Below are 57,454 nucleotides of genomic sequence, written 5' to 3' on the forward strand. Positions count from 1 at the left end.
GACGCCTCGCACGAAATCCCAAATGCACCGCCGTAGGTCGAGCCCCAAACCGGGCCGCAAATGGGCGCGCGAATGCGCCGCCACGTCGTCGCAGAAACCCAAAAATGCGGCCACGCAGCCGTTTAGTGTCAAAATAGTTGTTTTTCCGCGCTCCGGAATCGCCGGCGCGCCTTGTTTTCCCGCTTTTTCCAGCTACGAGTTCACCATGAGCGATATCAAGAAAGTCGTGCTCGCCTATTCGGGCGGCCTCGACACCTCCGTCATCCTGAAGTGGTTGCAGGACAACTACGACGCCGAAGTCGTCACGTTCACGGCCGACATCGGCCAGGGCGAAGAGCTGGAACCGGCGCGCAAGAAGGCACTGCAACTCGGCATCAAGCAGGAAAATATCTTCATCGAAGACCTGCGCGAAGAATTCGTGCGCGACTACGTGTTCCCGATGTTCCGTGCGAACACAATCTATGAAGGCGAATACCTGCTGGGCACGTCGATCGCGCGTCCGCTGATCGCGAAGCGTCAGATCGAAATCGCCCGCGCCACCAGCGCGCAGGCGGTGTCGCACGGCGCAACCGGCAAGGGCAACGACCAGGTTCGCTTCGAACTCGGCTACTACGCGCTGGAACCTGGCATCAAGGTGATCGCACCATGGCGTGAATGGGATCTGCTGTCGCGCGAAAAGCTGCTCGCGTACGCGGAAAAAGCCGGCATTCCGATCGAAATGAAGCACAAGCAAGGCGGCGCACCGTATTCAATGGACGCGAATCTGCTGCACATCTCGTTCGAAGGCCGTCATCTGGAAGACCCGAAAGCGGAAGCCGAAGCCGACATGTGGCGTTGGACCGTGTCGCCGGAACAGGCGCCGGATCAGGCTGAATACCTCGACATTGAGTACGAACACGGCGATCCGGTCGCGATCAACGGCAAGCGGCTGTCGGCCGCTGAAATGCTCACCGAGTTGAACCGTCTTGGCGGGAAGCACGGCATCGGCCGTCTGGACCTGGTGGAAAACCGCTATGTAGGCATGAAGTCGCGCGGCTGCTATGAAACGCCGGGCGGCACGATCATGTTGAAGGCTCACCGCGGCATCGAGTCGATCACGCTCGACCGCGAAGTCGCGCACCTGAAAGACGACCTGATGGCTCGCTACGCGTCGCTGATTTATAACGGCTACTGGTGGAGCCCGGAGCGCCGCGCGATTCAGGTGCTGATCGACCACACGCAGGAGAAGGTCAACGGCTGGGTGCGCGTGAAACTGTACAAGGGCAGCGTGTCGGTGGTCGCTCGCGATTCGAAGGAAACGTTGTTCGACAAGACCATCGCAACGTTCGACGACGACGGCGGCGCCTACAACCAGGCCGACGCCGGCGGCTTCATCAAGCTGAACGCTTTGCGTATGCGAATCGCGGAGAACGCCCGCCGTCAGCGCGGCTGAGCGGCTCAGCGGCTCAGCGGCTCAGCGGCTAGCTCCGGCGTAGGCCAACTTCGCGCCAGTGTGGAGTTGAGCGCCGAGGCGTCCAGTCAGCGCGGCTCACGGTAGCGGACGGCGACGCCCAAGCCGCGACAGAGGCGTGATGCGCCGAAAGCGCGGCTGAAGCCAGAACGCACACTTAGTAAAAGGCGACGGGGCCAAAAGCCCCGGCGCCTTTATTTTTTTCCTCACCGTCAGACGGTCAGCGGCTTGTCAGACCCGCTTGCGACGGTCACTGACTATCGGCGACCGGCCAACCTGCGCTGAAGCGCCGCTCACAATCACACGCACACGGGCTCGGCTTCCAGTTCAACGCCAAATCTCACCCGCACATCGTGTTGAATTGCTCGTGCAAGCGCCAGCACGTCAGCCCCGCTCGCACCGCCACGATTGACCAGCACCAGCGCCTGGCGCTCGTGAACGCCGGCGGCGCCCAGCGCACGGCCCTTCCACCCGCACCGGTCGATCAGCCAGCCCGCCGCGAGTTTTACGCGCCCGTCCGGCTGCGCGTAGGAGACCACGTCCGGCTCCTTGCTTTTCAGCGCCTCGAACTGCGAGGCGTCGATCACCGGATTCTTGAAGAAGCTCCCCGCATTACCCAGTTCGAGCGGGTCCGGCAACTTCGCGCGCCGCACCGCAACGACGGCGTCGAAGATCGCCTGCGCGTCCGGCTGCTTGCCATTTGCGGCATAGCCGTTCGCGGCGAGTTCGCGCGCCAGATCCGCATAACCCGCGCGCGGTTGCCACGCCTTCGGCAAACGGAAAACGACCGACGTGATCACGAAACGATCGCGCCCTTCGCGCTTGAAAAAGCTGTCGCGGTAGCCGAACGCGCAAGCCTGCGCATCGAACTCGACCGTCTTACCCGACGCAAGCTCGACGGCCCGCAGCGACGCGAAGCGCTCGCACATTTCGAGGCCGTACGCGCCGATGTTTTGAATCGGCGCCGCGCCCACCGTCCCCGGAATCAGCGCAAGATTCTCGAGGCCGGGCAGCCCCTGCGCGAGAGTCCAGGCAACGAAGTCGTGCCACGGTTCGCCGGCGGCCGCTTCGATATACACGGCGTCGGCGTCCTCGCGCACGATCCGGCGCCCGCGCATGGCCACCAGCAGCACGAGTCCGGCGAAGTCGCCTGCCAGCACGACATTGCTGCCGCCGCCCAGCACGAGACGCGGCAAGCCGGCCGCGCGCGGATCGCGCACCGCTGCGAGCAATTGCGCTTCGCGCTCGATGCGGCACGCCCACTGCGCGCGGACATCGAAGCCGAACGTGTTGTGCGCCTTCAGCGGATAGCCGGCGACGAATTCGGCGGAATCGGTTTGAGACATTGGATATGAACTATGAGGCGACGAGGCGAAAACGGCTTCGGGCTGCGGCCGCACGGCGGCCTTAGGCAAATGGGGGCGGCGTCGGTAAAATGACATCGGTCCGTGATTATAGCGAGTGCCCCGTGGCGAGCCGACCGGCTGCGTCACGCACCGCCGCACTATTGGGAGAATGCAATGCCATCGTTTGACGTCGTCTGCGAAGCGAACATGATCGAAGTCAAGAACGCGATCGAGCAGTCCAACAAGGAAATCTCAACCCGCTTCGACTTCAAAGGGTCCGACGCGCGCGTCGAACACAAGGAAAACGAAATCACCGCCTACGCGGACGATGACTTCAAGCTCGGCCAGGTGAAAGACGTGCTGCTGTCGAAAATGGCCAAGCGCAACGTGGACGTACGCTTTCTCGACTACGGCAAGATCGAGAAGATCGGCGGCGACAAGGTGAAGCAGGTCATCAAGATCAAGAAAGGCGTGTCCGGCGATCTCTCGAAGAAAATCGTGCGACTCGTGAAAGACAGCAAGATCAAGGTTCAGGCGAGCATCCAAGGCGACGCGGTTCGCATCACCGGAACAAAGCGCGACGATCTGCAAAGCGTGATTGCGATGCTGCGCAAGGACGTGACCGACACGCCGCTCGATTTCAACAACTTCCGCGACTGAGCGTTTGTTTGAGCGACGCAGCGCGCAAGGCATGGCGAGCGCTGCGGCGGCGAACTCGGATGCAACAGTTGCAAGGCATGGCGGGCCGCAGCACGCAGCCGCGGCGGCCGAACGCAGCCACCAAACGCAGCCACCAAACGCAGCTGCAAGATGCCGCCAAGGCCAGGGCCAGAGCCAAGGCCAGAGCAACAGCAACAGCAGCTTGAGCAGCGACAGGGGCTACAGCTACAGCTACAGCTACACCACTTCGGCCAAAGCAACCAAAGCAACCCCAGCCACCCAGCCGCTCACCGATCCTCGCCCGCCCCAGCGCTCGCGCTCGCAGCCGCCTTTTTCTTGTCGCCGATGCGGCTTTCCTCGCCGCGCATCAGCTTGGCGATGTTGCCGCGATGACGCCACACAAGCAGCGAGCTCATCACGACAATGGCGAGCGCGATGACGTGCGGCCCGAACAGGAAGCCGTCGAAGATCGGCGCGAACACCGCCGCAGCCAACGCGGCGAGCGACGAGTAGCGCGTGAAGAACGCCACGATCAGCCACGTCAGCAGAGTCGCCACGCCGAGGATCGGGTTGATCGCGAGCAGCACGCCGGCCGCCGTTGCCACGCCCTTGCCGCCCTTGAAGCGGAAGAACACCGGATACAGGTGGCCCAGAAACACGGCGACGCACGCAATCGCCACCGACGTATCGTCGAGCCCATAGCGCGCGCCGAAATGCACGACGAACCACACCGGCAGCCAGCCTTTGAAGGCGTCGCCGATCAACGTCAGGATCGCGGCCTTCTTGCTGCCGCTACGCAACACATTGGTCGCGCCGGGGTTGCCCGAGCCGTAGGAGCGCGGGTCGTCCAGCCCCATCGCGGCGCTCACGATCACGGCGAACGACACCGAACCGATCAGGTAGGCAACGACAGCAACGATCAGGTTTTGCATCTGTGACTCTTATAAGGATCGGCGGTCTGCAACTGAATACCTCAACCGCTCGGAAAACGAAAATCGCAACAGAACGCGACGCAATGCGGCGGACCACAGCGGCGGACCGAGCGGCGCACATTCTACCGAACGCGCGCTTGCCGGAAACATTCAGGCAAACGTCAATCGACGCTCGCGCACTGCACCGGCCTCGCTGCCAGCAGGTCGGTGAGCACTTTCGGCTCGATACTGACGAGGAAGCCGCGCCGGCCGCCGTTCAGCCAGATTCTGTCCATTTCGAGGATGCTCGACTCCACGTACACCGGCATCTGCTTGCGTGTGCCGAACGGCGACGTGCCGCCGATCAGATAGCCGGAATGACGGTTCGCCACCTCGGGCTTGCAAGGCTCGACGCGCTTCGCGCCAATCTGCCGCGCGAGGTTCTTGGTACTGACAGTACGGTCGCCATGCATGAGGACGATGAGTGGCTTGGCATGCTCATCTTCCATGACGAGCGTCTTCACCACATGATGTTCGTCCACGCCCAACTGGCGCGCCGATTCACCTGTGCCGCCGTGCTCCACATAATCGTACGGATGCTCGCCGAAAACGACGCCATGACGGCGCAGGAACTGCGTGGCAGGCGTCTCGGAAACGTGTCTGGATTTGCTCATCGGCGCATTGTAATGGCGAGTTTGCACAACGGCTATTTGCCGAATGGTCAATTGTGCGGCTCGATGCATTGTGGCACGATCGTTCGAAAACCTTCCGGCGCGATGCACGCCGGGCATGCAATCGCATTCAGGAGACGCACTTGAGTACCGCTTCGCCTTTACGCTCCACGCTAGACGTTCCCGCGCTGCTGGGCGCCCTGCCCGCGCGCATCTCCGATATTCCCGCGCTGGCGGCCGGGCGCGATCCGCAGCATGTTGCGTTGATCGAAGACGCGCGCCGTCTCACCAACGCCCAACTGGTCCAGGCCGTCGAGGCCACCGCTGCATTGCTCCGCGATTGGGGCGTGCGTGGCGGCGACCGGGTCATGATCGTGGCGGAAAACAGCATCGCGCAAATCGTGCTGCTGTTCGCGACCGCGCGGCTCGACGCCTGGGCGCTCGTGTCGAATGCGCGCCTGTCGGCGTCCGAGTTCGACGCAATTCGCGCGCACGCGCAGCCGCGCGTAACGGCCTACGTGGTGGAAAGCTCAGTCGATGCCGGTCAGCATGCGCAACGTCATCGGGCGAGCAGAGCGCCAGAGGTCGCGCCGGGCATCGGCGCGTGGTCCTACACGGTGGACTCGTCCGCGCAAGCCGAACCGGTCGAAGCCGCGAACGACCGCCAATGCGCGGCGCTCATCTACACCACCGGCACCACCGGCGCGCCCAAGGGCGTGATGCTGTCGCATCGCAATCTGCTGTTCATCGCCGCGGTATCGAGCCGTTTGCGCCAGGTCCGTCCTGACGATGTCGTCTACGCCGTGCTGCCGATCTCGCATGTCTACGGCTTTGCGTCCGTGTGTCTCGGCAGCCTGTACGCCGGCGCGACCTTGCGCCTCGCGCCGCGCTTCGCGCCGGAAGCCGTGCGGCGCGCGCTTGCCGACGAACGCGTGTCGATTTTCCAGGGCGTGCCGGCCATGCATGCGAAATTGCTCGAACATTTGCAGACGCACGCCAATCCGTGGCACGCACCGCACTTGCGCTTCGTCTATTCGGGAGGCTCGCCGCTCGACGCCGCGCTGAAAGCGCACGTCGAAAGCGTGTACGGTCTGCCGCTGCATAACGGCTATGGCATGACGGAGAGCAGTCCCACGGTTTCACAGACCATGCTCGACGCGCCGCGCCGCGACTGTTCGGTGGGCGAGGTCATTCCGGGCGTCGAAGTGCGTTTCGTCGGCCTCGACGGTGCGGATGTCGCGGTCGGCGAAACCGGCGAGCTATGGGTGCGCGGCCCGAACGTGATGCTCGGCTACTATCGCAACCCGCAGCAAACCCGCGCCGCCGTGACACAGGACGGCTGGCTGAAAACCGGCGACCTGGCGCGGCAGGACGCCGACGGCGCGCTGCATATCGTCGGGCGCAGCAAGGATTTGATCATTCGCTCTGGCTTCAACGTGTATCCCGCCGAGGTCGAGCATGTGCTCAACGCGCACGCGCAGGTCGTTCAGTCGGCGGTAATCGGACGCCCGGTCGAGGGCAATGAAGAAGTGATCGCGTTCGTCGAACTGGCGGCCAATGCAAGCGTGACGCCGGCCGAACTGGTCGCGTGGTGCGCCGAGCGCCTCGCGCCGTATAAGCGGCCCGCCGAAGTGAAGGTACTTGCCGCGTTACCGGCTGCATCCACGGGCAAGATTCTCAAGCACCGGCTGCGCGAATTCCTCTGAAGCCGGAAAACGCCAGCGGCTGCGGCCAGCGCTTGAACCTTCGTCACCCACGCGGATGATGCTGCGCATGCAGCGACTTCAGCCGCTCGCGCGCCACGTGCGTGTAGATTTGCGTGGTCGAAATATCGGTGTGGCCAAGCAGCAATTGCACCACGCGCAGGTCCGCGCCGTGATTGAGCAAATGCGTTGCAAACGCATGCCGCAACGTGTGCGGCGACAACGGCGCATGGACGCCGGCCACCGCCGCATGTCGCTTGATGATGTTCCAGAACTGCTGGCGCGTCATGCCCTCAGCACGGTTCGTGACAAACAGCGCGTCTGTCGCGCGCGCGCCAAGCAGCGCCGGACGCGCATCGCGAAGGTAGCGCTCGATCCAGCCGTGCGCCTCTTCGCCGAAAGGAATCAGCCGCTCTTTCGAGCCTTTACCCATCACTCGCACCACGCCTTCGTTCAGACCGACTTCCACCGTCTTCAGCGTGACGAGTTCGGTGACACGCAAGCCGCTCGCGTACATGAGTTCGAGCATCGTGCGATCGCGCAGACCCAAGGCAGTCTCGATGTCGGGCGCGCCGAGCAACGCCTCGACTTGCGCTTCGCTGAGCGTCGATGGAAAACGCGGCGGCTGCTTCGCCGACCGGATGCGCAACGTCGGATCGACTTTCGCGCGATGCTCGCGCACGGCCCACCCGTAGTAGCGGCGAAACACCGAAAGGCGCCGATTCGCCGATGTCGATTTGTCCTTCTGACGTGCGGCGCTGTACGCGTTCAGATCGGCCTCGCTGGCGGTGTCGAGCGATGCGTTGCGCGTTTGTGCAAGCCATTCGCTGAAGAGACGCAGGTCGCGGCGGTACGCGTCGAGCGTGTTGCGCGACAGACCGTGTTCGAGCCAGAGCGCGTCGCAGAATGCGTCGATCGACGCGGAACTCGTCGCGAACAAAGGCGACGATAGCGGCGACGGCGGAGGCGATTGCGCGCTCGCGTCTTCAACCAGGGTATCGCTCATGCGTAGGGAAGGCCTTCATGCGTCAGCAGCCAGAGCTTGACGTTGCGAAAGAAACCGTCTTCGGCGTGATGAGCGAATCCGCCGATGCCGCTCGAACTCACCACGCGATGACACGGAATGACAATGGGAAAGTAATTGGCGCCGCACGCCTGCCCGACCGCGCGCGGCACGCTGCCAAGCTGCCGGGCGAGTTGCCCGTAGGTGAGCACGGTACCCGGCGGAATCTCGCAGATTGCCTGCCACACGCGCCGCTGGAAAGCGGTGCCCACCGGCGCGAGCGGCAGTTCGAATGTCGCCGACGCCTCGCCGAAATACCGCTCGATCTGCTCGACCGCCTGTCGCGCCAACGGCGTATCAGGCGCGACGTTCTGCATCGACTCGGGTAAATAGACGATCTCGCGCACGGCCTCGCCTTCGAGGCGAATGCCGACCTTGCCGAACGGCGCGTCGATCACTGCGTTGAACATGGCGCCTCCTTACTCCTTACTCGCGCGACGTGACGATTCGAGACGTGCAACAGACTCGCGGATTGGCGATACTTTACGCCGCTTTTTACGCCGCTTCGAGCGCCCATTGCACATGCTCGCGCACCACGTCAGAAGAGTCGCCGGCGCGGCGCGTGAGCGCCTCTACAATCGCCCCGCGAGCGTCCGCACTCAAGGTGTCGCGCGGGGCGCGCAACGCGTTGCCCATGCCCACGGCAAGATTGCGGAGCCAGCTTTCGTAGCCGATACGGCGGATCGCACTGCCCTGCATGCGCGTATCGAATTCGTCCGCGCTCCAGCCGAACAGTTCCACCAGCGACGCGCGGTCGAGCCCGTGCCGCACGTCGAAATCGGCGACCGGCGCAGCCTGCGCAAACTTGTTCCACGGACACACGAGCTGACAATCGTCGCAGCCATAAACGCGGTTGCCGATCAGCGGACGCATGTCGACGGGAATGCTGCCCTTCAGCTCGATCGTCAGATACGAGATGCACAAGCGGGCATCCACCTTGTAAGGCGCGACGATCGCGCCTGTCGGACATGCGCCGATGCAGCGCGCGCAACTGCCGCAATGCGAGCCCGGCGTTTCAGGCGCGATCTCGGGCGACGTCTCGGCGTCGGTCGGCAAAGGCACGTCGACATAAATTTCGCCGAGGAAGAACAGCGAACCCGCATCGCGTTGCAGCAGCAGCGTATGTTTGCCGCGCCAGCCGATGCCGGCCTTTTGCGCAAGCTCCACTTCGAGCACCGGCGCGGAGTCGGTGAACACGCGATAACCGAACGCGCCGATCTCCGCCTGAATTTTCTCTGACAGATGTTGCAGACGGTTACGCATCACCTTGTGATAGTCGCGGCCTCGCGCATAAATCGACACCACCGCCGCCGACGGATCGGCTAGCCGCGCATGCTCGACGGCCCGCCAGTCCTCGCTGAGCGGCCCTTTCCGCGGCTCGCTTTCGTCCGGCTTTCCGCTCATTGCATGGGCGGGCAAATAGGCGATGCGAGCGGTAATCACGCGTAGCGTGCCGGCCACAAGCTCGGCAGGCCGCGCGCGTTTCATGCCGTGTTTCGCCATATAATCCATCTCGCCGTGGCAACCCGCTTCCAGCCAGGCTGCAAGCGGCGCTTCGGCAGCGGAGAGATCGGTATCGCTAATGCCGATCGCCCCGAAACCCAGTTCACGGCCCCACGTCTTGATGTTTCGCGCGAGCGCATGCAGCGCCGCTTCATCGAATTGACGCTCGGCGCGCGCTTCGTCGCAAGACGTTGGCGCATTGGGCGCAGGGGACACGGGAGACTCCGGACTTCGGTTCATCACGCCATTTTACGAGAATGCCTGACCATCCCGATCGCGCGATCGCGCCGCCCGCCGAAGTTCTGCTCGAACGCGCCTTCACGTTCGCGGACGAAGCCGCCACGCTCGCATTCGGCGAGCGCTTCGCGCGGGCGATCGAAAGCGTCGCCGTCGCAACACAAGGCCAGGCCAGCGGCCAGGGCGCTCAGGCATTCCACGGACTACAAGTACAACTGGTCGGCGATCTCGGCGCCGGCAAAACCACACTGGTGCGCGCCACGTTGCGCGGCCTCGGTCACACGGGCCGCGTACGCAGTCCCACGTATACGCTCGTCGAGCCGTACGTGCTCGAGCGGCCCGCCGGGGAACTCGCGCTGTATCACTTCGATCTGTACAGATTCACCGATCCGGCCGAATGGGCCGACGCCGGCTTTCGCGAGTATTTCGACAGCGGCGCGGTCTGCCTCGTCGAATGGCCACAGCGCGCGGGGCGTCTTCTCGGCGTGCCGGATCTGGTCTTCTCGCTCGACCTGGACAGCGAGGGCGACGGCCGCGTACTCGTCGCACGGGCATACAGCGAAACAGGAAAGGCATGTCTTCAAAGATGTTGATCAAACCGTTCCGCTCGATCGAATCGGCGGCCACCGCAACGCATAACTGGCGGCGCCGGCAGATTCTGTGCGCGGGTGCATCCACGCTTGTGCTTGGTCTCGTCGCACCGCGTCTCGCGCTAGCCAGCTCGGTGCTCGGCGTGCGCGTATGGCCCGCGCGCGACTACACGCGCGTGACGATCGAATCCGATCAGCCGCTGCAAAACGCGCAGCAGTTGCTCCAGGGTCCGGACCGGCTCGTGGTCGATCTCAGCGGCCTCGATCTCGACCAGGCGCTGAAGGACCTCGTCTCGAAGATCACGCCGAACGATCCGCAGATTCAGTCGGTGCGCGTCGGCCAGTTCCAGCCGCACGTCGTGCGTATGGTGTTCGACCTGAAGGGCTCGGTGAAGCCGCAGGTGTTCGCACTGCCACCTGTCGGCGCGTACAAGTACCGGCTCGTGTTCGACCTGTATCCCGCCGTCGCACCCGATCCGCTGATGGAACTGCTCGCGCAGAGCGAGCGCAAGCAGCAAACGCTGAACGAAGAAAACAGCGCGCCGCCGGCCACATTGAGCGGCCCGGGCACGACCCCGCCGGTCGCCGACAACAGCGAAGCGTTCTTCCAGCGTTATGCGCAAAACGGCGGCAGCGGGTCCGCGCCGAGCGTGCCGCATCCGCCCGTGCACGGCGCACCCACGCCGATGCCGCCGATCATCGCGAAGCCGGCGACACCGGGCGCTCCCGCGTCGCCGCCTACCGCAATCGCGCGTAATAAAGGCACCGGTAGTAACGGTGGCAATAGCGCTAACAGCCTGGGCAAGGACGACGACGCCAGCGACGACACCTACGCGTTCACCACGCCGAAGTCGGGTAAGAGCAACACGGTCCGCCTTCTCACGGTCGCGATCGACCCGGGGCATGGCGGCGAAGATCCGGGCGCGATCGGCGGCTCGGGCACTTATGAAAAGCACGTCGCGCTCGACATCGCCAAGAAGCTGCGTGCGAAGATCGACGCGCAGCCGAACATGCGGTCCATGATGACTCGCGACGCCGACTTCTTCGTGCCGTTGAACGTGCGTGTGCAAAAGGCGCGGCGCGTTGGCGCAGACCTGTTCGTGTCGATCCACGCGGACGCGTTCACCACGCCGGAGGCGCGGGGCTCCTCGGTGTTCGCGCTGTCGGACCATGGCGCGTCGAGTGCGGCCGCGCGCTGGATGGCGAACAAGGAGAACTCGTCGGATGAGATTGGCGGCATCAACATCAAGTCCGCCGACGCGACCGTCAACCGCGCGCTGTTCGACATGTCCACCACCGCGCAGATTCGCGACTCGATGCGCTACGGCAACTTCGTGCTGAAGGAGATCGGCGGAATCAACAAGCTGCACAAGGGTTCGGTCGAACAGGCGGGGTTCGCGGTGCTGAAGGCGCCGGACATTCCGTCGATCCTCGTGGAAACCGCGTTCATCAGCAACCCGGACGAAGAACGCCGCCTGAACGACGACGCGTACCGCGACAAGATGGCCGACGCGATCATGACGGGCATCAAGCGTTACTTCGCGGCGAACCCGCCTCTCGCGAAGAACCGCATGACGTGATGCGCGTGTAGCGCCTCTTCATACGGCGATGCAATGAAAACGGCCGCAGCGATGCGGCCGTTTTCATTCCCTTTTCGTTCAGTAGCGCGATTTAACGCGCCGGCGACAGGCGCTGAACGACCCACCCACCGAACACATTGACCGCGAGACCCGCCATCACGAGTACCGCGCCGGCGATCTGCGCGCCGGAGAGCCGCTCATCGAGAAAGAGAGATGCAGACGCCAGGCCGACGATCGGCACGAGCAGCGAAAACGGTGCGACCTGGCTCGCCGGATAGCGCGACAGCAGACGGCTCCACAAACCGTAGCCGATGAGCGTGGCGATAAACGCGAGATAAACGATCGCGAAAATCGACATGGCGCTGATACCTGAAAGCGCCGCCGCAATCCGCTGCGGACCCTCCAACGCATACGACAGCGCAAAGAACGGCAGCGGCGGAATCAGGCTGCCCCACACCACGAGCCCAACGAGATCGACCTTGCCGACTTTCTTCGTGACGATGTTGCCGAGTGCCCACGAACACGCGGCGCACAGCGTGAGGACGAAACCGGCAAGCGTCATGGTGTGGCCGCCTTGCATGCCTATCACGGCGAGCCCGGCGGCCGCAATCAGCAAACCGGCGACGTTCGGCAAGCGGAAGCGTTCATGCAGAAAAAACGCCGCAAAGATCAGCGTGAAAAAAGCCTGCGCCTGCAATACGAGCGACGCGAGCCCCGCAGGCATGCCGACGTACATGGCGGAGAACAGGAAGGCAAACTGCCCTAACGAGATCGTCATGCCGTAGGCCAGCAGCCAGCGCCACGGCAATTGCGGGCGCTTGACGAATAACACCGCCGGAAACGCGGCGAGCGTGAAGCGCAGCGCGCCGAGCAGCATGGGCGGCACGCCATGCAAGCCCACCTTGATCACAACGAAGTTCACGCCCCATGCGATCACCACGATCAGTGCGAGCAGCAGGTCTCTGGGCGACATCCCAGTCTCCAATTGATTATTGAACCTGCCAGTTTAGCGGAGGGCGGCGCGTCATGTGATTGTTCGCGCTACGGACTTTCGCAGCAGCACTGTGGTGTGAAACGTCGCCGTTGCGCCCTCCGCAGTAGAATCGTCCATTGCGAATTTTCTTTCTCCTCATTCAGCCGAGCCCGCCCATGTCCTCTTCGATCAAAGCAGTTCTCAAACCGCATCTGCGCGATGTCGGCAGTCTGACTGTGCGGCGCGTGCTGCCTGCAATGGCTGCGCGGCTGATCGGACCGTTCATATTTTTCGACCACATGGGACCGGCGACCCTGGAACCGGGCGTCGGCCTCGACGTTCGTCCGCATCCGCATATCGGCCTTGCCACGGTGACCTTCCTGTTCGAAGGCGCGATCATGCATCGCGACAGTCTCGGCTCCGAGCAGAAAATCGTCCCTGGCGACGTCAACTGGATGACGGCCGGGCGCGGCATCGTCCATTCCGAGCGCACGCCCGCCGACGACCGCGCGAACGGCCAGACCATCCACGGCATTCAGACGTGGGTCGCGCTGCCGCTCGAAGACGAAGAGGTGGAGCCGTCGTTCGCGCATCACGCCGCCGACACGCTGCCCGTGGTCGAGCGCAACGGCGTCACGCTGCGCGTGATCGCCGGCACGGCCTTCGGCGAAATTTCGCCCGTCACGACGTTTTCGGGCACGCTGTATGTCGCCGGCGAGTTTGCGCCGGGCAGCGCTTTCGCGCTGGAGCCCGAGCATGAGGAACGCGGCGTGTACCTCGTCGAGGGCGATCTGGAAATCGACGGCACGCCGCTCGAAGTCGGCCAGATGGCAGTGCTCGCGCTCGACGAGACGGTCACCCTCGCGAGCACGCACGGCGCGCGCGTGATGGTGCTGGGCGGCGAGAAACTCGACGGCGAACGCTTTATCGAATGGAATTTCGTCGCGAGTTCGCGCGAGAAGATCGAAGCCGCGAAACTCGCGTGGACAAATCAGGAGATGGGCAAAGTGCCGGGCGAAACCGAATGGATTCCGCTGCCGCAAAAGAAATGACGGCCAATCCTGGCTACGTCGCGGCGCGCATTGAACATTGAATCCACGCCGTTCGGCCGCATCTGGCATACAAACCGTTTTATCGACGAGGACGCAATGGACACCACTCTGGCCACATTCGAACAGGACGTCATCACGGCGTCGACACTGGCCCCCGTGCTGGTCGATTTCTGGGCGCCGTGGTGCGGCCCCTGCAAGACGCTCGGCCCCATGCTGGAAAAGCTCGAAGCCGAAGCCGCCGGCAAATGGAAGCTCGTCAAGGTGAACGTAGACGAGAATCAGGAACTCGCCGCGCACTTCCAGGTGCGCAGCATCCCGCACGTCATGGCGTTCGCCGACGGCCAGCCGGTGGACCAGTTCGTCGGCGTGCTGCCTGAAGGCCAGCTGCGCGAATTCATCGAACGACTCGTGCCGCAAGGCGCGGATGCCGCGCGTCTCGAAGCGCAGGCCGCGCTTGCAGAAGGCCGCCGCGAAGACGCTTACGATGCGCTGCAAGCCGCGCTCGCCTACGACCCGGGCTTCGACGAAGCACGCATGGATCGCATCGAGATGCTGCTCGACGACAACCGCATCGACGAGGCGCGCAACGAAGTCGATCTGCTGTCGCCCAAAACCACCCAAGGCATCGACGCGCGCTTCAACGCGATCAAGACGCGGCTCGACGCCGTGGATGCCGCCGCCGACCTGCCGCCCACCGATGCGCTGGAAGCGCGCGTCGCAAGTCATCCGGACGATCTGGAGGCGCGTTTCGATCTGGCAAGCGCGCTGATCGCACGCCGCAAATACGCGGGCGCGCTAGAACATCTGCTGGGCATCGTGCAGCGCGACCGCACGTTCCGCGACGACATTGGCCGTAAGACCATGCTGTCGGTATTCGATCTCGCCGCGCATCAGCCGGAGCTGGTGTCGCAATGGCGGCGCAAGCTGAGCGCGGCGCTGTACTGAAGCGAGTCTGAAGCACGCCGGCCTCGGTGCGGCGTCGGGCTGCATCTCGGCTCGTGCCGCACGGCGCTTGCCGCTTTTCCGCGCGACGCTTGTCGCGTGCCGCTGGGTCTCACGCCGCTGGTCTCACGCCGCTTTTCCGCACGCCGCTCTCCCGGGCAAACCCGTCGCGCTAAAAAGCGCGCATCACCCCGCCTGTTTCGCCAAAGCCCGCAGCACGTGCGCGGCCGCGGCGAAACCGAAGCTCGCCGTCACGCAAACGCTCGAACCAAAGCCCGCACAGTTCAGGCCGATCGGTCCCGTATGACCCGGCGACGTGGTGACGTGCTCAGCTTCCGCATCGATATCGCAGACCGCCGCCTCTGGGTAGATCAGCGGCTCGTCCGAATACACCGCGCTCACCTTGAATTTCGCTTTCGGCCCGCGTGGAAAACCATGCTGCTTCCTCAACTGCCCACGCACCTTGGACAGCAACGGATCCTGAATCGTCAATGCAAGATCGTCGATGCGAATGCGCGTCGGATCCAGTTGACCGCCCGCGCCGCCAATCGTGATCAACGGCTGCTTGCGCTCGACGCACCACGCGATCAGCGCGGTTTTGGTGCGCACGCTGTCAATAGCGTCGATCACATAGTCGAAGCCGCCGCCGAGCGTCGCCGCGAAATTGTCGGGCTCGACGAAGTCTTCCACGAGGCGCACGTCGCAGAACGGATTGATTGCCGCGATGCGCTCGGCCATTGCTTCGACTTTCGGTTTTCCGTAGTTGCCGTCGAGCGCGTGAATCTGCCGGTTCGTGTTGCTCTCGGCAACGTTGTCGAGATCGATTAGCGTCAATGTGCCGACAGCGCTGCGCGCCAACGCTTCGGCCACCCACGACCCGACTCCGCCGATACCGATCACCGCGACATGCGCGCTTTCGAAAGCGGCAAGCGCCGGCGCGCCGTACAGACGCGCAATGCCGCCGAAGCGCCGCGCACGGTCGGCGGTTTCACTCCCGTCGAGGCTGGTAGTAAGATCGGATTGCGCGGTGGTCGACATGATGGACTCATTGAACAGGCAGGAAACGGAAGCGCTTTTAGCTCGCCAGCCGTATTTTGCCTGAACGCTTGCGTGAGCATCGCCGCCGCAATCACCCTGTCGCGCTCCGGGGCATTAGCCGACCATGCGTGCCTGGGCCGCGTTGCGCTTGATCTGGTCGCGCGCAAAAAATTAACGCCTTAGCTATACTGCCCTGACTGTAGCGTTCGCATAAAAACATGACCTCACTCGCCGAACTTCGAAAAAACTATTCGCTGGGTTCTCTGGACGTCGGCGACGTAGACCGCAACCCGTTCCGGCAATTCGACGTCTGGTTTCAACAGGCCGTCGACGCAAAGTTGCCCGAACCGAATACGATGACGCTCGCCACCGTCGACTCGCGCGGCCGCCCTTCGGCGCGCATCGTGTTGATCAAGGGCGTCGACGAACGGGGCTTCGTGTTCTTCACCAACTACGAGAGCCGCAAGGGCCGGGAGCTAGCCACCAATCCTTACGCGAGCCTGCTGTTCTACTGGATCGAGCTCGAACGCCAGGTGCGCATCGAGGGGCGCGTCGTCAAAACGAGCGCGGAGGAAAGCGACGCGTATTTCGTGTCGCGTCCGGTCGGTTCGCGTATCGGCGCATGGGCATCGAACCAGAGTCAGGTGATTGAAAGCCGTTCGCAGCTCGAAACACGCGAGCGCGAAATGCGCCTGCAATATGGCGATGAACCTCCGCGTCCGCCGCATTGGGGCGGCTATCGTTTGGTGCCCGAAGCAATAGAATTCTGGCAGGGTCGGCCGTCGCGTCTGCATGACCGCCTGCTTTACACGCGTTCCAACGAGAACAGCGACTGGCAGATCTCCCGTCTGTCGCCTTGAATGACACAAACAATGGCGTCAGCGTGCGGCCAATGCAGCAGCGCGCGGCGCACGGATCGCATCTCGCGGCATGGGAGTCGCGCCGCACTGAGTTGCGATCCACACAAGCTTCGCTTTAATTCAACGGACACGGAGAGATCGCATGTTCTGGGAGAAAAAGCTGGCGCAGTGGGTGGAAGAAGTAAAGACCAAGGCTGACTTACCAGCACGTCTGGTGCTGTGGGACGGTCAGCAACACGACTTCGGGCGGTTCGCCGCGCCTCAGGTCACGTTGCATGTGAAAAGCGCGACGGCGCTGCCTTATCTGCTCGAACCGAGTCTCGACAATCTGGGCGAGGCGTACGTCAAAGGCAAGATCGACATCGAGGGCAAGCTCTCGGACATCATCAACGTGAGCTATCAGCTCGCGCGCAATACCGTCACCAGTGCGAGCAAGCTCGCTCGCATGCGGCGCTATTTCCAGCATTCGAAAGCGTCGGACCGAAAGGCGATCCAGTATCACTACGACGTCTCGAACGAGTTCTACAAGCTGTGGCTCGACGAGAACATGGTGTACTCGTGCGCGTACTTCGAGAACGGCGACGAAGATCTGGCCACCGCGCAGATCAAGAAAATCGACCACATCCTCACCAAGATCCAGTTGCAGCCGGGGCAGCGCCTGCTCGACATCGGCTGCGGCTGGGGCGCGCTGGTGCTGCGCGCGGCGCAGAAATTCGGTGCGCAATGCGTGGGCGTGACGCTGTCGCAGAACCAGTTCGATCTCGCCACGGCGCGTGTGAAAGCCGCGGGCCTCGAGAATCAGATCGAGATTCGTCTGCAGGATTACCGCGATGTCGACGGGCAGTTCGACCGCATCACGAGCGTGGGCATGTTCGAGCACGTGGGCCGCAAGAACCTGCCGGGTTACTTCAGGAAGATGCATGACCTGCTCGCCGACGACGGCGTCGCGATGAATCACGGCATCACGTCGAGCGATTCGGATAGCGGCGAAACCGCGCTTGGCGGCGGCGAGTTCATCGACCGTTATGTGTTTCCCGACGGCGAGCTGCCGCACATCAGCCTCGCGCTCGAATCGATGCAGCGCGGCGGGCTCGAAGCGGTTGACGTCGAAAGCCTGCGCCGTCACTATGCGCACACGCTCGACCTCTGGGCGGAAAACTTCGAGGCGCATGCGGAAGAAGCCCGCAAGCTCGTCGACGACGAAAAATTCCGCATCTGGCGTGTCTATCTGGCCGGCTGCGCGTATGCATTCGAAAACGACGACGTCTCCATCTATCAGGTCGTATGCCGCAAGGCCGGCCGCAGCGCGAGAACCCTGCCGTGGTCGCGCCGCTACATGTACGAGAAGCCGCTGTGACGTGAGCGCCGCGGCATCTTGCACGAGCGTGCCGCCGCGGCGCAAACAACTGAACAGCAGGTCGAATCTCGATGGGCCAGAGCGGGACAAGCGAAGTGGAACAGGCGCTGGGCGAGCCGGAAGCGCCACTCCAGGCGGATGCGCAAAGCGAAGCGGTGCAGTTCGATCTGTTCGGGATGCCGGTGGAACCGGCGGTTGCATCGGCGGAAACCGAAGCGCGGGAGAAGCCCTCGCGCACTGTGGCCGGCGATCCATTGCCGCACGCGCAGGAGGCCGCCTCTCAGTCGCCGGCCGCCAACTCCGCCCGCGTGTCGAAGCCCGCGAGCCGGCGCGGTGCACGCGAGAAAGCCGCCGCCGCGTCGCTGTGGCAGCAGGACGGGCAGCAGGACGAAGCGCCGACATCCGCCGCAGCAGCCCCGCCGCCAGCCGATGCCCCAAAAAAGCGCCGCACGCGGGAAATCCTCGCCGCCCCGCCCTCGCCTGATGTACTCGCGCTCGCCGCGCAACTGCCGCCGCAGGTGCACCTCGGCACATCGACATGGTCGTTTCCCGGCTGGAACGGCATTGTGTACGGCGATGAGTACAGCAACAGCAAGCTCTCGCGCGACGGCCTTACCGCCTATGGCGCGCATCCGCTGCTGAAGACAGTCAGCATCGACCGGTCGTTCTATCAGGCGCTCACGGTCACCGAATATCTGCGCTACGCGCAGCAGGTGCCCGAGCATTTCCGCTTCATCGTGAAAGCGCCGATGACGATCACCGACGCAACCGTACGCGCTGAACGCGGCGAGCCGGTGTCGCTGAACCCGTGCTTCCTCAACGCGCAAATGGCGATCGACGACTTCGTCACGCCGTGTCTGGAAGGCCTCGGCGTAAAGGCCGGCGCGCTGGTGTTCCAGCTTTCGCCGCTGCCCGACCAGATGCTCGCGCAGCCTGCCGCGTTCATAGAACGGCTGGCCGGCTTTCTGATGGCGTTGCCGAAGCTGCCGGAAGACACCTGCTATGCGATCGAAATCCGCGACGCCAGTCTGCTCACGCCGCGCTTCATTCGTACGCTCAAAGCGGCGGGCGTGCGCTACTGCGTGGGCATCCATGCGCGGATGCCCGACCCTCTGCGGCAGGCTGCGGCGCTCGCGCTGATGGATGGCGAACCGGCCGGGCCGCTGATCGTTCGCTGGAGCCTGCATGGCGGCTTCAAGTACGAGCAGGCGAAGGCGAAGTATGAGCCGTTCGATCAGCTCGTCGACCGCGACCCGGCCACGCGCGCGTCGCTCGCCGAACTGGCCGCGCGCTATGCGTTTGCCGGCCAACCGGTGGTGATCGCGGTCAACAACAAGGCTGAAGGCTCAGCGCCGCTCAGTTGTGTGGAACTGGCGCGCGAGATCGTCGAAGCCTATGCGCGGCTTGCACACGAGCACGAAGATGTCGGCGCCCTCCCCGTCAGCTCGCCTTGATGCGGTGAGCGAACTTCTGGCGAAACTTCGCGACCTTCGGCGCGACCACGAACGAGCAGTAGCCCTGATTCGGATGCTGCGCAAAATAGTTCTGATGATAGGCCTCGGCCGGCCAGTAGTTGCCGTCGAGCGGCAATACCTGCGTGACGATCTGGCCGTCGTAGATACCCTGCTCGCCAATCTCGCGGATTGCCTGCAAAGCCGTTTCGCGCTGCGCGTCGGACTGCGTGAAAATCACTGAGCGGTATTGCGTGCCGACGTCGTTACCTTGCCGGTTCAGCTGCGTCGGATCGTGGATCGCGAAAAAAATATCCAGAATCTCGCGATAGCTGATCTTTGCCGGATCGAAGTCCACCTTCACGACTTCGGCGTGGCCCGTCGCGCCGTCGCACACCTGCTCATACGTCGGACGCTGCGTCTCGCCGCCCGCATAGCCCGACTCCACGGAGTTCACTCCCTCAACGCCCAGATAAACGGCTTCGAGGCACCAGAAACACCCGCCACCCAAGGTGGCGACTTCGCCTGTCTGACTCATGCTGCTCGCTCCTTCAAGCTCGTGATCGGCCTATGCCGCTTCCGCTTCGCCACAGCGCTCATGTCACCGGCGCAGCGTTCAGCTTAGCGGGTTTTGCGATGCGCCGTTCTGTGTCCCGGCCGGTGCATCGCGATTGCAGTTAAAATTGGGGCAAATCGACGATTTTCACTATGACTTTCGAATTATCTGTTTCCCGCCGTGCGGGCAAGCGCTTGAGCCCGGCTTCACGCCGACGTGCATCCACGGCCTGCGCGCAATGAAGCAAGCCAGCCCGCCCAATTTCGACCAGGCCGCCTTCAGGCAGGCGCTCAGCCAGTTTGCTACCGGCGTCACCGTGATCACAACGCGTGCGGCGTCGGGGCAGTTGATCGGCATCACCGCCAGTTCGTTCAATTCGGTTTCACTCAACCCGCCGCTCGTGCTGTGGAGCCTGGCAACACGCTCGGCGTCCATGCCCGTGTTCCGCACGAACAGCCACTACGTCGTCAATGTGCTGGCCTCGTCGCAACTCGATCTGTGCAAGCGCTTTGCCACGGTCAAGGGCGATCGGTTCGAAGGCGTATCGCACGCGGCGGGCGACACGGGGATGCCGGTACTCGATGGCGCGCTAGCCTGGTTCGAATGCCATAACCGCAGCCGTTACGAAGAAGGCGACCACGTGATTTTCGTCGGCGAAGTGGAGCGCTGCGGCGTGCATGAGAATGCAGCGGAGATTGCGCCGCTCGTGTTTCAGAACGGCAAGTTTCACGGGCTCAAACCACTGTAAGCGTGCTTGGCGCCGGCAATGGCTCCAACGAGAGGTAGCGCCTCAGCGATCGTTGTGCGGCGCGCCGTGCCCGCCAGTCCGGGTGACCAGTGACACCGGCACGCCCGAATCTTCCTTCAAAGTCTGCAGCACGATATTCGAGCGAATATCCATCACGCCGGGCGCCTTGTAGAGACGCTCCAGGACGAAATCCGAATAGTGCTTGAGGTTGTGCGCAAGAACCCGCAGCAGGTAATGCGTCTCGCCCGTCACGACAAAGGCGCCGACCACTTCCGGCCAATCGCGCAGCGCCTCGGCAAAGCGCTCGTGCCAGTTCTGCTGGTCGTTGCGCATCGACACCTGCACGAATGCTTCGAGTTCGAATCCCAATACCTCGCGGTTCAGACACGCGCGGTAGTGCTCGATGACACCCTGCTCTTCCAGTAGACGCAAGCGCCGCAGACACGCCGACGGCGACAGCGAGATGCGCTCCGCGAGATCGAGATTGCTGATTCGTCCTTCTTGCTGGAGCACCGCCAAGATACGGCAATCGGTGGCGTCGAGCGAGATCGCGTTCATATTCGGTCTCCCTTTCCCATTTGTCTCAAATTATGTTCCAAGACACGGCTCAGAAGGAGATTTTTTCGCAATCACATTTCGCGGTCAGACACCTATCATTCCCTATGGACATTACCCGCAGATGGAGACATGCAGACACTTTGGGACATTACCCCCGCCGTCGATACGGCGACGCCGGTCTGGCCTGGCGACACACCCGTCGGCATTGAGCGCGTCTGGCGCATCGAGGCCGGGTCGCCCGTGAACGTGGCACGGCTGACCCTCTCGCCGCATACCGGCGCTCACACCGACGCGCCCTTGCACTACGACGCAGAAGGCGCCGCGATCGGACATGTGCCGCTCGATATCTACCTCGGACGGTGCCGTGTGATCCATTGCATCGGCGCATCGCCTGTTGTGATGCCACAACACCTGGATGGTTTGCAGGGCGACTTGCCGCCGCGAGTCTTACTACGAACTTACAGAGATGCGCCGACAGCGGCGTGGGACAGCGGCTTCTGCGCCGTCGCGCCTGAAACGATCGATCTGCTGGCGGCGAACGGGGTGAGGCTGATCGGCATCGACACGCCTTCGCTCGATCCACAGGAATCGAAAACGATGGACGCGCATCACCGCGTTCGCGCGCACGGCATGGCTATTCTCGAAGGCATCGTGCTCGACGATGTCGCCCCAGGCGACTACGAGCTGATCGCGCTGCCGCTGAAGCTGACCACGCTCGACGCAAGCCCCGTGCGCGCAGTGCTCCGCGCGCTGCCAGACGCGCACTGATTTTTCGAATCCGCATCATGCGACTGAACGAGACCACCATGAAACACCGCGAAGAAGCATTGGCGCTCGATAGCGCCGACCCGCTCGCGACATTACGCGACCAGTTCGCGCTGTCGCCGACCACGATTTACCTCGACGGCAATTCGCTCGGCGTGCCGCCGGCGGCAGCTCCACAACGCGCACAAACCGTGATCGCTGCCGAATGGGGCGAGGGCTTGATCCGCAGCTGGAACGCCGCGGGCTGGTTTGCGTTGCCGCGCCGCCTCGGCAACAAGCTCGCGCCGTTGATCGGCGCCGCTGAAAACGAAGCTGTCGTCACCGATACGATCTCGATCAATCTGTTCAAGCTGCTCTCCGCCGCGCTGCGTCTCGCGAACGCACGCGACCCGAAGCGACGCGTGATCGTCTCCGAACGTTCTAACTTTCCGACGGATCTGTACATCGCGCAGGGTTTGATCGAGCAGCTCGACCGCGGCTATGAACTGCGACTCGTCGACGATCCGTCCGAGTTGCCCGAGGCAATCGGCGACGACACCGCGATCGCCATGATCACGCACGTCAACTACCGCACCGGCTACATGCACGACATGGCCGCGCTGACCAAACTGATTCACGACAAGGGCGCGCTGGCGCTGTGGGATCTCGCGCATTCGGCCGGCGCTGTGCCGGTCGATCTGAACGGCGTGGGTGCCGACTATGCGGTGGGTTGCACGTACAAGTATCTGAACGGCGGCCCGGGTTCGCCAGCGTTTGTCTGGGTGCCCCAGCGCCATCAGAACGATTTTGCGCAACCGCTTTCCGGCTGGTGGGGTCATCGCGCGCCATTCAAGATGGACCCCGCTTATCAGCCCGACGACGGCATTGGCCGCTTTCTGTGCGGCACGCAGCCGATGGTCTCGATGGCGCTCGTCGAATGCGGACTCGACGTTTTCCTGCAGACCGACATGCAGGCGATTCGCCGCAAGTCGCTCGCGTTGACTGATCTGTTCATCGAACTAGTCGAGACACGTTGCAGCGAATTTCCGTTGAAGCTCGTCACGCCGCGCGCGCATGCACAGCGCGGCTCGCATGCGAGCTTCGAACATCCGCATGGTTATGAGGTCATGCAGGCGTTGATTGCGCGCGGCGTGATCGGCGACTATCGCGAACCGCATGTATTGCGCTTCGGCTTCACGCCGCTGTACACGCGCTTTGTCGATGTATGGGATGCCGTCGAAACGCTGCGCGAGGTGCTCGTGCGCGAGACCTGGCGGGCACCCGAATTCGCCGCACGCGGCGCGGTGACCTGAGGAGCGCCCGATGAACGATCACATGCAAACGCCGGGCTTGCCCGAAGAAAACCCTGCTCAAGGATGCCCGTTCGGTCAAGGGCGCGCTGCGTCCGCTGAAGGGTCGGCTACAAACGCCCCTTCAGCCGATGGCTGGCACGATGCCCAACTCGACTTCTCTGAGTCGATGAGTTACGGCGATTACCTGTCGCTCGGCACGGTGTTGGATGCGCAACATCCTTTGTCGCCCGATCACAACGAGATGTTGTTCATCATTCAGCATCAGACCAGCGAATTGTGGATGAAGCTCGCGCTCTACGAGTTGCGCGCCGCGCTGGGCGCTGTGCATCGCGATGAGTTGCCGCCGGCGTTCAAGATGCTTGCGCGCGTCTCGCGGATCATGGAGCAACTGGTGCAAGCCTGGAGCGTGCTCGCGACGATGACGCCTTCCGAATACACGTCGATGCGTCCTTATCTGGGCAGCTCGTCGGGGTTTCAGTCTTATCAGTATCGGCAGATCGAGTTTCTGCTCGGCAACAAGAACGAGCAAATGTTAAAGCCGCATGCGCACCGTGCGGACGTGCTTGCCGAGGTGAAAGCTTCTCTGGAGTCCCCCTCTTTCTACGACGAAGTAGTGAAGCTGCTGGCGCGTCGCGGATTCGCGATCTCGCCTTCGCGGCTCACGCGCGACTGGACGCAGCCGACGGTTCATGATGCTTCCGTCGAAGCGGCCTGGCTGGAGGTTTATCGCAATCCTTCGCAGCACTGGGAGTTGTATGAGATGGCCGAAGAACTCGTCGATCTCGAGGATGCTTTCCGGCAGTGGCGGTTCAGGCATGTGACTACTGTCGAGCGGATCATTGGGTTCAAGCAGGGCACGGGTGGGACTAGTGGGGCACCTTATCTGCGCAAGATGCTCGATGTGGTGCTGTTTCCTGAGCTTTGGCATGTTAGGACTATGTTGTAGTTGTTGCGTGGGGGGCTTTGGCGTTTAAAGCCCCTCGCAGCTCGCAAGCGATACGGCAACGACATTGCCAATGGTCGGCAGACCATGCCGAAGAAGAATGCGCGAGATTCAGCGTCCACTTTGTGCCGAGCGAGAACGCCGTCATCGACACGGAATGCGCGCGCGGAATACACCGAACTACGTTGCCGCATGCAGTCTTGCATTGACGCACTACGACAGGTACGCCCACATCCGGCACCCCTGACGATTTTGCCACCGTGGTCCACTGAGTCGCCTTCCAAACAAATCGGACGATCCGTTCTCACTCTAGTTCTATTTTCGAATGCGCTGTCGATGGCTGAATCACGCGAGTCCAATCGGCAATGCGCGGTGTGAATACCGCGCCACCTGTCTGTTTTTAAGCGTCACAGGTGGAGAGCGGCTTTCGTCGATTGCCAGCCGCCTTCGACAGTTTGCATGCCATTGTCGATAGCCCTGCCGGTTTCATTGGCGGCTGAACGGGCACCCTGCCGCACCTGTTGGGTCACGCTTGCTGCTTTCTGTTTCAATGCGTCCAAAGCCGAGGACGCTTCCTTCTGCACCATATCGACTGAATCAATGACGACCCGCTGACCTTCGTCGATTTTTGTGATCACCACGTTCCTGCTGGTCTGATAAACCTCGACAGCATATTTCTGACCTGCGGCCACGGTGTCCACTACAAATGTTTCCCCGACCTTGTACGTCTTCGTCGCTATCATCTCGCCCGCCTGCCAGGTTTCCACCACGATATGTCCGGCGGCGTTGTAGACCTTGATGACCGCCTCCCTGGCGGCGTTCGCGTTGGCGTCGAGCCACTGCAAGCCTTCAGCCAGAACATTGTGGCTGCACTCGGTCATACCGCGCGGCCCGAAATAGCTGAAGGGTTCAACTCCGCACAGGAAGCCCGCCTTCGAATCATGCACATACTTGCTGATGAGGCCCAGCACGTCGTCGGCCGCTGTGGCCTCCCAAGCCTGAAGACGCCACGCCTCGGGCTGCACTAGTTGGCCGTAGACTGATCCAATGACCTGAAGAGGATTGTTCTGCTCCAAAGTCAGCCCTCCTTCCGCCCGACGGCTGCGCAGTGCCTTTGCTTCCTGCGCCATGCTCGCATGGCCGAGAAGTCTGTGGCCGATATCAGAATTATTGTCGGGTGTCCTGATGCCTCGCCGGGACATCGTTCCGTACGCCGAATACAGCGCCTTCATATGTGCGTTGACCACATCCTCAATGGAGCCGCGTGTTGGTACTGCGCGCATGTAACGTGCGAACGCCGTTTCCGCGTCGGGGGTGACGGCGAAACGTTCGTCAAAAATGGGCGCATTGATGCTTTCCACGTCACCGTATGCCGGCAAATGAACACCGGCCTTCAACGCCTCGCTCATCATGTCACGTAATGGTATGCGGGCGTAGTTATTGGAGAGCCCTTGGTCAACCGGTTCATATCCGCCACCGACGTCGGAATGCACACCGGGATAGACGGTCTCGCTCCAGTTTGGCATAAGCTTCCCGTGCTGGCGGATCAGATCGACGGGGAAAGAAAAGCGCATTTCATGAGCCGCGACATAATGAACACACCGCTCGACCGCACCGGGGACCTTCAGATTTTTTTCCGTAAAAAACGAATCCATATTGACCGCGGGCCCGCCGAAGGACGCCACGGTGTCAAACAGGCCCATGAAATGAGTCCGAACCGGAAAGCCCTGATAGGTCAGCTGCCCCTGCTTGTCGGTTTTGCAGTCCTTTAAAAAATCATTCGCGAAGGCGCGCGCCAGCGCCGCTCCACGAGAAAAACCGAAGACAGACAGATTGATCATCTTGATCAGACGATGTGCGGCAAGCGCTTTGCTCAGTTCACCCAGGCTTTCGCCCTTGCTTTTCTCGGCATAGGCTTTCGTCGTCGCGTTCAGCTTCTTTGCATTGTCGAGCAAGACCATTCGCAGTTTGTCGTTAACGTTGTTCTTTCCAAACTCGGTCCGGCGGGTTCCGCCTGCGCCACCGAACCCACCGCCTACCTTGTCCTGAGTTGTTGTCCACGCCTCGTCCAACCAGTCGGTCGCCGTGCCATTGAAAGCCGTACCTACTCCTGATATGTAGATGGGGTAATCCGGTCCTCCTTTTTCTGCGATTAGAAACGCTGCCTGCCACATTTTGGCGGGATTGGCCCACTTCTTCGAAGCCTCATCAGCGTCCTTGTTATTGCCTGTGCCATCAAAAAACAAACTGATGTTGACCACGTCAGAACAGTCCTGCTTCGGACTGGGCGGACTATTCGGAATATCACGGTTGCCGGAAACAGCCGACTGCAACTGTTCATTTGCCATGCTTTCTCCTCTCGTCGATGATCTTTCCACGAGGCGTCGGATCGGGTATGGACTCGTCAAAAACGAATTCGGCTGTGTCATCCGGATAGATGTTCACCGCCAGGTAGCGGGCGTCTGCAGGAACCTCCTCTACGGCGAGATTGATGGAATTTTTCATCGCCACCGTTTCTCCGTTACCGGCCATTCCTAGCGGTCCGTCTAAGCGCCACGTTAAAGCCTGCTTTCCGAACGGCACGCGGATGCCGGTAATCATGCCGTTGGTTCCATGGGAGTTGGCTCCGCCGATCCCGGAGCCATTGAGCATGACATCGAATATCGGGCGATCCAGGTAGCTGTACAGCACAACGGACAGCACAATGTCATTTTTCATAAACAGTCCCGCTTTGTGGTTTTCCTCACTGCACGCAACCAAGGGGTAAGCAAGGCCGAGCGCAAGAAATCGGGTCAACGCGCGACGGGTTGGATTAAAAAGCATCAGTTCTGCATTCCAGGTTCAGGGTTAATTCGTGAGTGGAGTTTCTTCGGTGCAAGGTTTACGTTCACGGAAATTGCTTCAACGCTTCTGCCAGGCTGACCTGACTCTCTCGAGCACCTTCCAGCAAGCCTACGATCACGTGGTTCTCATACACCTGATCACCGTAAGTCAGCGCAGCGCAGATCTAGTCAATAATGTCTCTCATACCCAGCAGGCACACCCCGCGTGCCTCCAGCAGATGTTTTTCCACACAGGTGTATCGCGCTGTCTCAGGTATGGCAGCGAGTAGCTCGGGCGGGGTGGCGTTGATGTAGCCAAGGATATGATCCGGCGCACCAGTCCTGCTTCGGAGCTGGCGTGCTGTTCGGTACGTCAAGATTGCCGGAAAGGACAGACTGCAAACGTTCATTGGCCATTTTTTTCTGCATTTTCCATAATGAATTTCCCCCGCTTTGTTGCTGTCGGTAAGTATTCATCGAAGGTCACCTCGACCGTATCGTCCGGGTAGATATGAATGGCTAAGTACTGCGCATTATCGGAGACGTCCTTGTCTGTGAGATTCAGGGTATTTTTCATTTCGACGGTATTACCCGTCCCCGCGTCACGCCAAGTCAACGTTTGAGGCCCCAGAGGAATGGAGACGCCGGTTGCTATTGCTCTACCGCCATCGTATGCAGCAGCGCCACCGCCAAAAGCGTTGTCTAACAGAACGTCAAAGATTGGTCTGTCGGTATATTTAAAAACGACAACATCCATAACAATGTGTGTTCTCATAAGCGGCCTCGCTTTGCGTTGCTTATCACCACATGCGATCAAAGGATAAAAAAGACCGAGCGCTAGACATCGGGTCAACGTTCGACGGGTTGCATTAAAAAGCATCCGTTCTGCATTCCAGGTTCAGAGTTGAATTCGTGAGTGGAGTTTTTTGGAGTAGGCCATTAAGTTCACGGAAATTGCACGCGACAACGTGCGGAACACCTCACCACGCCGTCTACCTTGGCTTGACTTGCGGTCAACATCTCGTCCACACGTCGGTAGCCGTGCTGTTGGAGCCAGTACCCGCGCCGGTTCATCAGCGTCCTGGTTATTGCCTGTGCCATCAAAAACGAACTGATATTGACCACGTCGGAACAGTCCTGCTTCGCACTGGGCGGTCTATTCGGAATGTCACGGTTGCCGGACACAGCGGACTGCAACTGTTCATTTGCCATGCCGTCTTCTCTCATCGACGATCTTTCCACGAGGCGTCGGATCGGGTATGGACTCGTCAAAAACGAATTCGGCTGTGTTATCCGGATAGATGTTCACCGCTAGGTAACGGGCGTCTGCAGGAATCTGGTCCTCGGTGAGAGTGATGGTATTTCTGATGGAGAACGTTTTCCCCGACCCGGCATCGCGCCACGTTAAAGCCTGCGCTCCGGACGGCACGCGGATGCCGGTAATCATGCCGTTGGTTCCATGGGAGTTGGCGCCGCCGATCCCAACGCCATTGAGCATGACATCGAAGATCGCGTAATCCAGGTAGCTGTACAGCACAACGGACAGCACAATGTCATTTTTCATAAACAGTCTCACTTTGTGGTTTTCATCACTGCACGCAACCAGAGGATAAGCAAGGCCGAGTGCGAGACATCGGGTCAACGTGCGACGGGTCGGATTAAAAAGCATCAGCTCGGCATTCCCCATTTACAATTAAATTCGATCAGTGGAGGTTCTTTGGCGCAAGTTATGACGGTCAGGGAAATTCACGCGGCAGCGTGCGCGGCACGCTTTCTACCCTGCGCTTTTCGCATTGGGCCAGCCCGTTCCGCAAGCGCCGCCGTCCTTCCCCGCCTACCTTGGTTTGAGTTGCGGTCAACAGCTCGTCCATACACCGGTAGCCGTGCCATTGACGCCAGTACCCACGCCGGTTCATCAGCGTCCTGGTTATTGCCTGTGCCATGAAAAAACAAACTCACATCGGCGACATCGGAACATTCCCGCCTCTAGACTGTTTTGTTATCCGAAACATCACCCTTGTCGAAAAAAGGGGATTGCAACCGCTCATTCGCCATGCGGTTCGCTCTCATCTATGATCTGATTTCCCCGGGGCGTCCTATCCGGTATGTACCTGTCAAAAATGAACTCGGCTGTATTGTCCGGATATATGTTCACCGCCAGATAGTGAGCGTCTGTGCCGATCTGCTCCTCGGTGAGAGTGATGGCATTCCTGATAGCGAACGTTTCCCCCGACCCTGCATCGCGCCACGTTAAAGCCTGCTTTCCGAACGGCACGCGGATGCCGGTAATCATCCCGTTGCCCCCATGGGAGTTGGCGCCGCCGATCCCAACGCCATTGAGCATGACATCGAATATCGGTCGATCCAGGTAGCTGTACAGCACAACGGACAGCACAATGTCGTCTTTCATAAACAGTCTCGCTTTGCGGTTTTCATCACTGCACGCTACCAAGGGATAAGCAAGGCCGAGCGCAAGACATCGGGTCAACGTGCGACGGGTTGGATTAAAAAGCATCAGTTCTGCATTCCAGGTTCAGGGTTGAATTCGTGAGTGGAGGTATTTGGAGCAAGCCATTAAGCTCACGGAAATCGCATGCGGCAACGTGCGTAACACCTCACCACGCCGCGCTTTCCGCACTAGACCAGCAGGCTCCGCCTGCGCCGCCCACGTCACCACCTACCTTGGCTTGAGTTGCGGTCAACATCTCGTCCCCCGTGCTGTTGGAGCCAGTACCCGCGCCGGTTCATCAGCGTCCTGGTTATTGCCTGTGCCATCAGAAAACAAACTGATAGCGACCACATCGGAACAGTCCTGCTTCGGACTGGGCGGACTATTCGGAATATCACGGTTGCCGGAAACAGCCGACTGCAACTGTTCATTTGCCATGCTTTCTCCTCTCGTCGATGATCTTTCCACGAGGCGTCGGATCGGGTATGGACTCGTCAAAAACGAATTCGGCTGTGTCATCCGGATAGATGTTCACCGCCAGGTAGCGGGCGTCTGCAGGAACCTCCTCTACGGCGAGATTGATGGAATTTTTCATCGCCACCGTTTCTCCATTGCGAACCATTCCGCGCGGCCCGCCAAGACGCCAGGTCAAACGCTGCTTACCAAACGGCACGCGGATGCCCGTAATCATGCCGTTCGTTCCATAGGAGTTGGCGCCGCCGATCCCAACGCCATTGAGCATGACATCGAAGATCGGGCGATCCAGGTAGCTGTACAGCACAACGGACAGCACAATGTCATCTTTCATAAACAGTCTCACTTTGTGGTTTTCATCACTGCACGCAACCAGAGGATAAGCAAGGCCGAGTGCAAGACATCGGGTCAACGTGCGACGGGTTGGATTAAAAAGCATCAGCTCGGCATTCCAGGTTCAGGGTTGAATTCGTCAGTCGAGGTTTTTGGAGCAAGGTATTACGGTCACGGAAATCGCATGCGGCAACGTACGAAGCACCTCACCACGCCGCCTACCCAGGCTCGAGTTGAGGTGAACATCTCGTCCACACGTCGGTAGTCGTGCTATTGGAGCCAGTACCCGCGCCGTTCATCAGCGTCCTTGTTATTTCCTGTGCCATGAAAAACAAACTTATATCGACGACATCGGAACATTCCCGCTTCACGACTGTTTTGTTATCCGAAATATCACCCTTACCAAAAACAGTGGATTGCAACCGTTCATTCGCCATGCCGTTCACTCTTGTCTATGATCTGATCCCCCCGAGGCGTCCTATCAGGTATGTACTTGTCAAAAACAAACTCGACCGTATTATCCGGATAGATGTTCACCGCCAGGTAATGGGCGTCTGCGGGAATCTGCTCTGCGGCGAGATTGATGGGATTCTTCATCGCCACCGTTTCTCCGTTACGAGCCATTCCTGGCGGTCCGTCCAGGCGCCACGTTAAAGCCTGCTTTCCGAACGGCACGCGGATTCCGGTAATCATCCCGTTGCCCCCATAGGAGTTAGCGCCGCCGATCCCGGAGCCATTGAGCATGACATCGAATATCGGGCGATCCAGATAGCTGTACAGCACTACGGACAGCACAATGTCATCTTTCATAAACAGTCTCGCTTTGCGGTTTTCATCACTGCACGCCACCAAGGGATAAGCAAGGCCGAGCGCAAGACATCGGGTCAACGTTCGACGGGTTGGATTAAACGGCATCAGTTCCGGCATCCAGGTTCACAATTAATATCGATGAGCGGAGCTTTTTAGAGCGAGGTATCACGTTCACGGAAACTTCTCCAGCGCTTCTGCCAGACTCATCTGACTCTCTCGAACACCTCCCAGCAAGCCGACGATCACGCTGTTCTCATACACCTGATTACCGTAAATCAGCGCAGCGCAGACATAGTTAATGATGTCCCTCATACCCACCAGGCGCAGCATGCGTGCCTCAAGCAGATGCTTTTTCACACGGGCGTATCGCTCTGTCTCAGGTATATCCGCCAGCAACTCGGGCTTGGTGGTGTTGATGTAGCCCAGAAGATGATCCGGCACACTGGCTTCCACCAGCATATCCACCTGCGTTTGTGTGAGCCTTAGAGGAAGCATTACCGTGCTTGCGGCACCAGGGTTTAGGGCGGGCGCAATCTGATGCAACTTGCCGTTGCGATCCCAGTACCACCATGCGGAGATACCGGTCAGGAATTTTTCGCGCTGCTGCACGGTTAGCACCGGCCCGGGCACATGCAACGTGGGGTCGTCCAGTTGTCCGACCAGCGTCGCAAGAACAGCGGGGTCCCAGAATGCAAATATCATTTCTTCGCCATCCGGCAATACGACTTCGGTGGACGAATGCAGATGCGCGTAAAGCGGATCGAATGGTAGAGGGCTGGCAATAATACTCACCGCAGCGGGCAACACAGGTCCATAGCTGGATATCCACTGCCAGCTTGCCGCGTCCCGTTCAAACTGCGGAAACGTCATCAGATGCGGCGCAGCGGCTTCCAGATCCGGCCCTTGCGCAAGGGTGAGCAGGCATTGACTGCGTGTTCCGGGCTCGGCCTGCTGTATTGCCAAAGGGTGTCGCGAGTCCTGCGCCGAGTCCACTATCAAGTAAAAGTGCAGCGGCGGTTCGACCGGGAGCGCGAGCACCTGCGTCTCAAGATTGTTGATGCTCATTGTCAAGTTCCCTTGTTGACCAGTGCAGAGCGACTTGCCGCACGCTTGAGCAGGCATTCAATGCATACATCCTTCGGTAGCATTGGGATTGCAACGGGCAGATTTTTTGGACCGGACAAACTCCTGCTTGCTGAATGCACCACCCAGCTACCGTTGGTTCCAGTCTCAATACCGCCCGCCTGCCACCGGGTATAACTACCGCCACCGTTGATCACCACCTCGTCCTTCGCGGTGATCGTGATCCGGTTGGCGGTGTGTGTGATGTTCAGTTTCGCCAGAATGTTGACGCTGTCTTTCAGCGCCTTCAGATCAATGTCCCCGCCGGCGGCAGTCAGGTTCATGCCCGCCTTGACGCAGAACAGCCTGATCCCGTTCCTGATGCTTGCGAGCAGCCGTCCGCCAGCTGACACACTCACATGCTCGCCACTGGTCAACCCAATATGTTCACCGCTCGCAACATGTGTGGATCGTGCCGAGGTGGTCTCGATACCGGCAGGGCTGGCGAGAACCAGATGCGGCCTGGCCAGTTCGGGGAAGTGGCCTTCGTTGTTGCCGCTCGCCCCCTGATTTCATCGTTCTGCGCCTTGATGACCTTCGTGACATCGCTCTGATCTTTGTCCGGGTCCTGCGCCTGGTTCTGCTGCGCCAGTCCAGCCAGGCTTTCATGCTGCTCGCGCGCCTGCGTGAGCCGCTGCACCGTCTCGCCCATGTCCTTCGCGGGGGCCTGCGCACCGTTGCGCGTTTCCGTGGTGATCAGCAGGCCTTTGTTTGCCCGGATCACGCCGTGCGCGTCGGTGGCGATCTCGACACCCTCGCCGCGCGCCTGCTTGCGTCCCTCGCCGGGCACAATGCGTGTGTTGTAGCCCACCACCAGCCGGGAATTCGCCTGGTCGCTCGTCACCTGCGCCTGCAATTCGCCCGGCGTGTCGTCCGCGACGAACTGGTTCGAGCCGCCCCCTTTCAGGCTGCGGCTACGCATGCCCGAAAGAATGTGGTTACCCTGCAACGGCCACGGCGGCATGTTGTTAGCGTTATAGGCCTGCCCGATGACGAACGGCCGGTCCGGGTCACCGTTGATGAAATCCACGATCACTTCCGTGCCCACACGCGGGACGCTGATGCTCCCGTGCCCGTTACCCGCCCATGGCGACATCACCCGCACCCAGCACGATGAGTTAGCGTCCCGGTTCGGTGACCTGTCCCAGCGGAATTTAAGCGTCACGCGACCATACGGTTCGGTGGACACGACGTTCCTGTCGAAGCCCGTCACCACGGCGGGTTGCGGGCCGGTCGTACGCGGCTTCGGGACCGTGCGCGCCGGGCGGAACACATTGGTCGCCGGCTGCACGGTGAACTCAGTGCGGAACCGGTAGACGCCCGAACCGGAGGATTGCGCCGTCTCCTCGGCGTCGAGCTTCGCGCGGATCACCATGTATTCCCGATTCGCCTTGCGGTACGGATGGTTCTCCAGATGGAACTCGTCCCGCACACGACATTGCGCACGCTGCCACGGCCCTCTGCCCGCTCGCCGCGCGCAAAAATTTCCTCGATGCGGATCTGCGCGAGCTTCGCGCCCTCGGCCGGGTCCGTGTAGTCGCCCGGCCACTCGTAGCGCGTCAGATCGTTGTCCACCGTCTCCTGCGGCTGGACCTTGCGAACCGCGAGATTCGCCTCCGGCTGCCTGAAGTCATAGTCGCTGGTTGTCCACACGCCTGACTGCAGCGTCTGCGCGATATCGAACGCGTCGATATACTCGGCGTCGATCTTGTGTCCCGGCGGGTAGTACGCGAGCGTGTGATACGCCTCGCTGTCCACCGGTCTGTGCGCGCCCACATGGTCCACGAACACCATCGTGTGGTGGGTTTGCGAATGTTCGAAGAACCAGTAGATGCCGTTTTCCTGCATCAGCCTCTGGATGAAGGCGAAGTCCGTTTCGCCATACTGGACCTGGTAGTCGAGTGGCGGGTAGATCCGGCTGGTGCGCCACGCACAGGTGTACCGGTAGGCCTGCAACACCTCGCGGATGATGTCTCTCACGTTCTTGCGCTGGAAAATCCGGTAGTCCGAGCGCTGGTCCGCCAGAAAGATCCACGGTTGCAAGGTGAGCTGGTAGTGGCTGAGCCGGTCCTGCTGCCCGACAAAGCGCGCGCTCGTGACGATGCCGCTGATCTCTCGCGTGCCGCTGCCGATATTCCTTGCCCACACGGGGCCCGACGACCGGCTGATCCCCTCAAGCTGGATGCTCACCGTCAGTTCGTTGCCGATCATGTCGCGCAGGTCGAGGTTCGCCGCGTCGTCGGCCAGCATGTCGAGGTCGTCCGGCGTCACCATGTCCAGCGCGTACGTGTAGATTTCCGACAGGGCTTCCTCGCCGCGGATCGATAGGAGCACCAGTGCGGGCTCGCCCGACGGCGACCTCGGCAAGGCCGCACCGCTGGCCGTGATAGTGCGTTGGGTCGAAAACTTCAGCATGCGTCTCCTTCGTCCAGAATGAGTTGATGCAGTGGCCGGCCATTCAGGCCGCGCTGTATCGAGCGCATGGAGGTCTCCTGCTGCACTGAGCCAGGGTCGTCGCCGGTTGCGTACAGCAGGAGCAGCTCGTAGCGCCAAGGTTCGGCCCACAGACGCTCAACGTTCTCTGAAGAAAGCGCCACGTGTGTCACGGTCGGATCAAAAGATGCACGCCCCAGGTTCCGTCACCGGTGCACATGCGCGGACCGAGCGGCGCATCCATGCATCGAGCGGACCTCATCAGTGCAGTAATCGGCGGAGCACGGATGCGCAATGCGACAAAAATGTTCGGCCATGCGGGCTCCCCTGCGCCTGGTCTTCCGGGTTCCTGCGGTGTGCGTCTCTCATCGCTATAGCCGTCCGTTACTGGATTCCAGATTCCGGAGTATGAGTACGTCAGCTTCGCCCGGCTATCAGACCGGCCCTGCATTTCTCCTGGTTTGGGAGGAAAAGGCATTCGGAAAATTCAGATTTATATGTGGCGCTCGCTCACCTCGACGCGTGGCCAAAAGAGTTCCCGAACTACTCGATTACGCTGCTTCGAGTAGCGGTTCAGCGCGGCCCCCAGAGCTTCCAGGACTTCAGCGACTACCGGTGCCCATTGCCCAAGCTCCTGCTGCCGGAACAGCCTCATTGACGGATACCAAGGGCTGTCGCTTCGCCCCGTCAGCCAGCGAAACTCTGCATACGCGGGCAAGAGCACCCACACAGGCACATTGGCCGCCCCGGCAAGATGAGCGACGGCCGTATCGACGGTAATGACCAGGTCGAGAGTCTCAAGGATCGCAAGCGTATCGGTGAAGTCTTCAATGATTGGGCCGAGCGTGTGCACCTTAAACTCGTTCGCGAAGGCTTCGCTATCTCGCTCATGCTCGCCTTTTTGCAGCGAGAACCATGTGGTCCGAGGAAGCGCCAACAGCGGTTTTAAAGTCTCGATACCAATAGACCGAAATCGATTCAGAGCAGTGTGCGGACCGCCCGCCCACACGATGGCAATTCGCACGTTGTCATCAGGAGGGGCTGGCGGCGACATTGCATCGACTATTTCGCGCCAATGATCACTATGGCGGGGCGGTGCCGAAATGTATGGGATGGCGATGGGGAGCATAGGCAAGTCAAGCTTCATATGCTCCGGCATCCTCAGCATATGGCTCCAGTAGTCGTACGGACCGGGCGGGGTGTACGTATAAACCGAGCGCACGGAACTCATGCTGGCTGCGATTCCGGCGATTGGCTCGCTAACCATCACGTCGACGATTGCACCCTGCTGATGGAGCCATTCGGCAAAGCGGAGGAACTGGATTTCGTCGCCGCGCCCCTGCTCGCCCACGAGCAGGAATAGGCACCCCGCAACCGCTTCGCCACCCCACAACGGAAAGTCCGGAAAAACGAGGGTTGCGTGCGCTAGCGGCGTTGAATAAATCACATTGCGACGCATCCAGCCGTTCCTGAAGTCACCTTCACTCAACTCGAGACATGCAAGCTGACACTGCAATACCGGATCATCAGGCGCAAGCCCTACCGCTTGCCTACTGTGAACCAATGCATCTGCAACGTTGCCTCGCACGCTCAGTGCATGTGCCGCAAAGTGATGGAGCGTGACGCGTTGCGAATCGAGCGCGAGCCCACGCCGGGCGACATTTAGCATGTCGGCAAAATGGTCGATCTTGTATAGCGCAAGACACAGTTCCTGCAACGCCTGCGCATTGGTCGCTTCACGCTCTTCGATCTGCGCAACTACCTGGTTCACAAATGCCGTCCGTTTGGCTTTCCCCAATGCCACGATCAGATCCAGCCCGTCCTGCAGCGATGACGAGTCGAGCGACCATGCCAGCGACCAATAGTCGGCGGCATCATCCGTTTCCTCAAGCTCGGTGCTTATGCGCGCGATAGCTCGCACCGAATGATGGAGGTCCGGCTCGATCGACAGAGCCGCCCGATAGTGCGCTCTCGCCTCTATCAGGCGCCCAAGCAGTCGCAGGCAATCGCCGAGATTGCGATGCAGTGTCACAGTACTTCCAGCAAGCTGCAACGCGCGATGATAAAGAGCCTCCGCGCGTGTGTACTCACCCTTCATCGCGGCAATCAGGCCTGCATGTTCACACAGATCGGCTCGCGCGGGATCGACGTCCACAGCGCGCGTCAAATAGTTGTCGGCCTCAACAATTTCATTCGCGTGCACGCACACCAAACCCATGCGGTGCAGCGCGTGCACGTCGTGCGGATTCAGTCTGAGCAGCTGACGGTAGCCACTCGCCGCCTCTTGGATCCGCATCGCGGAAAAGCCGGCATCTGCGCGCGCTAGCAGATCATTCCGGTCTACCGATGCCGAGGTACTGTCGGGAAAGTTGAACATTTCGAAAATCGCTCTGCCGGTGCAAGACGCGGCGCTCCTGGCCGCTGCAGGAGCGCTAAACGAGCGTCAGCACTGCAGGACTTCAAGGTTGATAGGGCGTATAGATAGCGGCGATGTTATCGCCATCTAGGTCAGTGTTTGCGACCACCAGGCTTTCCCAATCTTCGCAGCCACGCTTTCCAGCCAGGCAGTTGGAATGCATACGTAACCGTTCGCAGTGGGGGAGTAAACATTTCAAACACATGATGCATCAGACAAGCCATTTCCCTCTGACAGGCAATTGTCCGGCTGCATCAGATACTGCGAATTTGTATGTGCGATTTTCAACTGGCGACGAGTGAGATGTCCGAGCAGCCATCCGTATCAAGGCTCCCGAGCATCGCATTTCGGAGGTACGGCAATATGCGTCGAGCATTCGCCTCTACTTTTCAGACCAGTCTTATTCGCATGCGTATCGGCCGCCGCGCGGGTCGACCTGACGGCTCTCATAGCAACTTCCTTATCACCCGCGATCTTTCGACCGCACGCCGAGGCCAAGCCGATGGGTTCGCCGTGTCAAAACCACAAGCCCAAAAAAATCACCTCGCGGTAAACCCCCCATCAACAGCCAACGCAACCCCACTCACCATCGAAGCCGCATCACTCAACAAAAACGCTACAACCGAAGCCACTTCGACGGGCTCAGCGAATCTCCCAAGAGGAATAGCCTTAAGAGCAGGCTCCCGCTTCACTGGATCGCTCCAGGCCTGCACGGCCATAGGTGTCAACGTGACAGTGGGATTAACGCTGTTAGCCCGAATCCCGAACGGCCCCAATTCGATACACAAACCCCGCGTCACTGCATCGAGCGCCGCTTTTGAGGCCGAATAACTCAGGTGGTCGTCGAGCGCCACAAGCGCCGCCTGACTCGACACGTTGACGATGCTCCCAGCCCGCTTCCCCTCGATCATCCCCCGCGCCACGTGCTTCGCAACCAGCACCGCGCCGCGCGTATTCACTGCCATCACGCGATCGAAACTCGCGGCCGTGGTATCCACTGCTCGCTCGAGCAACGCGATTCCCGCGCAATTCACGAGGCCGTCGAAAGGACCGAGCGACGCAAACGCATCGTCGATTGCAGCTTCATCGCTTACGTCGAGCATCAACGGCTCGCAGCCGGTCTCTTCGGCGAGGCGCGCAAGCTCGTTGACATTGCGCGCCGCCGCCACGACATTCCCACCGCAAGCACACAACATCTCGACCGTCGCCCGGCCGATTCCGCTCGAAGCGCCCGTCACCAGTATCGAGCGGCCAGAAAAATCGAAAGTAGCATTCATGATGTTTGCAAACGATGCATGACCGGCTTCAACGCCGGATAGAGATCGGTGTATATGCCGAAACGCTGTTCGTAGAGCGCCATTCGCGCGGCGTCCGGCTGCGCCCGCTCGATCAGCGTGACCCATCCTCCCTGTGCCGCTTCCTGAGAAATGAGTCCGACGCCCAGCGCCGCGAGCAATGCGGCGCCCATCGCCGCCTCCACTTCCTGCTCGATGGTGTAGACCGGATAGCCGGTGATGTCGGCGATGATCTGCATCCACAAGTCAGAATGCGCCGCGCCGCCAACCACGACCAGCTTGTCCTCCAGCGACTGCGCGCCTTTGCGGCCCGCCTCTATGTTGTGCTTCAACGCAAACGACACGCCCTCGAGTACCGCGCGATAAAGATGCGCCCGCGTGTGAAACAGACTCAGGCCAACGAATGCGCCGCTCGCCTTCGCGTCCCAGACCGGACTGCGTTCGCCCATCAGATACGGCAGAAACATCACGCCATCCGACCCAGCCGGCACCTTCGCTGCGTTGTCTTCTAGCAGCCGATGCGGATCGCCATGAGGCGTCGCGCGCGCGGCTTCGATTTCCGCATGGCAGAACTGATCGCGATACCAGGCCACGGACGCCCCCGCGGTAATCGCACCGCCGAATACATAAATGTCGCGCTGGCCGTTAAAAACGTGAGGCATGCTGATCAATCCATGACAGGCGTCCACCGTCTGATTGATGTATCCCCAGCACATGCTCGTGCCGATCATCGCCACATGCTGCCCCGCGCGGCTCACGCCGGCCGCGAACGTTGCGACGGCTGCGTCCACACCGCCCGCGACAATCGCCGTGCCTGCCGCGAGCCCCAACTGTTCGGTCCACTGCGACAGCAGGCCGCCCACTACCTCCGACGATTCGACGAGGCGCTCCGGCATCATGGTTGCGGGAATGCCCAGCATGTCGAGCGCCTCGTCCGACCAGTCGCGCTTCGCAATGTCGTAGATGCCGCCGATATTGCCCGCGGAACTGTGGTCGACCGCAATCTCGCCGGTCAGCATGTAGATCACATACGCATTCGGCGGGAGGAAATAACGCGTTTGCGCCCATACGTCCGGCTCGTGATCGCGCAGCCACAACATCTTCGTGTAGCCGTAGTAGCTGTCTACGCCGTTGCCGGTGATCGTGTAAAGCCGATCGAGGTCGATGTTGTTGCGCACCCACTCGACCTGATCGGTCGCACGCCGGTCCATCCATATCAGGCAGGGATAGAGCGGGCGCATATCGCTATCTACTGGAATGCCCGAGCCGCCATACAGACTGCTCACGCACACGGCCTTGATGGAATTCGCCGCGACGCCCGCCTCTTTCGCCTTGCCAACGCACGCGGCAATGCATTCCGTGACCGCCTTGAACCACACGGCGGGCCACTGTTCCGCCCATAGCGGCCTGGGCGTATCCGGCTGATAGCTCGACGCATGGTGCGCGACGATGGCGCCATGTTGATCCACGAGCAGCGCCTTCGTGCTCTGCGTGCCGATATCCACGCCGATGACGTGATCCATACAGTCTCCGTTTATATGCCGCTCCGGTTTCCACCCAGGCGTAAGCTCAGGCGCGCGGCTTCATGAGTACCTTGATCGAATCGAGCGAATTGGCGATCTTGATCGCCTCATCCCATTCTTCCAGCGAAAAGCCGTGCGTGACAATCCCTTTCGACGTGACGAGCCCGCGCGCGAGCAGATCGATCGCAATCGGATAGCAATACGGCCCGAGATGCGCGCCGCGCACGTCGAGTTCCTTGCGATCGCCGATCACCGACCAATCGAGCGTGGTATCCGCGCCGAACACCGAGAACTCGACCAAGCGCCCGAGCTTGCGAATCAGATCCATGCCCTGATTCACGCCGACCGGTGCACCGGTCGTTTCAATATATACGTCGCAGCCATAGCCGTCGGTAAGCGAATGGATGATCGCGAGCGCGTCGTCATTTTTCGGATTGATCGTCACGTCCGCGCCGTACTCGCGCGCAAGCGCGAGGCGCTCTTCCACGAGATCGATCACCACGAGCTTCTTCGGCGTCTTCAGATGCGCGACTTGCGTCATCATCAATCCGAGCGGCCCCGCGCCGGCAATCACGACGACGTCGTCCAGTTGCAAATCCCCGCGATTGACCGTGTGAATCGCGCACGCGAGCGGTTCGATGATCGCGGCGTCTTCGAGTGAAATGCCGTCGGGAATCTTGTGGACGATCGCAGTCGGCGGAATACGCATGTACTCGGCCATGCCGCCGTCCGCGACTTCGCGCTGGAAGCCAAAAATGTTGTGTACTTCGCACATCCAGTACTGGCCCGACTTGCAATAGCGGCACTTCGCGCAGGGCACGATCTGCTCCGCAATCACACGGTCGCCGACCTTGACGCCGAAATGCTCGGCCGCGCCTTCACCGAGTTCCTGCACGAAGCCGAAAAATTCGTGACCCGGAATCACTGGCGCCTTGACCCACGGGCTTGGACCGCCCCAGAACATCTTCGCGCCCGAATGGCATTTGCAGTCGCTCGCGCAGATGCCGCACGCCGCGATACGGATCACCAGTTCGTGCGCTCCTGCGCGCGGTTTCGCTACCTGTTCCACGCGATAGTCCTTCGGTGCGTGGCAAACAATCGCGGTCATGTTCTGCTGGTCGGATGATGTGGATTGATTCGTCATTGCAAATCCTGCCTGAAGTGGAGATCAGATGGGGAATTGAGCCTTACTTTCTACGGTCACGGCTAATGTAAATCGCGAGCAGAATGATTCCGCCCTTGATCACGTTCTGCACATACGGATTCACGCCGACCATGTTCAGCCCGTTGTTCAACACGCCGAGCAGCAGCGCACCGATCAGCGTGCCGATGATCGAGCCGCGTCCGCCTGAAGTCGAAGTACCGCCCATTACCACGGCGGCAATGGCGTCGAGTTCGAAACCCACGCCCGCATTCGGCTGGCCGCTCATCAAACGTGCTGTCAATACGATGGCGGCGAACGAGGACGTCAAACCTGCGATCGTGTAGACGATCAATTTCACGCGCGCTACGCGCACGCCGGATAGACGCGTCGCCTGTTCATTGCCGCCGATCGCATACACGTAGCGGCCAAACGGCATGCGCTCCAGCAACACGCACGCGATGACGTAGATCACCGCCATGATCACCACGGGTGCCTGAATGCCGAGAATCTTGCCGCTGCCGAAAAAGCTGACCCAGTCGGGCAAACCGTCGATCGGATAACCGCCTGTGTAGATCAGGGCAAGACCGCGTGCGATGCCCATGGTTGCGACCGTGACGATGATCGGCGGCATGCCGGCGAACGCGACGAAAAACCCATTGGCCGCGCCGAAGCCGAGGCCGACGGCGACGCCCACCGCCAACGCAGCAAGCGCATTCATGCCGGCCACCATCAAACCGGCGGCCAGCGTGCCTGCCAGAGCCATCACGGAGCCCACCGACAGATCAATGCCGCCAGTCAGAATCACGCACGTCATGCCGACCGCGATGATCGCGTTGATCGACACCTGACGCAGCACGTTCTCGATGTTCGCGCCGGAGAGGAAGCTGTCGCTCGCGAACACCATCACGATGCAGACAACGAGTAGTCCGATGAACGGATAGAACAGCGTGGAGCGCTTCAACGCGGCCCATGTAAAGCGGACCGGCGCGCCGGGCGTATCGCTACTCACGGTCGATGTTTTCGGCGATGAAGAAGGATTAGGCGTGTTCATGCTGGGCTCCACGAGTGCCGGCGGTTGCATAGGTCATCACGGCGTTAGAGTCGATTCGGTCGCCTTCGAGCAGCGCTTCGATGCGGCCTTGGCGGAACACGGCGACGCGGTCGCACATGCCCACGATCTCCAGTAGTTCGGACGAAATCATGATGATCGAATAGCCGCGCGCAGTAAGTTCGCGCATCAGCAAATAGATCTCCGACTTCGCGCCGACGTCGATGCCGCGCGTCGGTTCGTCGAAGATCAGGATGTTGGTGTGATGGTTCAGCCAACGCGCAATCACCACTTTCTGCTGGTTGCCGCCCGACAGCGTGGCGACTTCGGTGTGCATCGTCGGCGCCTTCACACCCACGCGTTTCATGATGTCGGCGGTCGCGCGCGCTTCGCTGCGCTGATCGATGAAGAATCGCAGCGAGCGATACTTGCCGAGGTTGTTGATCGAGATGTTCTGCTTGATCGAGAAGTCCGTGATCAGCGCCTCCGTCTTGCGGCTTTCTGGAAGAATGCCCACGCCCGCACGCAACGCATCGGCCGGATCGGACAGCTTCGCAGCATCGCCGTTGATGCGAACCTCCTTCACGTAGGCCGGATCGGCGCCGATCACGGCGAGCGCGGTTTCGGTACGGCCCGAACCGACCAGTCCGGCGAAGCCGAGAATCTCGCCTTCGCGCAGCGTGAATTGCAGCATCGGGCTGTCTTTCAGCAGTTGCAGCTTCTGCACGTCCAGCACGATTTTCGCGTCGGGCCGCAACGGCGGCTTCGGCGGAAAGCTGCTTTCAATGCGGCGCCCCACCATCATCTCGACGAGGCGGCCTACGTCGGACTGCGCAACTTCCGTCATGCACATACTGGCCGTCGCGCAGCACCGTGATGCGGTCGCACACTTCGAAAATTTCTTCGAGGTGATGGGAGATAAAAATCATCGCGACGCCCTGCTTTTTCAGGTCGCGCATGATCGCAAACAGATGCTCCGCTTCGGCAGGCGTGAGCGTCGCAGTCGGTTCGTCGAGAATCAGAATGCGCGCTTCGAGCGACAAGGCCTTGCCGATTTCGACGAATTGCTGCTGCGCGACCGAGAGCTCGCGAATAGGCACCGACAGGTCAATCGAAACGCCAAGCCGCCCGAAAATCTCCGCAGCCGCGCGCCGCATCCTGCCGCGGTTGAGCAGACCCAGGCCGTTCTTCATTTCGCGGCCCAGGAACATGTTCTCCACGGCGTTCAAATACGGAATCAGACTGAATTCCTGGAATACGATGCCGACGCCCGCGGCCACCGCATCGTGATAGTTCGCGAAGTGGCGCGGCTCGCCTTCGATCGTGATCGTGCCTTCGTCCGGCTGATAGATGCCGCACAAGATTTTCATCAGCGTCGATTTGCCCGCGCCGTTTTCGCCCAGCAGCGCATGAATCTCGCCGCGTGCTATCTCGAGGTGAATGCCTTGCAACGCCTTCACGCCGGGAAAGCTCTTGGTGATGTTGTCGAGCTTGAGTATCGTGTCCATCGGGTGCTCCATCACTGCCCGCCGCCGCGCGCATCACCAATAGAAGCGCGGCAGCGGGCATTCGGCTTACCAGCTAAAACCCTTGGCGTTGCTCTTGTCGATCATCTTCACGTCGACGGGAATCGCTTTTGGCACATTGGCGCCCCACTTCTTCGCGTACGCGATGCCGAGTGCTATGCGCACCTGGTCAGCAGGAAATTGCGCGGAGGTCTCGACGAATTTCGAATTCGGCTTCTGGATCGCGGCAATCGCTTCAGGCGCGCCGTCCACGCTCGTCAGCTTGATGTCCTTACCCGATGACTCGATCGCCGAAAGCGCGCCCATCGATCCACCGTCGTTCACGCTGAACACGCCCTTCAGATTGGGATGCGCCTGGATCATGTTCTCGGTCACCGAGAGCGCCGTCGCGCGTTCCTGCTTGCCGTTCTGCGTATCCACGAGCTTTGCGCCCGGCGACTTCGCAAGCGCGGCCTTGCAGCCGCGCACGCGCTCGAGAATCGGCACGACCGGAATGCCGTCGAGAATCGCCAGTTCGCCGCTGCCGCCAATCGACTTCGACAGATACTCGCAGGCCATCTGTCCGGCGTCGAAGTTCTTCGAGCCGACGAACGAGTCGACGGGACCATTCGCGTTCGCATCCACCGCGACGACCACGACGCCCGCTTTCTTCGCCGACGTCACCGCCGATTGAATGCCGGTCGAATCGGTCGGATTCACGAGCAGGATGTCGATTTTCTTCTGCAGCATGTCTTCGACGTCGCTCACCTGTTTGCTCACGTCGTGATGCGCGTCGGTAATGATCACCGTTGCGCCGGTCGACGCGGCCGCGTCGTTGAGCGCCTTCTGCATGGTCACGAAGTACGGATTATTCAGCTCCTGAAACGTCATGCCGATCTTTAGCGGCGCGGCCTGCGCGGCGGGCGCCGCGATGACCGACAGGCTCAATGCGAGGCCCGCGAACAACGCGCCGCGCCGCGCCGCGCCGCGCCGCGCGAAAGTATTCAACGATGCGTGTTTGATGGTGGTTTGCGTCATGGTTGTCTCCGTTCTTGAAGTGAACACGTCCGTCACGCTGCCGTCGGACAGCGCGATACGTGTTGAAACACGGGTGAAGCAGAACGCCTGGCTGACAAGCTCGGCGGTATGAACTACATAGGCGGCGTTACGTTGGCGGATAAGCAGAGGCGGCAGGACGCGGCAGACCCGGCGCGAGCACGATGGCGGGCGCATCGTCGATGCCCGCACCGCGCGCCGCGGCTTCTACCGATGCATCGCGGCTCGCGTCGTTCATTTGCTGATAGCGGCGGAACCTCGAAGGCGCCATGCCTTTCACCGCGAGAAACTGCCGGTTGAAATTCGACAGGTTGCTAAAGCCCGCCTTGAAGCAGATGTCGGTGACGCTGAGCTCGCTATCGGTGAGCAACTGACATGCGAGATTGATGCGCATGCGGTTCACGTATTGCACGAACGGCAAGCCCGTATGCCGGCGGAAATAACGCGAAAAAGCACTCACGCTCTGACCGGCCAGTTGTGCGAGACCCGATTCGCGCAACTCGTTTGCGAGGTTCTTGCCGATATACGAGAGCACATGATTGATGCGCGTCGCTGCGCAGCCGGTTGAGTCGGCCTGATACGCGGGACTCGCGAGCGTCTCGCGATCTTGGGCGGTCATCAGGATTCCGAGCATCGACATGAAGAGCACGAGACGGCGCAGTCCGCGCGCCGCCAGCAATTCGAGGAAGAGCGGCTGGATCGCGGCGCTCGTGCGGGCGCCGAACGACACACCGCGGCGCGAGTCGGCAAGCAGCGCCTCGACCTGACGCCACTCGGGGAAGCTTTCAAGGCAGCTCGACACGAACTCCTGGCCGAACTGCACGACGAGATTGCGCTGCGCAATGCTCTCGCCTTCGGGCACGTCGCTAACCCAGTTGTGCGGCAAGTTCGGGCCCATCAACACGAGGTTGCCCGGCGCGAAGCTGCTGATGTGATCGCCGACGAACATCTTGCCCGTGGTCGCCACGATCAGATGAATCTCGTACTCCGGGTGAAAGTGCCAGCGTACCGTGCGATACGGATAGCCGTGCGACCACACTTTGAACGACTCGTCGCGGCGTACGGCCACGATCTCCAGATCGGGTTGCACTGTCTGCCTCCATGATGCGGCTCACGAGGATGCCGCTCGTCTTCATCTTGTACAGCGAAAAGTAGCCTCCAAACGCGCAAGCCACCACTCAAAATGAGACTGCGGACCGATACTTTTTTGCACTCGGGTAAGTCATGACGGGTTCAGCGTCAAGAATGATGCAATGCAAAAACCTGCGACGAAGCGCGTCGCCCGGTCATTCAACGGGTCACGCAACCACGCGGCGCCGCGCTGCGCCACGAAAACCCTGTGCAGTCGCCTTGACTTTCATTTCGCCGGGTACGATCATTCGCTCACATACAGAGCAAATGCTCTAACCGAAGAAAAGACGCGCGCAACGAGCCGCGCGAGCGAGATACATGGAGACGCACAATGAGCAGCGGGCAAGATAGCGGCGCGGCCGCACACGTGATCCTGCATATCGGCGCGGGATCGTTTCATCGCGCGCATCAGGCGTGGTATCTCCACAGATTGAACGAAGCGAAGCTGCCGGGCGAACCGCACTGGTCGCTCACCGTCGGCAATATCCGCAGCGACATGAACGCGGTGCTCGAAGCGCTGGCCGCGCAAGACGGCGTCTATACGCTCGAAACCGTCACGCCTCAGGGCGAACGTGCGTACGAGACGATCCGCTCGATCGAGCGCGTCGTGCCGTGGACCGAAAGCCTCGACGCGCTGATCGAAGCCGGAGCCGATCCGGCCTGCAAGATCATCTCGTTCACGGTGACCGAAGGCGGCTACTACCTCGACGAACATGACCAGCTCGACACGGCCAACGCCGATCTCTCGACCGACCTCAAAGGCGGACATACCACCATCTACGGCGCGCTCGCGGCGATTCTCCACGCGCGCATGAAAAACGGCGCGGGTCCGGTCACGCTGCAAACCTGCGACAACCTGCGGCGCAACGGCGAGCGCTTTCATGCGGGCATGAGCGCGTTTCTCGAACTACGCGGCGCGGACGATCTGGCGCAATGGTTCGACGACAATACCGCGTGTCCAAGCTCGATGGTCGACCGCATCACGCCGCGTCCGACACCTGACGTGAGCGAACGCGTGAAGGCCGCGACGGGCGTGGACGACGCCTGCCCGGTAATGGGCGAAGCGTTCATTCAATGGGTGATCGAAGAGCGCTTCATAGCGGGCCGTCCCGCATGGGAGAAAGTCGGTGCCGAACTGGTCGACTCGGTGCTGCCCTACGAAGAAGCGAAGATCCGCATACTCAACGCGACGCATAGCTGCATTGCGTGGGCGGGGACGCTGGTGGGGCTGAACTACATCCACGAAGGCACACAAGACGCAGACATTCGCAAGTTCGCGTTCGACTACGTGACCGAAGACGTGATCCCATGCCTGTCGCCGAGTCCGCTCGATCTGGAGCGTTATCGCGATGTCGTGCTGGAACGCTTCGGGAATCCTTATATCCAGGACACGAACCAGCGCGTCGCCGCCGACGGCTTTTCGAAACTGCCTGGCTTCATCGCGCCGACGCTCGCCGAATGTTTCGAGCGCGGCGTCACGCCGGCAGCCACCGCGATGCTGCCGGCTCTGTTCTTCCGCTTTCTGGAGCGCTGGCAGGCAGGCACGCTGCCCTACGCGTATCAGGACGGCGTGATGGACGAGCGCGTCGCGCGCGGCTTCTTCGCCGCGCCCGATCCTTTGCAGGCATTCGCGGCAGACCGCCTGCTGTGGGGCAGCATGGCGCAGACGCCGGAGCTGGAATCCGCTTTGGCCGGGGCATTGGCGCGTGTCGACGTGTGGCTCGCCCAACGTGCGCACGCGTAAGAAGCACCGTACATCCACGTTCGATTCACGCGCGGTGCCAGGCTTAATGCGCATGGCACCGCGCGCCGTGTGCGGCTAAAGTAGCGCATCTCTAACGACGAAGGCTTTCCGCCCATGTATCTCGGCATCGACCTCGGCACGTCCGAAGTGAAAGTCCTGCTGCTCGCCTCCAACGGACGCGTGATCGGCACAGCGGGGTCTCCGTTCACGGTTTCGCGTCCGCATCAGCGCTGGGCGGAACAGAATCCTGAAGACTGGTGGGCCGGCACGCGGAGTGCGCTCGCCGCATTGCGCGCGAAACACCCGGACGAGTTCGCGCAGATTCGCGGCATCGGCCTCTCGGGGCAGATGCACGGCGCCGTGCTGCTGGATGCCGAGGACCGCGTGCTGCGACCCGCGATTCTCTGGAACGACATGCGCAGCGACAAGGAATGCGCCGAGCTCACGGAGCGCGCGCCAGACCTGCATAGCGTCGCAGGCAATCTCGCCATGCCGGGCTTCACCGCGCCGAAACTGCTGTGGGTCGCGCGTCACGAACCCGACATCTTTGCGCGTACCGCGTGTGTGCTCCTGCCGAAAGACTACTTGCGTCTGCAACTGACGGGCGGCAAGGTTTCCGATCCGTCGGATGCAGCCGGCACGCTCTGGCTCGACGTCGCAAAACGCGACTGGTCCGATTCGCTGCTTGCGGCCTGCAACATGACTCGCGCGCAGATGCCGAGCCTTGCCGAAGGCAGCGCGCCGTCCGGCACGTTGCTGCCGGAACTCGCGCGCGAATACGGTCTGGTCGACGGCGTGATCGTCGCGGCCGGCGGCGGCGACAACGCAACGAGCGCAATCGGCATCGGCGCGACGCAGCCGGGCGACGGTTTCGTGTCGCTCGGCACGTCCGGCGTATTGTGCGTCGTAGGCGACAGCTTCCGGCCGAATCCTGCTTCCGCTGTGCACGCGTTCTGCCACGCGATTCCAGACCGCTGGCATCAGATGAGCGTGGTCTTGTCGGCGGCAAGCTGTTTGCGTTGGGTCTGCAAGCTCACCTCGACCGACGAACCCACGCTGCTCGCTGAAATAGAAGCACTGCCCACAGACGCGCTCAACACCGCGCCGCTCTTCTTGCCATACCTCTCCGGCGAGCGCACGCCGCACAACGACCCGTATGCGCAGGGCGTGTTCTTCGGCATGAATCACGCAACGGATCGTGCGCTGCTCGGCTATGCGGTGCTCGAAGGCGTGACGCTCGCACTGACCGACGGCCTCGACGCGCTGCGCGCAGCCGGCACCGAAGCGAAGGCGCTGTCGCTGCTCGGCGGCGGCGCACGCAGCGATTACTGGGCACAGTTGCTCGCCGACGCGCTCGACACCGCGACGCGCAAGCACGGCGGCGGCGAGACCGGTGCGGCGCTCGGCGCGGCGCGTCTCGGCTGGCTCGCGGCGGGCGGCGATCCGGCGACCGTACTCAGCAAACCGCCGATCGAAAAGGAGTTCACGCCGAACCCGCGCCGTCACGCTGAATTGCGGACACGGCTAGACGCGTATCGTGCGCTGTACCGTCATGTGCGGCCGCTATTCGACCCCGCGCGCGAGCGGCTCGCCTGAACGCATAGCAACAGCGCAATCCGCAGCTGGCGGCGTGTGAAGGCGAGCGCCGGCTGCCATCATCGGCGCCCTTCAAGCGAATCGTCACCGTGCCCAAGTCCACAGAAAAACTAGATCTTGCTACCCGCGCCGCGTGGCTCTACTACGTCGCGGGCAATACCCAGAACGAGATCGCCGAGAAGCTGCAGGTGTCGCGCCCGGTCGCGCAACGGCTCGTCGCGTTCGCGGTGGAAAAAAATCTGATCCGCGTACGTGTGGATCACCAGTTGGCGGACTGTTTGTCGCTCGCCGATCAGCTGTCGAAACGCTATGGTCTCGCCATGTGCGAGGTAGTGCCGATCGACAGCGACACGCCCGATGAAGTCGACCGCAAGCTCGCGGTCGCGGGCGCGCAGGTGATGGAACGTTACCTCACCGAAGAAAAGCCAATGGTCGTCGCGGTGAGCAGCGGCCGGACGCTAAAAGCCGCGGTCGATCAGATCGCGCAGCTAGACCGTCCGCAGCACCGGCTGGTATCGATGGTCGGGGCCATCGCTCAGGACGGCTCCTCGAACCGCTATGACGTCGCGCTGCACATTTCGGAGAAGACCGGAGGCAAGCACTTTCTGCTGCCCGCGCCGTTGATCGCCGATACCGAGGCCGAACGCGCGCAGTGGTGCAATCACCGGCTGTATCGGATCGTCGAATCGCTATCGGCGCAGGCGGACGTCGCGTTCGTCGGCATCGGCAATATCGGGCCGAAATGCCCGCTGCACGAGGACGGCTTCATTACGTCGGCGGAAGTGAAAGAACTGATGCAGAACGGCGCAGTGGCCGAAATGCTGGGACTCCCCATCGACGCAGCCGGTGCCCGTGTCGAATCGCCGACCGGCCGGCGCGTGACCAGCATTGAAATCGATTCGCCGCCGCAGCGGCCGACCATTGGTTTTGCGGGCGGCAAGCGTAAGCGCGAAGCACTGATCGCGGTGCTCAAGGGCGGCTGGCTGTCGGGGCTCGTTACCGACGAACTGTGCGCGCGGGCGGCTCTCGAGGCTTGAAGGGCTCCCGGCGTGTTTGAGTGTGGCGTGCACTCAGCGCGGACTCACACGCCGCACGCCGCACGCCGCACGCCACCGTGCCATTGACCATTGAAACAAAAAGCAGGAAGGCGGCGCTCGCGCCTTCCTGCCATCGTCAAGCCGCCAATACTTCGACGATCTTGCGCTGGAACGCCTTGCCTTCGCTATCGAACAGATGACAATGCTCGGGCGTCGCGCCGAGCTTTTGCGTCTCGCCCTTCGCGTGACGTTCAAGCGGCGGAATGCGTGCGATCAAACCGTCAGGCGCGACGCTCGACTCCGCATACAGATACGCCGCGTCGCCGAGCGATTCGACGGCCATCGTGCGGGCCGATACGCCGTCGTCCGTCATACCGACATGCAAGTGCTCGGGGCGGATGCCCACGGTCACTTTGTCGCCCTGCTTGACCGCGCCCGGTTCCACCGCGACACGCTGTGTCTCGCCGGTTTCGTAGCGCACCGTCACGCCGTCGTGCGTGACCGATTGCACGACGCCTTCCATGAAGTTCATTTTCGGCGAGCCGATGAAGCCGGCGACAAAACGATTGGCCGGCGCGTGATACAACATGGTCGGACTGCCGACCTGTTCGAGATTGCCCGCAGACAGCACGACGATCTTGTCGGCGAGCGTCATAGCTTCGACCTGATCGTGCGTCACGTAGATCATCGTGGTCTTCAGTTCGTCATGCAGGCGCGCAAATTCCAGCCGCATTTTCACGCGCAACGCGGCGTCGAGATTCGACAGCGGCTCGTCGAACAGAAACACTTTCGGCTTGCGGGTGATCGCGCGGCCGATCGCGACGCGTTGGCGCTGACCACCCGATAGCTGCTTGGGCTTACGGTCCAATAGATGATCGATATGCAGGATCTTCGCTGCGTTGCGCACGGCCGCGTCGATTTCCGGCTTCTTCGTGCCGGCGAGTTTCAGGCCGAACGCCATGTTGTCGTACAGCGTCATGTGCGGATACAGCGCGTACGACTGGAACACCATCGCAATGCCGCGCTTCGCGGGCGGCACGTCGTTCATGCGCGTGCCGTCGATAGTGAGGTCGCCGCCGCTGATATCTTCGAGGCCGGCGATCATTCGCATCAGCGTCGATTTACCGCAACCGCTCGGACCCACGAACACGACGAATTCGCCGTCCGCGATGTCGAGGTTGATGTCGCGCATCACTTCGGTGTCGTCGTAGGCCTTCCGGATATTGCGCAGAGTTACGCTTGCCATGATGTGTCTCCGTGTAATGCTGTGCGTTGCTTGTCTATTGCCACACGTTGCTTATGCGTTTGCGTTGCTTTCGCGTTTGCGTTGCGTGCGCGTTGCTGCTGTGTCGGTCGCACGTTCGTCGTGCATTTGGTCGCCCGCGCTTACGGCGCCGCGGCGGTCGCGCTCAACGTCCACTGCGCGACCAGTTCCGGCAACTGATGCATGTCGTCGAACACATGGCGCGCCCCGGCCGCATGCAGTTTGTCGATCTGCGCGTCGCTCGCATGACCGCCGCCGATGAAGCCCAGCACCGTCATCCCCGCCGCGCTCGCCGCCGTGACGCCGGTCACGCTGTCCTCGACCACGAGGCAGGCCGAAGGCGCGAGCCGCAAACCCTTCGCCGCCGACAGATAGACGTCGGGCGCGGGCTTCGGATTGGCCACGCTATCGGCGCAAAAAAGACGGTCGCCGAAAAACCTCACGAGGCCGGTACGCGCAAGCACGGTCTCCACGTAAGGCCGAAAACTGTTGCTCGCGCAGCCCTTGACGAGCGGCACCTGCGCCAGCGCCTGCTCGATGCCCTGCACTGCCGGCGCCTGCATCGCCGCCGCTTCCACAGACCGGCGAATCGCATCGATGTCGTCGAGGCCGAGGCTTTTGCCGAGTTGCATCGCCGTGCCCTCCAGCACTCTTTCGATGCGCAGCCCAAGGAGCGGCAGCACGACCGGCTCGATATCGGCGCCCGGCCAGCGCGCTTCGAGCTCATGTACGAGCACGCGCGTAGCCACCGCTTCGCTGTCGATCAATACACCGTCGCAATCGCAGATCAGCGCGAAATTCCCTGCACTGGTGCCTGCCGTCATTTGACCGCCCCGAACGTGAGGCCGCGCACGAGTTGCTTCTGCGAGAGCCAGCCGACGATCAGGATCGGCGCCACCGCCAGCAGCGAAGCGGCGGACAGCTTGGCCCAGAAGAGGCCCTCAGGGCTCGAGTAAGACGCAATGAAAACTGTGAGCGGCGCCGCGTTGGAACTCGACAGGTTGATGCTCCAGAATGCTTCGTTCCACGAAAGAATCACGAGCAGCAGTGCGGTGGAAGCGAGCCCCGGCAGCGCCATCGGCATCAGCAGGTAGACGATTTCCTGCCAGGTCGCCGCGCCGTCTATACGTCCCGCTTCGAGAATATCCCGCGGAATTTCGGCGAAGTACGTGAACGACATCCACACCGCAATCGGCAGATTGATCAGCGTGTAGACGATCACGAGACCGGACACCGTATCGAGCAAGCCGCTGTTTTTCCACAGCAGATAGATCGGCACGAGCACGCCGACCGACGGCATCATCTTTGTCGACAGCATCCACAGCAGCACTTTTTGCGTGCGGCGCGTCGGGAAAAACGCCATCGCATATGCGGCGGGCACGGCGAGGATCAGGCACAGCACCGTCACGCCGACCGAGATCAGGATCGAATTCCACGCGAACGAAAAGTAATTGCTGCGCGCGAATACCTCGCGAAAGCTGTCGAACGTCGGTGTGAAAAATAGCGAAGACGAGTACGCCTGCTGTTCCGTCTTGAATGCGGTGATCGTCATCCAGAAGATCGGGAAGAACAGTAGCAGCGCGACAAGCCAGGCGATCACGCCGGGAATGCCGCGGCGGATCGCGGTGAACGGCGACTTCGCCGGCACGGTCATAGGCGCCGTGGTCGACGCCGGAGTAGAGGCAACCTGGCTCATTTTTCGTACTCCCCTTTGAGGTTCTTCGCGAGCATCCGCACGAGGAAGAACGACACGATATTGGCCAGAACGACGGCGAGAATGCCGCCCGCCGAGGCGAGACCGACGTCGAACTGTTGCAGGCCGAGCGAATAGATCAGGTACGACAGGTTGGTGGTCGCGGTGCCCGGACCGCCGCCGGTCGTCGTATAGATTTCAGCGAAGATGGACAGCAGGAAAATCGTCTCCATCATCACCACCACGGCAATCGCGCGTTTCAGGTGCGGCAGCGTGATGTAGAAGAACATCGCGAATGGTCCCGCGCCGTCGATCCGCGCCGCTTCCTTCTGCTCCTGATCGAGCGACTGGATCGCAGTGAACAGAATCAGAAACGCGAACGGCAGCCATTGCCACGCGACGATCATGATGACCGCAGTCAACGGATACTCGGCAAACCAGTCGATCGGTTGCAGGCCGATTGCGCGCATGCCGCTCGCGACGAGGCCGTAGACCGGATGCAGAATCATGTTCTTCCAGATCAGCGCGCTCACCGTCGGCATCACGAAGAACGGCGCGATGGCTAGCAGCCGCGCGACGCCCTGGCCGTAGAACTTGCGATCGAACAGGATCGCCATCAGCACGCCGCCGACCACCGTGATCACCAGCACCGACACGATCAGTTGCAACGTATGGCCGATCGACGGGCCGAACGACGGATCGCTGGCGAGGAACTGATAGTTGTCGAAACCGGCGAAACCCTTCAGGTCCGGATTCAACAGGTTGTAGCGCGAGAACGAAAACCAGATCGTCATCGCGAGCGGAATCGTCATCCACAGCAGCAGCACCGCGACCGACGGCGACACGAGCCAGCGCGCGGAATTGGCTTTACGGACTTCGCGTTCTTTTTCTGTCTGAGGATGGGCATGCATGAGAGGCAGGCGCAGAGGACGCATGATTGACCACCTGTTCGGTAATGCGCGGGCGGCACGAACCGCATGAATCGCCATATCGCTATGAAGACGAGGCGGCGTTGCGGCGTATGCGCGGCCGTGACGGCCCGCTGTGCTGCGTGAGCCGGCTGACGGGCGTCAGCCGGCACGCGTCACGTAACTCCAGTGGCGCGCTTTCCGATTCACTCTTCGTTACTTCTGATATCCGGCCTGCTTCACTGCGCGATCCGCGGTCGCCTGGCCTGCTGCCAGCGCCTGGTCGACCGTCATCTGACCGGCAATCGCGCCGGAGATGCTTTGACCGACAACGGTGCCGAACGACTGGAATTCAGGTATCCCAACGAATTGCACACCGGTGTACGGCACGGGCTTCGCCGTCGGATGATCAGGATCGGCCGTTTCGATCGCCTTCAGCACGAAGTCGCCGAACGGCGCGGCCTGCTTGTACTCGGGGCGCGCGTACGTCGATTGGCGCGTTCCAGGCGGCACCGATGCCCAGCCTTCATCCTTCGCGACGAGTTCTATGTACTGCTTCGACGTGGCCCACGTAATGAACTTCTTCGCCGCGTCAGCCTGTTTGGAGGACTTCGGAATCGCGAGCGCCCAGGCCCACAGCCAGTGCGAACCCTTCGGCGTAACGGCCACCGGCGCCGCGGCAAAACCGACCTTGTCCGCGATCTGCGACTGCTGCTTGTTGTACAGCATGCCCGCTGCCACCGTCGCGTCGATCCACATTGCGCACTTGCCCGAGGACATCAGCGTCAGGTTTTCGTTGAAGCCGTTCGAGCTCGCTCCCGGCGGGCCGTTCTTCTTCAACAGATCGACATAGAACGTGATCGCCTTCTTCCATTCCGGCGAAGTGAGTTGCGCGTGCCACTTTTCGTCGAACCAGCGGCCACCGAACGTGTTCACCACGGTCGTGCCATACGCCATGTTTTCGCCCCAGCCCGCCTTGCCGCGCAAGCAGATGCCGTACATGCCGTTGGCTTTGTCGGTGAGCTTGTCGGCAAACTGCGCGATCTGCTCGTAAGTCGGCTGATCGGGCATTTTCAGGCCCTTCGCCGCGAACAGGTCCTTGCGGTAATACGTCATCGAGCTTTCGACGTAAAACGGCAGCGCGTACAACTGGCCGCCGGCGGAGAGGCCGTCGCGGGCCGTCTTCACGACGTCGTTCAGATCGTAATCGGCGGGCAGGTTCGTGAGCGGCGTGAGCCAGCCGCGCTTGCCCCACTGCGGCGTTTCATATGCGCCGATCGTCATCACGTCGAACTGGCCGCTGCCGGTCGTGATGTCGGTCGTGGCGCGCTGACGCAGCACGTTTTCTTCGAGAATCACCCAGTTCAGCTTGATGTCCGGATTCGCCTTTTCGAATTCGGGCGACAGCTTCTTCAGCTCGATCATGTCCGGATTGTTCAGCGTCGCGATCGTCACCGTGGCCGCCGACGCACTCAGCGCGAAGCATGCAGCGGCGCCTGCGCTGACCGCCTTGAGCGCGGATTTGAGGGCTGGTTTCATGTCTGTTGTCTCCTTTCTCGTGCGTTATGTGATGCTGCGTTTGTTCTACGAAAATGACGCTGGATAATGCGGGTTCTGCCGCTCAACTCATCCAGTTGCCGCCGTCCACGTTCAGTGTTTGCGCAGTGATGTAGTCTGCATCCGCGGATGCGAGGAACAGCGCAGCGCCGGTCAGATCGTCGGGCACGCCCATGCGCCCAAGCGGCACCGCTTCACCGACAAGGCGCTTTTTCTCGCCGAGCGGCCGGTTCTCATAACGGGCGAAAAGCGCGTCCACTTCCTTCCACATCGGCGTATCGACGACACCCGGCGCGATGCCGTTCACGTTGATCTTGTGCGGCGCGAGCGCCAATGCGGCAGATTGCGTGTAGCTGAGAACGGCCGCCTTCGTCGCGCAGTAATGCGACACGAGCGCTTCTCCGCGCCGCCCTGCTTGCGACGACATATTGATGATCTTGCCGCCGCGGCCTTGCTCGACCATCTGCCGTGCGACGGCTTGCATGAGGAAGAACATGCCCTTCACGTTGACCGCGAAGAGGCGGTCGAACACGTCCCAGGATTCGTCGAGGATCGGGCGCATATCGAACAGCGCCGCATTGTTGAACAGGATATCCACGTGGCCGAAACGCTCCAGCGTGCTCGCCACGATGCGCTCGATATCCTCGCGTCGCGTGACATCCGCAGTGACCGTGAGCACGCGCTCGCCGTATGCGGCGCGCAGCGTGTCGCCGAAACTGTCAGCCGGCTTCACGTCCACCAGCACGCATTGCGCGCCTTCGTCCAGATAGCGCCGCGCCACGGCTTCACCGATTCCGCTTGCCGCGCCTGTCAGGATGGCCACCTTGTCTTGCAATCGTGCCGACACGCTTTGTCTCCGATTCGTTTCGCTTTTTGGAGCCGCAGTGAGCGAACGCTCATTGCGCGATCAATTGCTCTGTTTGTGATCGAATGATCGGATACGCACCCGGTCATGTCAAGGCGCTCTCTCAGATTTCGATGGTGCAGCGCGGAACAAGTGCGCCAGCCTCTTGCAGCGCTCTTGCACACGGCAGCTGACAAAAAATCGAGATACGTTATATCATTTCGACCTCGCTCCACGAGCCGCCCTTACATCCGCATGACGTCACCGTAGGAGATCCACGCTGATGGCCACATCGACTGCAGAACATCACGCTGTGCGGCTTGCGCATGCCGAAGCGCATGCCGCGTTGCACGGCCTGTCGCTAACGCCGCTGCGGCGTCAGGTGTATGCGGCGATTGTCGCGAGCGAACGCCCTGTCGGCGCCTATGAGTTGCTGGCCGCGCTCGAACCCGAACGCGGCCGCGTGCCGCCCACCACCGTCTACCGCGCGCTCGACTTTCTGCTCGAGCATGGCTTCGTGCATCGCATCGAATCGAAAAACGCGTTTGTCGCCTGCTGCGAGGTCGGCGTGCCGCACTGCAGCCAGTTTCTGATGTGCGACCGCTGCGGGGCGACCGTCGAGATTCCGGGCGACGGCTTCGCCGAACAGTTGTCGCATAGCGCGCCGGCACATGGCTTCGAGGTACACCGTCAGGTCGTCGAATTGAGCGGTCTTTGCGCGTTGTGCGCACGCGCGTCGCGCGCCGTCGCGCCCACATGAGCCATCGCTTCACGTTTGCAATTCATTCAACCCTCACGCAGCAGGACACATAATGAAGAAGACGAGCACGAGGTTGTTGTCCAGATATGTCGCCGCAGTTACAGCCGCGTTCGCGTTAAGCCATGCAGCATTTGCCGCAGATGCGAAAATCCCCGTGGTCGCCGCGGAAAACTTTTATGGCGACGTGGTGCAGCAACTCGGCGGCGAGCGCGTCGACGTGACCAGCATTCTCAGCAATCCG

At 61.3% G+C, this 57,454-nt stretch carries 54 protein-coding genes and 2 pseudogenes (1 of these 56 cut by a window edge); 19 read left to right on the forward strand and 37 right to left on the reverse strand.

What is annotated here, in order from left to right:
• Window positions 1-205 precede the first annotated feature (205 nt).
• Window positions 206-1,432 carry an argininosuccinate synthase gene (locus RW095_RS31615; protein ID WP_317022598.1) on the forward strand — a complete coding sequence of 409 codons (1,227 nt, stop codon included), beginning with the start codon at window positions 206-208 and terminating at the stop codon, window positions 1,430-1,432.
• 317 nt (window positions 1,433-1,749) lie between these two features.
• Here RW095_RS31615 and murB read toward each other — a convergent pair whose 3' ends face one another.
• Window positions 1,750-2,796, reverse strand: a complete 1,047-nt coding sequence (murB, locus tag RW095_RS31620) for a UDP-N-acetylmuramate dehydrogenase (RefSeq protein WP_317022600.1) — start codon at window positions 2,794-2,796, stop codon at window positions 1,750-1,752.
• A gap of 174 nt (window positions 2,797-2,970) precedes the next feature.
• Here murB and RW095_RS31625 point away from each other — a divergent pair, with 174 nt between their 5' ends.
• A complete protein-coding gene (locus RW095_RS31625) occupies window positions 2,971-3,456 on the forward strand; it encodes a YajQ family cyclic di-GMP-binding protein (protein WP_128585161.1) in 486 nt (161 codons plus the stop codon).
• Between the two features lie 287 nt (window positions 3,457-3,743).
• Here the strand turns inward: RW095_RS31625 and plsY are convergent, their stop codons facing one another.
• Window positions 3,744-4,388: a glycerol-3-phosphate 1-O-acyltransferase PlsY gene (gene plsY / locus RW095_RS31630; RefSeq protein WP_317022601.1), complete on the reverse strand. Its 645-nt coding sequence runs from the start codon at window positions 4,386-4,388 to the stop codon at window positions 3,744-3,746.
• 161 nt (window positions 4,389-4,549) lie between these two features.
• Complete coding sequence (ybaK, locus tag RW095_RS31635; protein WP_128585158.1) at window positions 4,550-5,041, reverse strand: Cys-tRNA(Pro) deacylase; 492 nt, start codon at window positions 5,039-5,041, stop codon at window positions 4,550-4,552.
• Window positions 5,042-5,181: 140 nt separating this feature from the next.
• Between ybaK and RW095_RS31640 the strand changes: the two genes are divergently transcribed.
• Entirely contained in the window at window positions 5,182-6,744 is a 1,563-nt protein-coding gene (locus RW095_RS31640; RefSeq protein WP_317022602.1) for a class I adenylate-forming enzyme family protein, read from the forward strand.
• 43 nt (window positions 6,745-6,787) lie between these two features.
• Here the strand turns inward: RW095_RS31640 and xerD are convergent, their stop codons facing one another.
• From xerD to queG, 3 genes are all read right to left on the reverse strand, one after another.
• The gene (xerD, locus tag RW095_RS31645) at window positions 6,788-7,747 is read right to left on the reverse strand and encodes a site-specific tyrosine recombinase XerD (RefSeq protein WP_128595747.1); all 960 of its coding nucleotides are present in this window, start codon (window positions 7,745-7,747) and stop codon (window positions 6,788-6,790) included.
• Window positions 7,744-8,214 (reverse strand): methylated-DNA--[protein]-cysteine S-methyltransferase, encoded by a 471-nt coding sequence (locus tag RW095_RS31650; RefSeq protein ID WP_317022603.1) that lies wholly within the window; start codon window positions 8,212-8,214, stop codon window positions 7,744-7,746. Before RW095_RS31650 ends, xerD begins: the two co-directional genes overlap by 4 nt.
• An 85-nt stretch (window positions 8,215-8,299) precedes the next feature.
• Entirely contained in the window at window positions 8,300-9,547 is a 1,248-nt protein-coding gene (gene queG / locus RW095_RS31655; RefSeq protein WP_317022605.1) for a tRNA epoxyqueuosine(34) reductase QueG, read from the reverse strand.
• A gap of 17 nt (window positions 9,548-9,564) precedes the next feature.
• Between queG and tsaE the strand changes: the two genes are divergently transcribed.
• A complete protein-coding gene (tsaE, locus tag RW095_RS31660; protein ID WP_317022607.1) occupies window positions 9,565-10,137 on the forward strand; it encodes a tRNA (adenosine(37)-N6)-threonylcarbamoyltransferase complex ATPase subunit type 1 TsaE in 573 nt (190 codons plus the stop codon).
• On the forward strand, window positions 10,119-11,714 hold the full coding sequence (locus tag RW095_RS31665) for an N-acetylmuramoyl-L-alanine amidase (RefSeq protein ID WP_317022609.1): 1,596 nt from the start codon (window positions 10,119-10,121) through the stop codon (window positions 11,712-11,714). Before tsaE ends, RW095_RS31665 begins: the two co-directional genes overlap by 19 nt.
• Window positions 11,715-11,805: 91 nt before the next feature.
• Here the strand turns inward: RW095_RS31665 and RW095_RS31670 are convergent, their stop codons facing one another.
• A complete protein-coding gene (locus RW095_RS31670) occupies window positions 11,806-12,687 on the reverse strand; it encodes an EamA family transporter (RefSeq protein WP_317022610.1) in 882 nt (293 codons plus the stop codon).
• 176 nt (window positions 12,688-12,863) lie between these two features.
• On the opposite strand from RW095_RS31670, the gene RW095_RS31675 reads away from it, so the two are divergent.
• Complete coding sequence (locus RW095_RS31675) at window positions 12,864-13,739, forward strand: pirin family protein (RefSeq protein WP_317022612.1); 876 nt, start codon at window positions 12,864-12,866, stop codon at window positions 13,737-13,739.
• A gap of 96 nt (window positions 13,740-13,835) precedes the next feature.
• Window positions 13,836-14,684 (forward strand): thioredoxin, encoded by an 849-nt coding sequence (trxA, locus tag RW095_RS31680; RefSeq protein ID WP_317022613.1) that lies wholly within the window; start codon window positions 13,836-13,838, stop codon window positions 14,682-14,684.
• A 183-nt stretch (window positions 14,685-14,867) separates the two neighbouring features.
• On the opposite strand, the gene tcdA is transcribed toward trxA, so the two are convergent.
• Complete coding sequence (gene tcdA / locus RW095_RS31685) at window positions 14,868-15,719, reverse strand: tRNA cyclic N6-threonylcarbamoyladenosine(37) synthase TcdA (protein WP_020069175.1); 852 nt, start codon at window positions 15,717-15,719, stop codon at window positions 14,868-14,870.
• Window positions 15,720-15,937: 218 nt separating this feature from the next.
• Here tcdA and pdxH point away from each other — a divergent pair, with 218 nt between their 5' ends.
• The 3 genes from pdxH to RW095_RS31700 all read left to right on the forward strand — a co-directional run bounded on the left by pdxH (window position 15,938) and on the right by RW095_RS31700 (window position 19,390).
• A complete protein-coding gene (pdxH, locus tag RW095_RS31690) occupies window positions 15,938-16,579 on the forward strand; it encodes a pyridoxamine 5'-phosphate oxidase (RefSeq protein WP_317022615.1) in 642 nt (213 codons plus the stop codon).
• Between the two features lie 142 nt (window positions 16,580-16,721).
• Window positions 16,722-17,936, forward strand: coding sequence for a cyclopropane-fatty-acyl-phospholipid synthase family protein (locus tag RW095_RS31695; protein WP_317022617.1), 1,215 nt, complete (start codon window positions 16,722-16,724; stop codon window positions 17,934-17,936).
• A gap of 71 nt (window positions 17,937-18,007) precedes the next feature.
• Window positions 18,008-19,390: a DUF72 domain-containing protein gene (locus RW095_RS31700; RefSeq protein WP_317022619.1), complete on the forward strand. Its 1,383-nt coding sequence runs from the start codon at window positions 18,008-18,010 to the stop codon at window positions 19,388-19,390.
• Here RW095_RS31700 and msrA read toward each other — a convergent pair.
• Window positions 19,377-19,925 carry a peptide-methionine (S)-S-oxide reductase MsrA gene (gene msrA, locus RW095_RS31705; protein ID WP_317022621.1) on the reverse strand — a complete coding sequence of 183 codons (549 nt, stop codon included), beginning with the start codon at window positions 19,923-19,925 and terminating at the stop codon, window positions 19,377-19,379. The genes RW095_RS31700 and msrA overlap by 14 nt on opposite strands.
• 256 nt (window positions 19,926-20,181) lie before the next feature.
• Here msrA and RW095_RS31710 point away from each other — a divergent pair, with 256 nt between their 5' ends.
• Window positions 20,182-20,691 carry a flavin reductase family protein gene (locus tag RW095_RS31710; protein ID WP_317022622.1) on the forward strand — a complete coding sequence of 170 codons (510 nt, stop codon included), beginning with the start codon at window positions 20,182-20,184 and terminating at the stop codon, window positions 20,689-20,691.
• A gap of 42 nt (window positions 20,692-20,733) precedes the next feature.
• On the opposite strand, the gene RW095_RS31715 is transcribed toward RW095_RS31710, so the two are convergent.
• Window positions 20,734-21,249, reverse strand: a complete 516-nt coding sequence (locus RW095_RS31715) for an Lrp/AsnC family transcriptional regulator (protein WP_128590318.1) — start codon at window positions 21,247-21,249, stop codon at window positions 20,734-20,736.
• Between the two features lie 129 nt (window positions 21,250-21,378).
• Here RW095_RS31715 and kynB point away from each other — a divergent pair, with 129 nt between their 5' ends.
• The 3 genes from kynB to kynA are packed head-to-tail and all read left to right on the forward strand — an operon-like array spanning window position 21,379 to window position 24,252.
• Entirely contained in the window at window positions 21,379-22,017 is a 639-nt protein-coding gene (gene kynB / locus RW095_RS31720; protein ID WP_317022624.1) for an arylformamidase, read from the forward strand.
• Between the two features lie 38 nt (window positions 22,018-22,055).
• Window positions 22,056-23,306 carry a kynureninase gene (kynU, locus tag RW095_RS31725; RefSeq protein ID WP_317022626.1) on the forward strand — a complete coding sequence of 417 codons (1,251 nt, stop codon included), beginning with the start codon at window positions 22,056-22,058 and terminating at the stop codon, window positions 23,304-23,306.
• Window positions 23,307-23,316: 10 nt separating this feature from the next.
• Window positions 23,317-24,252 carry a tryptophan 2,3-dioxygenase gene (gene kynA, locus RW095_RS31730; protein WP_317022627.1) on the forward strand — a complete coding sequence of 312 codons (936 nt, stop codon included), beginning with the start codon at window positions 23,317-23,319 and terminating at the stop codon, window positions 24,250-24,252.
• Window positions 24,253-24,656: 404 nt separating this feature from the next.
• Here kynA and RW095_RS31735 read toward each other — a convergent pair whose 3' ends face one another.
• The 21 genes and pseudogenes from RW095_RS31735 to RW095_RS31835 form a co-directional block, all read right to left on the reverse strand.
• Window positions 24,657-26,597, reverse strand: coding sequence for a T6SS phospholipase effector Tle1-like catalytic domain-containing protein (locus RW095_RS31735; RefSeq protein ID WP_317022629.1), 1,941 nt, complete (start codon window positions 26,595-26,597; stop codon window positions 24,657-24,659).
• A complete protein-coding gene (locus tag RW095_RS31740) occupies window positions 26,587-27,072 on the reverse strand; it encodes a hypothetical protein (protein ID WP_317022630.1) in 486 nt (161 codons plus the stop codon). Before RW095_RS31740 ends, RW095_RS31735 begins: the two co-directional genes overlap by 11 nt.
• A 405-nt stretch (window positions 27,073-27,477) precedes the next feature.
• Window positions 27,478-27,846 (reverse strand): hypothetical protein, encoded by a 369-nt coding sequence (locus tag RW095_RS31745; protein WP_317022632.1) that lies wholly within the window; start codon window positions 27,844-27,846, stop codon window positions 27,478-27,480.
• A gap of 426 nt (window positions 27,847-28,272) precedes the next feature.
• Window positions 28,273-28,635, reverse strand: coding sequence for a hypothetical protein (locus tag RW095_RS31750; RefSeq protein ID WP_317022633.1), 363 nt, complete (start codon window positions 28,633-28,635; stop codon window positions 28,273-28,275).
• Window positions 28,636-29,115: 480 nt separating this feature from the next.
• Window positions 29,116-29,481 carry a hypothetical protein gene (locus RW095_RS31755; RefSeq protein ID WP_317022635.1) on the reverse strand — a complete coding sequence of 122 codons (366 nt, stop codon included), beginning with the start codon at window positions 29,479-29,481 and terminating at the stop codon, window positions 29,116-29,118.
• A gap of 288 nt (window positions 29,482-29,769) precedes the next feature.
• Complete coding sequence (locus RW095_RS31760; RefSeq protein ID WP_317022637.1) at window positions 29,770-29,958, reverse strand: hypothetical protein; 189 nt, start codon at window positions 29,956-29,958, stop codon at window positions 29,770-29,772.
• Entirely contained in the window at window positions 29,948-30,328 is a 381-nt protein-coding gene (locus RW095_RS31765; RefSeq protein ID WP_317022638.1) for a hypothetical protein, read from the reverse strand. The genes RW095_RS31760 and RW095_RS31765 overlap by 11 nt, the downstream gene beginning before the upstream one ends.
• Before the next feature lie 425 nt (window positions 30,329-30,753).
• Window positions 30,754-31,137 carry a hypothetical protein gene (locus RW095_RS31770; RefSeq protein WP_317022640.1) on the reverse strand — a complete coding sequence of 128 codons (384 nt, stop codon included), beginning with the start codon at window positions 31,135-31,137 and terminating at the stop codon, window positions 30,754-30,756.
• A 171-nt stretch (window positions 31,138-31,308) separates the two neighbouring features.
• Window positions 31,309-32,202, reverse strand: a complete 894-nt coding sequence (locus tag RW095_RS31775; RefSeq protein ID WP_317022642.1) for a DUF4123 domain-containing protein — start codon at window positions 32,200-32,202, stop codon at window positions 31,309-31,311.
• Window positions 32,203-32,204: 2 nt separating this feature from the next.
• Entirely contained in the window at window positions 32,205-32,729 is a 525-nt protein-coding gene (locus RW095_RS31780; protein WP_317022749.1) for a DUF2345 domain-containing protein, read from the reverse strand.
• Window positions 32,633-33,115, reverse strand: a complete 483-nt coding sequence (locus RW095_RS41590; protein ID WP_394365227.1) for a type VI secretion system Vgr family protein — start codon at window positions 33,113-33,115, stop codon at window positions 32,633-32,635. The genes RW095_RS31780 and RW095_RS41590 overlap by 97 nt, the downstream gene beginning before the upstream one ends.
• Before the next feature lie 33 nt (window positions 33,116-33,148).
• Window positions 33,149-34,674, reverse strand: a pseudogene (locus tag RW095_RS31790) (type VI secretion system Vgr family protein); the annotation flags it as partial.
• Window positions 34,668-34,856, reverse strand: a complete 189-nt coding sequence (locus RW095_RS31795) for a hypothetical protein (protein WP_317022646.1) — start codon at window positions 34,854-34,856, stop codon at window positions 34,668-34,670. The pseudogene RW095_RS31790 and the gene RW095_RS31795, both read right to left, overlap by 7 nt.
• Before the next feature lie 329 nt (window positions 34,857-35,185).
• Window positions 35,186-36,928, reverse strand: a complete 1,743-nt coding sequence (locus RW095_RS31800; protein ID WP_317019937.1) for a tetratricopeptide repeat protein — start codon at window positions 36,926-36,928, stop codon at window positions 35,186-35,188.
• A gap of 719 nt (window positions 36,929-37,647) precedes the next feature.
• Complete coding sequence (locus RW095_RS31805) at window positions 37,648-38,385, reverse strand: SDR family oxidoreductase (RefSeq protein WP_317019938.1); 738 nt, start codon at window positions 38,383-38,385, stop codon at window positions 37,648-37,650.
• Window positions 38,382-39,926, reverse strand: a complete 1,545-nt coding sequence (locus RW095_RS31810; protein WP_317019939.1) for an FGGY-family carbohydrate kinase — start codon at window positions 39,924-39,926, stop codon at window positions 38,382-38,384. The genes RW095_RS31805 and RW095_RS31810 overlap by 4 nt, the downstream gene beginning before the upstream one ends.
• A gap of 46 nt (window positions 39,927-39,972) precedes the next feature.
• Window positions 39,973-41,070 carry an alcohol dehydrogenase catalytic domain-containing protein gene (locus tag RW095_RS31815; RefSeq protein ID WP_317019940.1) on the reverse strand — a complete coding sequence of 366 codons (1,098 nt, stop codon included), beginning with the start codon at window positions 41,068-41,070 and terminating at the stop codon, window positions 39,973-39,975.
• A 43-nt stretch (window positions 41,071-41,113) separates the two neighbouring features.
• Window positions 41,114-42,121 carry an ABC transporter permease gene (locus RW095_RS31820; protein ID WP_317019941.1) on the reverse strand — a complete coding sequence of 336 codons (1,008 nt, stop codon included), beginning with the start codon at window positions 42,119-42,121 and terminating at the stop codon, window positions 41,114-41,116.
• Window positions 42,108-43,626, reverse strand: a pseudogene (locus RW095_RS31825) (sugar ABC transporter ATP-binding protein). The gene RW095_RS31820 and the pseudogene RW095_RS31825 overlap by 14 nt, the downstream one beginning before the upstream one ends.
• 66 nt (window positions 43,627-43,692) lie before the next feature.
• Entirely contained in the window at window positions 43,693-44,661 is a 969-nt protein-coding gene (locus RW095_RS31830) for a substrate-binding domain-containing protein (protein WP_317019942.1), read from the reverse strand.
• A gap of 127 nt (window positions 44,662-44,788) precedes the next feature.
• A complete protein-coding gene (locus RW095_RS31835) occupies window positions 44,789-45,769 on the reverse strand; it encodes an AraC family transcriptional regulator (protein WP_317019943.1) in 981 nt (326 codons plus the stop codon).
• Window positions 45,770-46,141: 372 nt separating this feature from the next.
• On the opposite strand from RW095_RS31835, the gene dalD reads away from it, so the two are divergent.
• From dalD to RW095_RS31850, 3 genes are all read left to right on the forward strand, one after another.
• Window positions 46,142-47,554, forward strand: a complete 1,413-nt coding sequence (gene dalD, locus RW095_RS31840; RefSeq protein ID WP_317019944.1) for a D-arabinitol 4-dehydrogenase — start codon at window positions 46,142-46,144, stop codon at window positions 47,552-47,554.
• 114 nt (window positions 47,555-47,668) lie between these two features.
• Window positions 47,669-49,150 carry a xylulokinase gene (xylB, locus tag RW095_RS31845; RefSeq protein WP_317019945.1) on the forward strand — a complete coding sequence of 494 codons (1,482 nt, stop codon included), beginning with the start codon at window positions 47,669-47,671 and terminating at the stop codon, window positions 49,148-49,150.
• An 89-nt stretch (window positions 49,151-49,239) separates the two neighbouring features.
• Window positions 49,240-50,187, forward strand: coding sequence for a sugar-binding transcriptional regulator (locus RW095_RS31850; protein ID WP_128587498.1), 948 nt, complete (start codon window positions 49,240-49,242; stop codon window positions 50,185-50,187).
• A 136-nt stretch (window positions 50,188-50,323) separates the two neighbouring features.
• Here RW095_RS31850 and RW095_RS31855 read toward each other — a convergent pair whose 3' ends face one another.
• The 6 genes from RW095_RS31855 to RW095_RS31880 form a co-directional block, all read right to left on the reverse strand.
• Window positions 50,324-51,433, reverse strand: coding sequence for an ABC transporter ATP-binding protein (locus RW095_RS31855; RefSeq protein ID WP_288825263.1), 1,110 nt, complete (start codon window positions 51,431-51,433; stop codon window positions 50,324-50,326).
• A gap of 140 nt (window positions 51,434-51,573) precedes the next feature.
• On the reverse strand, window positions 51,574-52,275 hold the full coding sequence (locus RW095_RS31860; RefSeq protein ID WP_317019946.1) for an HAD family hydrolase: 702 nt from the start codon (window positions 52,273-52,275) through the stop codon (window positions 51,574-51,576).
• Window positions 52,272-53,105 (reverse strand): carbohydrate ABC transporter permease, encoded by an 834-nt coding sequence (locus RW095_RS31865; protein ID WP_317022750.1) that lies wholly within the window; start codon window positions 53,103-53,105, stop codon window positions 52,272-52,274. The genes RW095_RS31860 and RW095_RS31865 overlap by 4 nt, the downstream gene beginning before the upstream one ends.
• A gap of 38 nt (window positions 53,106-53,143) precedes the next feature.
• Window positions 53,144-54,079, reverse strand: coding sequence for a carbohydrate ABC transporter permease (locus tag RW095_RS31870; protein ID WP_317019947.1), 936 nt, complete (start codon window positions 54,077-54,079; stop codon window positions 53,144-53,146).
• A gap of 189 nt (window positions 54,080-54,268) precedes the next feature.
• Window positions 54,269-55,591: an ABC transporter substrate-binding protein gene (locus RW095_RS31875; RefSeq protein ID WP_317019948.1), complete on the reverse strand. Its 1,323-nt coding sequence runs from the start codon at window positions 55,589-55,591 to the stop codon at window positions 54,269-54,271.
• 82 nt (window positions 55,592-55,673) lie between these two features.
• Window positions 55,674-56,456 (reverse strand): L-iditol 2-dehydrogenase, encoded by a 783-nt coding sequence (locus RW095_RS31880; RefSeq protein WP_317019949.1) that lies wholly within the window; start codon window positions 56,454-56,456, stop codon window positions 55,674-55,676.
• A 280-nt stretch (window positions 56,457-56,736) separates the two neighbouring features.
• Between RW095_RS31880 and RW095_RS31885 the strand changes: the two genes are divergently transcribed.
• Both RW095_RS31885 and RW095_RS31890 read left to right on the forward strand, forming a co-directional pair.
• Entirely contained in the window at window positions 56,737-57,213 is a 477-nt protein-coding gene (locus RW095_RS31885) for a Fur family transcriptional regulator (RefSeq protein ID WP_317019950.1), read from the forward strand.
• Between the two features lie 52 nt (window positions 57,214-57,265).
• Window positions 57,266-57,454, forward strand: partial view of a metal ABC transporter solute-binding protein gene (locus RW095_RS31890; RefSeq protein WP_317019951.1) — the beginning only. It continues 732 nt past the right edge of the window; the window shows 189 of its 921 coding nt (coding positions 1-189); it begins with the start codon at window positions 57,266-57,268; its stop codon lies beyond the right edge, outside the window.

Source organism: Paraburkholderia kirstenboschensis, assembly GCF_032806925.1.
Taxonomy (GTDB): Bacteria; Pseudomonadota; Gammaproteobacteria; order Burkholderiales; family Burkholderiaceae; genus Paraburkholderia; species Paraburkholderia kirstenboschensis.

Bases quoted from the DNA above. Each gene is read 5' to 3' on its own strand.
- RW095_RS31615 (WP_317022598.1), top strand. From the start codon at position 206: ATGAGCGATATCAAGAAAGTCGTGCTCGCCTATTCGGGCGGCCTCGAC.
- murB (WP_317022600.1), bottom strand. From the start codon at position 2,796: ATGTCTCAAACCGATTCCGCCGAATTCGTCGCCGGCTATCCGCTGAAG.
- RW095_RS31625 (WP_128585161.1), top strand. From the start codon at position 2,971: ATGCCATCGTTTGACGTCGTCTGCGAAGCGAACATGATCGAAGTCAAG.
- plsY (WP_317022601.1), bottom strand. From the start codon at position 4,388: ATGCAAAACCTGATCGTTGCTGTCGTTGCCTACCTGATCGGTTCGGTG.
- ybaK (WP_128585158.1), bottom strand. From the start codon at position 5,041: ATGAGCAAATCCAGACACGTTTCCGAGACGCCTGCCACGCAGTTCCTG.
- xerD (WP_128595747.1), bottom strand. From the start codon at position 7,747: ATGAGCGATACCCTGGTTGAAGACGCGAGCGCGCAATCGCCTCCGCCG.
- RW095_RS31650 (WP_317022603.1), bottom strand. From the start codon at position 8,214: ATGTTCAACGCAGTGATCGACGCGCCGTTCGGCAAGGTCGGCATTCGC.
- queG (WP_317022605.1), bottom strand. From the start codon at position 9,547: ATGAACCGAAGTCCGGAGTCTCCCGTGTCCCCTGCGCCCAATGCGCCA.
- tsaE (WP_317022607.1), top strand. From the start codon at position 9,565: ATGCCTGACCATCCCGATCGCGCGATCGCGCCGCCCGCCGAAGTTCTG.
- RW095_RS31665 (WP_317022609.1), top strand. From the start codon at position 10,119: ATGTCTTCAAAGATGTTGATCAAACCGTTCCGCTCGATCGAATCGGCG.
- RW095_RS31670 (WP_317022610.1), bottom strand. From the start codon at position 12,687: ATGTCGCCCAGAGACCTGCTGCTCGCACTGATCGTGGTGATCGCATGG.
- RW095_RS31675 (WP_317022612.1), top strand. From the start codon at position 12,864: ATGTCCTCTTCGATCAAAGCAGTTCTCAAACCGCATCTGCGCGATGTC.
- trxA (WP_317022613.1), top strand. From the start codon at position 13,836: ATGGACACCACTCTGGCCACATTCGAACAGGACGTCATCACGGCGTCG.
- tcdA (WP_020069175.1), bottom strand. From the start codon at position 15,719: ATGTCGACCACCGCGCAATCCGATCTTACTACCAGCCTCGACGGGAGT.
- pdxH (WP_317022615.1), top strand. From the start codon at position 15,938: ATGACCTCACTCGCCGAACTTCGAAAAAACTATTCGCTGGGTTCTCTG.
- RW095_RS31695 (WP_317022617.1), top strand. From the start codon at position 16,722: ATGTTCTGGGAGAAAAAGCTGGCGCAGTGGGTGGAAGAAGTAAAGACC.
- RW095_RS31700 (WP_317022619.1), top strand. From the start codon at position 18,008: ATGGGCCAGAGCGGGACAAGCGAAGTGGAACAGGCGCTGGGCGAGCCG.
- msrA (WP_317022621.1), bottom strand. From the start codon at position 19,925: ATGAGTCAGACAGGCGAAGTCGCCACCTTGGGTGGCGGGTGTTTCTGG.
- RW095_RS31710 (WP_317022622.1), top strand. From the start codon at position 20,182: ATGAAGCAAGCCAGCCCGCCCAATTTCGACCAGGCCGCCTTCAGGCAG.
- RW095_RS31715 (WP_128590318.1), bottom strand. From the start codon at position 21,249: ATGAACGCGATCTCGCTCGACGCCACCGATTGCCGTATCTTGGCGGTG.
- kynB (WP_317022624.1), top strand. From the start codon at position 21,379: ATGCAGACACTTTGGGACATTACCCCCGCCGTCGATACGGCGACGCCG.
- kynU (WP_317022626.1), top strand. From the start codon at position 22,056: ATGAAACACCGCGAAGAAGCATTGGCGCTCGATAGCGCCGACCCGCTC.
- kynA (WP_317022627.1), top strand. From the start codon at position 23,317: ATGAACGATCACATGCAAACGCCGGGCTTGCCCGAAGAAAACCCTGCT.
- RW095_RS31735 (WP_317022629.1), bottom strand. From the start codon at position 26,597: ATGGCAAATGAACAGTTGCAGTCGGCTGTTTCCGGCAACCGTGATATT.
- RW095_RS31740 (WP_317022630.1), bottom strand. From the start codon at position 27,072: ATGCTTTTTAATCCAACCCGTCGCGCGTTGACCCGATTTCTTGCGCTC.
- RW095_RS31745 (WP_317022632.1), bottom strand. From the start codon at position 27,846: ATGAGAACACACATTGTTATGGATGTTGTCGTTTTTAAATATACCGAC.
- RW095_RS31750 (WP_317022633.1), bottom strand. From the start codon at position 28,635: ATGAAAAATGACATTGTGCTGTCCGTTGTGCTGTACAGCTACCTGGAT.
- RW095_RS31755 (WP_317022635.1), bottom strand. From the start codon at position 29,481: ATGAAAGACGACATTGTGCTGTCCGTTGTGCTGTACAGCTACCTGGAT.
- RW095_RS31760 (WP_317022637.1), bottom strand. From the start codon at position 29,958: ATGGCAAATGAACAGTTGCAGTCGGCTGTTTCCGGCAACCGTGATATT.
- RW095_RS31765 (WP_317022638.1), bottom strand. From the start codon at position 30,328: ATGAAAGATGACATTGTGCTGTCCGTTGTGCTGTACAGCTACCTGGAT.
- RW095_RS31770 (WP_317022640.1), bottom strand. From the start codon at position 31,137: ATGAAAGATGACATTGTGCTGTCCGTAGTGCTGTACAGCTATCTGGAT.
- RW095_RS31775 (WP_317022642.1), bottom strand. From the start codon at position 32,202: ATGAGCATCAACAATCTTGAGACGCAGGTGCTCGCGCTCCCGGTCGAA.
- RW095_RS31805 (WP_317019938.1), bottom strand. From the start codon at position 38,385: ATGAATGCTACTTTCGATTTTTCTGGCCGCTCGATACTGGTGACGGGC.
- RW095_RS31810 (WP_317019939.1), bottom strand. From the start codon at position 39,926: ATGGATCACGTCATCGGCGTGGATATCGGCACGCAGAGCACGAAGGCG.
- RW095_RS31815 (WP_317019940.1), bottom strand. From the start codon at position 41,070: ATGACGAATCAATCCACATCATCCGACCAGCAGAACATGACCGCGATT.
- RW095_RS31820 (WP_317019941.1), bottom strand. From the start codon at position 42,121: ATGAACACGCCTAATCCTTCTTCATCGCCGAAAACATCGACCGTGAGT.
- RW095_RS31830 (WP_317019942.1), bottom strand. From the start codon at position 44,661: ATGACGCAAACCACCATCAAACACGCATCGTTGAATACTTTCGCGCGG.
- dalD (WP_317019944.1), top strand. From the start codon at position 46,142: ATGAGCAGCGGGCAAGATAGCGGCGCGGCCGCACACGTGATCCTGCAT.
- xylB (WP_317019945.1), top strand. From the start codon at position 47,669: ATGTATCTCGGCATCGACCTCGGCACGTCCGAAGTGAAAGTCCTGCTG.
- RW095_RS31855 (WP_288825263.1), bottom strand. From the start codon at position 51,433: ATGGCAAGCGTAACTCTGCGCAATATCCGGAAGGCCTACGACGACACC.
- RW095_RS31860 (WP_317019946.1), bottom strand. From the start codon at position 52,275: ATGACGGCAGGCACCAGTGCAGGGAATTTCGCGCTGATCTGCGATTGC.
- RW095_RS31865 (WP_317022750.1), bottom strand. From the start codon at position 53,105: ATGACCGTGCCGGCGAAGTCGCCGTTCACCGCGATCCGCCGCGGCATT.
- RW095_RS31870 (WP_317019947.1), bottom strand. From the start codon at position 54,079: ATGCGTCCTCTGCGCCTGCCTCTCATGCATGCCCATCCTCAGACAGAA.
- RW095_RS31875 (WP_317019948.1), bottom strand. From the start codon at position 55,591: ATGAAACCAGCCCTCAAATCCGCGCTCAAGGCGGTCAGCGCAGGCGCC.
- RW095_RS31885 (WP_317019950.1), top strand. From the start codon at position 56,737: ATGGCCACATCGACTGCAGAACATCACGCTGTGCGGCTTGCGCATGCC.